This is a genomic window from Azonexus sp., from assembly GCF_049652925.1.
GTDB lineage: Bacteria > Pseudomonadota > Gammaproteobacteria > Burkholderiales > Rhodocyclaceae > Azonexus.
The window spans coordinates 113,826-160,347 of record NZ_JBASFI010000017.1; the positions used below are offsets into that span (position 1 = coordinate 113,826).

General features: G+C 57.4%; 31 protein-coding genes (1 of these 31 running past the window's edge). 18 read left to right on the plus strand and 13 right to left on the minus strand.

Annotated features, from left to right (window positions below; translation table 11 throughout):
• The 18 genes from ribBA to WBK19_RS08940 all read left to right on the plus strand — a co-directional run.
• On the plus strand, positions 1 to 486 hold the 3' portion of the coding sequence (gene ribBA / locus WBK19_RS08855) for a bifunctional 3,4-dihydroxy-2-butanone-4-phosphate synthase/GTP cyclohydrolase II (RefSeq protein ID WP_511288885.1). 624 nt of this gene lie to the left of the window's left edge; the window shows 486 of its 1,110 coding nt (coding positions 625-1,110); its start codon lies beyond the left edge, outside the window; its stop codon occupies positions 484 to 486.
• A 3-nt stretch (positions 487 to 489) separates the two neighbouring features.
• Positions 490 to 963, plus strand: coding sequence for a 6,7-dimethyl-8-ribityllumazine synthase (ribH, locus tag WBK19_RS08860; RefSeq protein ID WP_511288887.1), 474 nt, complete (start codon positions 490 to 492; stop codon positions 961 to 963).
• Positions 960 to 1,448 (plus strand): transcription antitermination factor NusB, encoded by a 489-nt coding sequence (nusB, locus tag WBK19_RS08865; RefSeq protein ID WP_511288889.1) that lies wholly within the window; start codon positions 960 to 962, stop codon positions 1,446 to 1,448. Before ribH ends, nusB begins: the two co-directional genes overlap by 4 nt.
• A gap of 4 nt (positions 1,449 to 1,452) precedes the next feature.
• Complete coding sequence (gene thiL / locus WBK19_RS08870) at positions 1,453 to 2,430, plus strand: thiamine-phosphate kinase (protein WP_511288891.1); 978 nt, start codon at positions 1,453 to 1,455, stop codon at positions 2,428 to 2,430.
• The gene (locus tag WBK19_RS08875) at positions 2,414 to 2,899 is read left to right on the plus strand and encodes a phosphatidylglycerophosphatase A family protein (protein ID WP_511288893.1); all 486 of its coding nucleotides are present in this window, start codon (positions 2,414 to 2,416) and stop codon (positions 2,897 to 2,899) included. Before thiL ends, WBK19_RS08875 begins: the two co-directional genes overlap by 17 nt.
• 55 nt (positions 2,900 to 2,954) lie before the next feature.
• Entirely contained in the window at positions 2,955 to 3,233 is a 279-nt protein-coding gene (locus WBK19_RS08880; protein ID WP_511288895.1) for a type II toxin-antitoxin system HicA family toxin, read from the plus strand.
• 7 nt (positions 3,234 to 3,240) lie between these two features.
• Positions 3,241 to 6,567 (plus strand): PAS domain S-box protein, encoded by a 3,327-nt coding sequence (locus WBK19_RS08885; protein WP_511288897.1) that lies wholly within the window; start codon positions 3,241 to 3,243, stop codon positions 6,565 to 6,567.
• Positions 6,568 to 6,661: 94 nt separating this feature from the next.
• The gene (locus WBK19_RS08890; RefSeq protein ID WP_511288899.1) at positions 6,662 to 9,583 is read left to right on the plus strand and encodes an EAL domain-containing protein; all 2,922 of its coding nucleotides are present in this window, start codon (positions 6,662 to 6,664) and stop codon (positions 9,581 to 9,583) included.
• 2 nt (positions 9,584 to 9,585) lie between these two features.
• Positions 9,586 to 13,137 carry a PAS domain S-box protein gene (locus WBK19_RS08895; RefSeq protein WP_511288901.1) on the plus strand — a complete coding sequence of 1,184 codons (3,552 nt, stop codon included), beginning with the start codon at positions 9,586 to 9,588 and terminating at the stop codon, positions 13,135 to 13,137.
• Positions 13,134 to 14,450: a response regulator c-di-GMP phosphodiesterase, NosR family gene (nosR, locus tag WBK19_RS08900; protein WP_511288903.1), complete on the plus strand. Its 1,317-nt coding sequence runs from the start codon at positions 13,134 to 13,136 to the stop codon at positions 14,448 to 14,450. The genes WBK19_RS08895 and nosR overlap by 4 nt, the downstream gene beginning before the upstream one ends.
• Positions 14,447 to 15,013 (plus strand): response regulator, encoded by a 567-nt coding sequence (locus WBK19_RS08905; protein ID WP_511288904.1) that lies wholly within the window; start codon positions 14,447 to 14,449, stop codon positions 15,011 to 15,013. Before nosR ends, WBK19_RS08905 begins: the two co-directional genes overlap by 4 nt.
• 8 nt (positions 15,014 to 15,021) lie before the next feature.
• Complete coding sequence (locus tag WBK19_RS08910) at positions 15,022 to 15,675, plus strand: GTP-binding protein (protein WP_511288906.1); 654 nt, start codon at positions 15,022 to 15,024, stop codon at positions 15,673 to 15,675.
• Positions 15,666 to 16,868, plus strand: coding sequence for a sensor histidine kinase (locus WBK19_RS08915; RefSeq protein ID WP_511288908.1), 1,203 nt, complete (start codon positions 15,666 to 15,668; stop codon positions 16,866 to 16,868). Before WBK19_RS08910 ends, WBK19_RS08915 begins: the two co-directional genes overlap by 10 nt.
• Positions 16,865 to 19,105, plus strand: coding sequence for an ATPase, T2SS/T4P/T4SS family (locus WBK19_RS08920; RefSeq protein ID WP_511288910.1), 2,241 nt, complete (start codon positions 16,865 to 16,867; stop codon positions 19,103 to 19,105). The genes WBK19_RS08915 and WBK19_RS08920 overlap by 4 nt, the downstream gene beginning before the upstream one ends.
• Before the next feature lie 2 nt (positions 19,106 to 19,107).
• Positions 19,108 to 21,141 (plus strand): bacteriohemerythrin, encoded by a 2,034-nt coding sequence (locus tag WBK19_RS08925; protein WP_511288912.1) that lies wholly within the window; start codon positions 19,108 to 19,110, stop codon positions 21,139 to 21,141.
• Positions 21,142 to 21,508: 367 nt separating this feature from the next.
• Positions 21,509 to 23,557, plus strand: coding sequence for a hypothetical protein (locus WBK19_RS08930; protein WP_511288914.1), 2,049 nt, complete (start codon positions 21,509 to 21,511; stop codon positions 23,555 to 23,557).
• Positions 23,529 to 26,459 (plus strand): site-specific integrase, encoded by a 2,931-nt coding sequence (locus WBK19_RS08935; protein ID WP_511288916.1) that lies wholly within the window; start codon positions 23,529 to 23,531, stop codon positions 26,457 to 26,459. The genes WBK19_RS08930 and WBK19_RS08935 overlap by 29 nt, the downstream gene beginning before the upstream one ends.
• A 471-nt stretch (positions 26,460 to 26,930) precedes the next feature.
• A complete protein-coding gene (locus WBK19_RS08940) occupies positions 26,931 to 27,620 on the plus strand; it encodes a hypothetical protein (RefSeq protein WP_511288918.1) in 690 nt (229 codons plus the stop codon).
• Positions 27,621 to 27,871: 251 nt separating this feature from the next.
• On the opposite strand, the gene WBK19_RS08945 is transcribed toward WBK19_RS08940, so the two are convergent.
• From WBK19_RS08945 to dmpG, 13 genes are all read right to left on the minus strand, one after another.
• Positions 27,872 to 31,624, minus strand: a complete 3,753-nt coding sequence (locus tag WBK19_RS08945; protein WP_511288920.1) for a hypothetical protein — start codon at positions 31,622 to 31,624, stop codon at positions 27,872 to 27,874.
• Positions 31,625 to 32,019: 395 nt separating this feature from the next.
• Positions 32,020 to 34,209, minus strand: a complete 2,190-nt coding sequence (locus tag WBK19_RS08950) for a putative bifunctional diguanylate cyclase/phosphodiesterase (protein WP_511288922.1) — start codon at positions 34,207 to 34,209, stop codon at positions 32,020 to 32,022.
• Positions 34,210 to 34,211: 2 nt separating this feature from the next.
• Positions 34,212 to 34,982 carry an oxygen-binding di-iron domain-containing protein gene (locus tag WBK19_RS08955; protein ID WP_511288924.1) on the minus strand — a complete coding sequence of 257 codons (771 nt, stop codon included), beginning with the start codon at positions 34,980 to 34,982 and terminating at the stop codon, positions 34,212 to 34,214.
• Positions 34,983 to 35,050: 68 nt separating this feature from the next.
• The gene (locus WBK19_RS08960) at positions 35,051 to 36,673 is read right to left on the minus strand and encodes a methyl-accepting chemotaxis protein (RefSeq protein ID WP_511288926.1); all 1,623 of its coding nucleotides are present in this window, start codon (positions 36,671 to 36,673) and stop codon (positions 35,051 to 35,053) included.
• 281 nt (positions 36,674 to 36,954) lie between these two features.
• Complete coding sequence (locus tag WBK19_RS08965) at positions 36,955 to 37,587, minus strand: response regulator (protein WP_511288928.1); 633 nt, start codon at positions 37,585 to 37,587, stop codon at positions 36,955 to 36,957.
• Positions 37,584 to 39,143, minus strand: coding sequence for a sensor histidine kinase (locus WBK19_RS08970; RefSeq protein ID WP_511288930.1), 1,560 nt, complete (start codon positions 39,141 to 39,143; stop codon positions 37,584 to 37,586). The genes WBK19_RS08965 and WBK19_RS08970 overlap by 4 nt, the downstream gene beginning before the upstream one ends.
• Positions 39,144 to 39,608: 465 nt before the next feature.
• Entirely contained in the window at positions 39,609 to 39,725 is a 117-nt protein-coding gene (locus tag WBK19_RS08975) for an H-NS family nucleoid-associated regulatory protein (RefSeq protein ID WP_511288932.1), read from the minus strand.
• Between the two features lie 122 nt (positions 39,726 to 39,847).
• Complete coding sequence (locus tag WBK19_RS08980) at positions 39,848 to 40,729, minus strand: alpha/beta fold hydrolase (protein ID WP_511288934.1); 882 nt, start codon at positions 40,727 to 40,729, stop codon at positions 39,848 to 39,850.
• Between the two features lie 46 nt (positions 40,730 to 40,775).
• Positions 40,776 to 42,176 carry an amidase gene (locus tag WBK19_RS08985; RefSeq protein ID WP_511288936.1) on the minus strand — a complete coding sequence of 467 codons (1,401 nt, stop codon included), beginning with the start codon at positions 42,174 to 42,176 and terminating at the stop codon, positions 40,776 to 40,778.
• A 93-nt stretch (positions 42,177 to 42,269) separates the two neighbouring features.
• A complete protein-coding gene (locus tag WBK19_RS08990; RefSeq protein WP_511288938.1) occupies positions 42,270 to 43,292 on the minus strand; it encodes an FAD-binding oxidoreductase in 1,023 nt (340 codons plus the stop codon).
• Positions 43,293 to 43,378: 86 nt separating this feature from the next.
• Positions 43,379 to 44,734 (minus strand): aromatic ring-hydroxylating dioxygenase subunit alpha, encoded by a 1,356-nt coding sequence (locus WBK19_RS08995; protein ID WP_511288940.1) that lies wholly within the window; start codon positions 44,732 to 44,734, stop codon positions 43,379 to 43,381.
• A gap of 146 nt (positions 44,735 to 44,880) precedes the next feature.
• The gene (locus tag WBK19_RS09000) at positions 44,881 to 45,633 is read right to left on the minus strand and encodes an SDR family NAD(P)-dependent oxidoreductase (protein ID WP_511288942.1); all 753 of its coding nucleotides are present in this window, start codon (positions 45,631 to 45,633) and stop codon (positions 44,881 to 44,883) included.
• Positions 45,630 to 46,522 (minus strand): 4-hydroxy-2-oxovalerate aldolase (gene dmpG, locus WBK19_RS09005; RefSeq protein WP_511288944.1); only part of this gene is annotated, 893 nt, incomplete at its 5' end. The genes dmpG and WBK19_RS09000, both read right to left, overlap by 4 nt.

Sequence of the window (46,522 nt, forward strand, 5' to 3'; positions counted from 1 at the left end):
CTGGTCAAGCGCGTCACCAGCAAGACGATCAGCACCGCCCACGGCGATTTCACGATGCACGCCTATGTCGATCAGGCGAGCGGAGCGACCCACCTGGCGCTGGTCAAGGGCAGTATCCCGGCCGGCGACGAAACGCTGGTTCGCGTGCATGAGCCGCTGTCGGTTCTCGACTTCCTCGACCCGTCGAGCAAGCGCCAGTCATTCTCGATCGAGGAAGCCCAGTCGGCGATGGCCAAGTTCGGCCACGGCGTCATAGTTCTCATGCATCGCCCGGAAGATGGCGAAGCCATCCTCTCGCGCCTGACCGGCACCGCCCCCAGCGCCCCGCAGAAGTGGGATCCACGCACCTACGGCATCGGCGCCCAGATCCTCCGCGATGTCGGCGTTTCCAAGATGCGCCTGCTCTCCAGCCCGCGCAAGATGCCCTCCATGACCGGCTTTGGCCTAGAAGTCACCGGTTTCGTCACGACACCTGCGGAGCTATAAACGATGTCCCGTTTCGACAACATCTTTGAATACGACAACAACCTCGACGGCGCCGGCCTCAGGGTCGGCATCGTCATGAGCCGCTTCAACCTGCCGGTCTGCGAAGCCCTGCTCTCATCCTGCGTCACCGAACTCAAGCGGCTCGGCGTTGCCGATGCCGACATGACCATCGCCAACGTCCCCGGCGCGCTGGAAATACCGCTCGTCCTGCAAACCATGGCGCAAAGCGGCAGCTTCGACGCGCTGGTCGCGCTGGGCGCCGTCATCCGTGGCGACACCTATCACTTCGAAGTCGTTTCCAACGACTCCTGCCGCGCCATCATGGAAGTCCAGCTCGATACCGGCGTCCCAATCGCCAATGGCATCCTGACCTGCGACACCGACGAACAAGCCGAAATCCGCACCCAGCCGAAGGGCAGCGACTGCGCCCAGGCCGCCGTCGAAATGGCCAACCTTCAGAAAGCCCTGCTCCAATGACCACTTTCCTCAGCGACAGCGAACATCCGCACGACGTCAAGGCACCGCCCAAGTCGGCCCGTCGCCGCGCCCGTGAATTCGTTCTGCAGGGCCTCTACCAGTGGCGCGTCGGCGGTGCCGACGAGGCCGCCATCGAAGCCTATGCACCAGAGCAGGAAGGCTTCGCCAAGGCTGACCGCGAATTCTTCGTCGGCACCCTGCGCGGCGTCATCGGCCAGCGCGAGACACTGGTTTCGCAAGTCACGGCGCACCTTGACCGTCCCTTCAGCGAACTCTCGCCGATTGAAGCCTGCGTGCTGTTGATGGGCGCCTTCGAGATGAACAACCATCCCGAAACCCCCTACCGCGTCATCATCAACGAGTCCATCGAGCTGGCCAAGTCCTTCGGTGGCACCGATGGCCACAAGTACGTGAATGGCGTGCTCGACAAGATCGCCGCCGTCGTTCGCGCCGACGAGGTTGCGGCGCGCAAGCAGGGCAAGTAAGGCCATGCCGGGCGAGTTTGACCTGATCAGCAAGTATTTCGCCCGACCCACCCCGTCGGCCGTCCTCGGCCCCGGCGACGACTGCGCGCTGATCGCACCGACGCCCGGCAAGCAACTGGCAGTGACCACCGACATGCTGGTCGCCGGCACGCATTTCCTGCCCGACACCAATCCGAAGAACCTCGGCTGGAAAGCGCTGGCCGTCAATATCTCGGACCTCGCCGCAATGGGCGCCCAGCCGCGCTGGGTGACGCTGGCCGGTGCACTGCCGGCGGTCGACGAGCCGTGGATCGCCGCCTTCGCCGAAGGCTTCTTCGCCTGCGCGGCTGAATACGGCGTCGATGTCATCGGTGGCGACACCACCAAAGGCCCGCTCAACGTCTGCGTCACGGCCATCGGCGAAGTCGAACCCGGCCAGGCGCTCCGCCGCGACGGCGCCAAGCCTGGCGACCAGATCTGGGTCTCCGGCCGCCCCGGTCTGGCCAGCCTCGGCCTCGCCCATCTGCAGAACAAGGTCAAACTGCCCGAGCCTTGGCCGCGCCTGTGCGTCGGCGCCCTCGAGAAACCGCGTCCGCGCGTCGCCCTCGGCCTCGCCCTGAACGGCATCGCCTCTTCGGCCATCGACGTTTCCGACGGCCTGCTCGCCGATCTCGGCCATATCGCCGAACGTTCCGGCTGCGCCGCCGCCGTCAAGCTCGTCCAGCTACCGCATTTGCCCAAGGGCGAAAGCTACGACGCCGACCTCCGGCGCATTGCCCTCGCATGCCAGCTGACCGGCGGCGACGATTACGAGCTGTGCTTCACCGCACCGGGCACACAAAGCCTGGCCATCGCGCAGATTGCCGCAACGCTTGAACTGCCGCTGTGGAACATCGGCGAGATGGTGGCCGGCCCGACCGGCGAGGTCACCGTCCTCGACCCCGACGGCAAGCCCGTCGAATTCGGCCAGAAGGGATACGACCACTTTGGCCAAACCACCTAGCGTCCGTTTCCTGCTCGCCCACCCGGCCCACTTCTTCGCGCTGGGCTGCGGCAGCGGACTGGCTCCGAAGGCACCGGGCACTTTCGGCACGCTGTTCGCGTGGGCGATGTTTGTCCTCTTCCACCACCACTTTTCCGATTTTGGCCTGTTTTTCCTGTTGACCGTGGCATACCTCGGCGGTATCTGGTTCATCGACGTCACCGGCCGCGCCATCGGCGATCCTGACCATGGCAGCATCGTCTGGGACGAAATCGTTCCCTTCTGGCTCATCCTCATGATGACGCCGGCAACTTTTCTCTGGCAACTGGCTGCCTTCGCGCTTTTCCGCTTTTTCGACATCACCAAGCCGCAGCCGGCCCGCTATTTTGACGAGCACGTCAAAAACGGCTTCGGCGTCATGGCCGACGACCTTGTTGCGGCCGGCTACACATTGCTCTGTCTTGCCCTTCTGAAGATCGTTTTCGCCTGACGGCAAGATCGCGCAGGCATAGAATGGTGTAGTTCCCAACGCTTGGAGCTTCATCATGAGTCACAAGCATGCTCACCTGATGCGCAGCATCTTCCAGGACCCGCCCTCGGCCAACATCCACTGGCGCGAAATCGAATCGCTGCTGCATCACCTCGGCGCCGAAATCGAACCGGCCAACGGCGCCCGCTTCAAGATCTCGCTCAACAAGGTCGAAGCCTTCCTGCACCACCCGCACAACAGCAGCACCTGCAGCCGTATGGACATCAAGGCCATTCGCGAAATGCTCAGCCACGCCGGCGTCACGCTGTCAAAGTACGAAGCGGGCGAGACTTGAGTGAGGCATGCCGATACAGCTTGTCACCCGCCGGAATGAAGGTCGGCGCATGACCGGCTCACACTCGTCGCCAGGTCGCGGAAATCCGCCAGCCAAGACGCGGCAGCGCACCTATGTGCTGCAATGGCTGGCCCTGGCGCTGGCCTTGCTGCTGCTCGGCGCGCAAATTGCCTATGACCAGATCCAGGCCTACAACCGTACCGAGACGGAGGCCAGCAGCCGACTGGAAAACTACAGCCAGATCATCGTCGAGGAACTGGAGCGCCGACTGCGTTCGATGAATGTCGTACTCAACAACCTGCGCGAAACCATTCCATTGCAACTGGCACGACAGGATGCGCCGGAGGTCACCACCCGCGAGCTGTCCGCCCTGACCCAGGCCCTGACGGGCGTCCGCACTCTGGCCTTTTTTGATGCTGCGGGCACGATACAGGCCAGCAACAAAAGCGAGCTGCTCGGAAAAAATTTCGCCGAACACGCCTATTTCCAGTCCGTAGCAAAGACCCCAAAAGCCGACTCTCTCTATCTCAGCGAACCCTTCATCACCACCCAGGGGGCCTACACGATGGCGATGGCCCGCACCGTCTCCGGACCACAAGGGGAATTCGTCGGCATCGTCATGGCCACAATAGACAGCGACAGCATTGGCGAGTTGCTCCGCTCCATGCACGCCGGCCCGGAAACGACACTGGCCGTCGTACATGGCATGGGCAAACTGCTGATCCTGCTTCCGGAACAACAAAAGGCGCCGCCCGGGCTTTCGGTCAACGTTCCGGAATCGCTTTTCCAGCAACATATGGCCAGCGGCCAGCCGGCCAGCCTGATGAGCGGCGCGTCTTTCGCGCTGGGTAGCGGGCGCCTGATGTCGATGCGCACCCTGCAGCCCGGGGATTTGCTCATGACTGCACCGCTCGTGGTTGGCGTGGCGCGTGATCAGGCCGAAATACTGGCGCCGTGGCGAACCGGAGCGATCACCAGAGGCCTTCTCTTTCTGCTCGTCACGGTTGCCTCTACGTTGCTGCTCTTCCTGCACCAACGCCAGCAGGAGGCCCTTGATCAGCAGATTCGGCAAAAAGAAGAGGCAAGCCTGCGCGCCTTGCTGACACTTCAGCGTTTTATCGACCACATCCCGGGAACAGCCTATGTCAAGGATGCCGACTCGCGAACGCTGATGGCCAACCGGGGATTTCAGACCCTGCTCGGCATCGACCCTGCCGACATGATCGGCAAGACCAGCCAGGAGTTGTTCCCCGGCGAATTCGGCCAGAAAATCGCCGATGACGACCGCAAAGTGCTTGAAAACGGCAGCACTTTCGTCATTGAAGAAAGCTTCAACGGCCACGATTACGAATCGACCAAGTTCGTGATCGACGACGGGACCGGCAAGCGGCAACTCGGCGGCATGACGATGGACATCACCCAGCGCAAGCGCGCCGAGCGCGAACTGGAGTCCCAGCTCATGGATCTGCGCGAGCTGAATCAAAAGCTGGCCACCGCCGAAGAAGGGTTGCGCCGCCTGTCCACCGCTGTCGAGCAAAGTCCGGCGAGCATCGTCATCACCGACTTGAATGCCAGGATCGTTTTCGTCAACGAAGCATTCACCCAGGCCAGCGGCTATACGGCCGAGGAAGCCATTGGCCAGAACCCGAACATTCTCCATTCCGGCGAGACGGCGCCAGAAATCTATCGCGACATGTGGCCGACGCTGCTGTCCGGCAAGGTCTGGCGCGGCGAATTCGTCAATCAGCGCAAGGACGGTTCGCGTTATCTCGAACTGGCCACCATTTCGCCGGTGCGCGACAACAACGGACAGGTCACCCACTACGTCGCCGCCAAGGAAGACATTACCGAAAGGCGACAAAACGAGGCCGAACTGCACGCCCACCGCCTGCACCTGGAAAAACTGGTCGATCAGCGCACCAGCGAACTCGCCGCGGCCAAGGAAAAGGCCGATTCGGCCAATCGCGCCAAGTCCGAATTCCTGGCCAACATGAGCCACGAAATCCGCACGCCGATGAATGCCATCATCGGCCTCAATTACCTGCTCAGGCAAAGCGCCCTGCAGCCGGACCAGCTCGAAAAGCTGATCAAGGTCTCGGCCGCCGCCGAGCATCTGCTGCAAATCATCAATGACATTCTGGATTTGTCGAAAATCGAGGCTGGCAAAGTTCTGCTGGAAAGCCACGCATTTTCGCCCGCCGAAGTGCTGCAAAACATTGGCGCGATGATTCGCGACCGTGCCGCCAGCAAAGGTCTGAATCTGCAAATCGAGAAGGAAAATCTGCCGGAACGCGCTGTCGGCGACGTAACACGACTGCGCCAGGTACTGCTCAATTTCGCTGGCAATGCGATCAAGTTCACGGAAAGCGGTTCGATTTCGATCAGCGGCAAACTGTTCGCGACCGACGGCAAGAACATGACCTGCTGCTTCAGCGTCAGCGATACCGGCATCGGCATCCGCCCGGAAGATACGGTGCGCCTGTTCAATGCCTTCGAGCAACTCGACAGCTCGACTACCCGACGCTTTGGCGGAACCGGGCTGGGTCTGGCCATTGCCCGCCATCTCGCCGAACTGATGGGTGGCGAAGTCGGCGTCGAAAGCACGCAGGGTGTCGGCAGTCGTTTCTGGATCACGGCCCGCTTGGGCGCGGCAGAAGACGAGTCGGAGAGCGCACCGGAAAACTGGCAGCAGGGGCAACTGAAAGGGCGCGTTCTGGTCGTCGAGGACGAACGAATCAACCGAGATATCGCGGCTGAACTGCTGACCAGCGTAGGCCTTGAAGTGGCCACCGCAGAAAATGGTTTGCTTGCGGTCGACCGCTATGAACAGTCAAATTTCGATCTCATCCTGATGGATGTCCAGATGCCGGAACTCAACGGGCTGGACGCCACCCGGCGAATTCGCGCCCTGGCAAACGGAGCCTCTATCCCCATCATCGCCCTGACGGCAAATGCCTTCAACGCAGACCGGGAACGCTGTATCGAGGCCGGGATGACCGATTTTCTGGCCAAACCGGTCTATCCCGATGCCCTCTATGTCCTGCTGGCAAAATATTTGCCGACAACGGATCCCACCCGACGAACCACCCACCAGGGAAACCGGGATGAAATTGACGAAAAAGCCGCGACTCATACGCTACGGCAACGAATCGATGCGCTGACCGAGTTGCTGGGCACGGGAGACATTGAAGCGACTCGTCTGTTCAATCAACTGAAAACAGATCTGAAACGTCTTTGCCCGGCAGAATGCGAGCAATTGCACCAGCAAATCGCCATTTTCAACTTTGATGCGGCAACGGCCTTGCTTGAAACAATCAAAAAGCAGCTGGCCTGAAATTATTTCTCCCGAAGGCGCGGATTGCCTTGTCTGAGCGCGCCGGGCGAGCGAGACTAGCGTTCATGAATGAAATGCGTAGGGAGCATGTGGCATGACAGATCAGGACAACAAGGCCAAGGGGCCAGGCCGGCCCATCGTGTTGATCGTCGATGACGTACCTGACAACCTCTGCACCATTTCAGAAATGATCACCGATCTCGGCGTTGACGTCCGGGTCGCCAATAGCGGCCCGGTCGCCATTCGCTACGCCAGACTCGCCCCCCAGCCCGACCTCATCCTGCTCGATGTCATGATGCCCGAGATGGATGGCCACGCTGTGCTCAAGGCCCTGCGCGCCGACGCTGAAACGAGCCAGATTCCGGTGATATTTGTCACCGCACTCGACGACCCGGACAACGAGGAACGCGGCATTCAGGAAGGCGCCGTCGACTACATTACCAAACCGATCAATCCCGCGGTCCTCGGCATAAGGGTCAAGGCCCAGCTTGAACTGAAACGGGCCCGCGATATCGTTGCCGGCCAAAAGGCTTGGCTGGAGCAGGAAATCGCCCGGCGGGTGGCCGAAAACGTTCAGCTCGACACACGCTTGCAGATCGCCCTGGCCACCTCCGGCTTCGGGATATGGGAGCACGACCACGAGCGCGGGACCAACCAGTGGAGTCCCAGCCTGTCGCGGATTCTTGGCCTGAATGAAGGCCCGGCAACAATCAATGCAAGTATTGAACTAGTCCACCCGGAAGACCGCAGCGCCATTCTGCAGCGCATGGAGGCCCCAGCCGATCTGGGTGACGAAATTCATGTAGACGAACTGCGCATGCGCCATGCCGACGGTCATTGGGTATGGATGGAAGCGCGGGGACGAATACTGCGCCGGGACGCTCAGGGAAACCCGCTTCTGACTCTGGGGACCATGGCCGACATCAGCCGGCGCAAGGCCGCCGAAAGTGAACATCGCCTGTCTTCGGTGGTCTTTACCGGCATCAGCGACGGCGTCTGCATTACCGATGCCAACGCTGACATTTTGCTCACCAATCAGGCCTTCTCAAAGGTAACCGGCTATGACGCCAGCGAAGCACTGGGCAAGAATCCCCGGCTGCTCCGTTCCGGTGTGCATAGCCCGGAGTTCTATCGCGATATGTGGGATGCCATCAGCCGTCACGGCAACTGGCAGGGCGAGATAACCAACCGGCGCAAGGATGGCGAACTCGTCACCGAATGGCTGAATATTTCGGCCGTACACGACAGGAACGGGCGCCTGACCAATTACGTCGGCGTCTTCAGCGACCTCTCGGAGCGCCATGCCGCGGCCGAACGCATTCAATACCTTTCGAGCTTCGACCCGCTGACCAACCTGCCCAACCGCAGCCTGTTTGCCGACCGCCTCGGGCAGGCCCTGATCAGCGCCCACCGGTTCAATCGAGAGACGGCCGTCATCCTGCTCGACCTTGACCGCTTCCGTTTCATCAATGACACGCTTGGTCCGCCGATTGGCGACGGGATATTGGTCGAGGTGGCGCGCCGACTGAATTTGCAGGTACGCGATGGCGATACTGTCGGCCGCCGCTCGGGTAATGAATTTGGCTTCGTGATGGCCAATCTGAGCCACGAACGCGACACCATAGCCCTCGCCCAGCGCATGCTCGATGCCATTGCCGTTCCATTTGAGGTTGGCGAGCACGCCATCAGCATCACCGCCTGCATCGGCGTCAGCGTGGCCCCGCGAAATGGCAACGATGTCGACGCGCTGATGAAGTCTGCTGACGCAGCACTGCTCCGCGCCAAAAAAAGCGGTCAAAACACTTTCCGTTTCTATTCGCCGGAAATGGATGCCGATGCCGCCCGTCGACTCGGGCTCGAGGCAGCCCTTCGTTTGGCCCTGCAGCGCAACGAACTGACCGTTTATTACCAGCCACAGATCAGCCTCGACAGCGGCAACATGATCGGCATGGAGGCCCTGTTACGCTGGAACCATCCCGAATTCGGCTCGGTATCCCCGGTCGAGTTCATCCCGATCGCCGAAGAAACCGGGCTTATCCTGCCCATCGGCGAATGGGTCTTGCGCACTGCCTGTCTGCAAGCCAGGCAATGGCTCGACCTTGGCATCGCCCATCTGCGCATCGCAGTCAACCTCTCCTCACGTCAGTTTCGCCAGACCAACCTGCCCAGCCTGGTAAGCCAGTGCCTGGGTGAAACCGGCCTGCCTGCGGGAGCGCTGGAGCTGGAGATCACCGAAAGCGCACTGATCGATGATATCGACGAGGCCATCGCCCAATGCCGGTCCCTCAAGGCACTGGGCATCAAGATATCCCTCGATGATTTCGGTACCGGTTACTCCTCGCTGTCGTACATATCGCGCCTACCTTTCGACAAGATCAAGATTGACCAGAGCTTTGTCCGCGACATTACCGAGAACCCGGTCAATGCAGCAATTGCCACCGCCGCCATCGTCATGGCGCGCAGCCTCAACCTGAGCGTTCTGGCCGAGGGTGTCGAAACCGAAGCACAAGCCAGCTTCCTGCGTAGCCGACGCTGCGACTCGATGCAGGGTTACCTGTTCAGCCGGCCGCTGCCGGCCGCGGAGTTCGAGCAACTGCTGGCTGGCCGAAAGAGCCTTCAACTGGCCGATACGCCACGGGAAAAAGCGCATACGCTGCTGATTGTCGACGATGAGCCGAACATCCTGACCTCGCTGTCGCGCCTGCTGCGCCGGGAAGGCTTCAACATCCTGACAGCCCAGTCGCCCTCGGAAGCTTTCGAGCATCTGGCCAAGCATCCGGTACAAGTCATCCTCTCCGACCAGCGCATGCCGGACATGTCGGGAACCGAGTTTTTCGCCCGGGTCCGCCAACTCTATCCGGATACCATTCGCATCGTACTGACCGGCTACACTGATATCGAATCGGTCACCGGGGCAATCAATCGCGGCGCCATCTACAAATTCCTGACCAAGCCATGGGATGACGACCTGCTGCGCGAGCAGATTCGCGAAGCCTTCCGGATAGCCAAAGGCTGACCATGAGTATTAGCCAGCAGGCCCTTTTTCTCAGGCGTTTCCTGCCGGTCATCCTCGTCGTCGTCCTCGGCACGTGGTTCTATGGCCACAGCAAAACCGCGGAAAACCTTGCCACACTAAAGAATCAAGAAGTGCTCAGCGTCGGCCTGGGCAGCGCATCCCTGCTCCGCCATATTCAGTCGATTGTCGGCGACCTGCGTTTCGCTGCAGATCATTCAGCCCTAAAAAAGCTGGCCAATAAGCCAGACTCGCCAGAGATTGAGCAGGTCGAAGCAATGTTTGAGAGCCTGGCAAAGGCGAAAAAAGTCTATGACCAGATTCGCTGGATTGATGCCGGAGGCCATGAAATTGTCCGCGTAGACCTGCGCGACGGCCAGCCAAGTCTCGTGCCGCGCAAAGAGCTCCAGTACAAGGGAGACCGCTATTACTTTACCGAAGCGATGCAGCAGGATGTCGGGCACATTTACCTTTCCCCGCTTGACCTGAATGTCGAGAACGGCAATATCGAGCAGCCTTACAAACCCATGCTGCGCCTGGCTCTTCCTGTCACGGACCAGCAGGGAACGAAGCGGGGAATCGTCATCATCAACTATCTGGGCAAGGCGATGCTTGATCGGTTTGTCATCGACAGTAACGCGGAAGCCCACCTCGCACTGGTCGATGGCGCTGGATACTGGCTGCACTCACCGGATCCGGCCGACGAGTGGGGATTCATGTTCAAGGATGCAACACGTAATCTGGGCCGACGCTTTCCGGCCAGTTGGGCACGGATGAAGGATCGCCAGGGGCAGTTTTTCGACGAACACGGATTGTGGACCTATCAAAGCATCTATCCACAGCAGTCCGAAATGCAGTCCGGCCCGCAGCTCACCTCAGCCGTTCAGGCTGAATATCGATGGCTGGTTGTCTCCCACCTCAGTCATGATGAGCTCACGGCATTGACAGAGGACGGGATACCGATGCATTGGATATTTTCCGGCATCCTGCTCCTCGTCTCGGGATGGGGCATCCATGCCATGCTGAGAACCCGCTTGCGGGAACATGAAAGCCAGGAGCGCTTCCGCGCCATTTTCGATTATGCGATGGTTGGAATTGCAACGATCTCACCTGAAAAGATCTGGCTTTCAGTCAATCCGGCGCTATGCCGCATTCTGGGTTATGACGCCAAAGAGTTGATGCAGACGGACTGGCACGCCTTGAGTCACCCGGACGACATGGAGGCGGACACCAAAAAGATGGAATCCGTCTTGCTCGGAAACTCCGACGGCTATGCAATGGAAAAGCGTTTTATCAGCAAGGATGGCTCCATTGTTCACACGACGATTTCGGCGCGCGCGATTCGGAAGGCCAACGGGAAAGTTGATTTTTTTGTCGCCATCATCGAAGACATCAGCAACTGGGTTCTGGCCGAAAACGAATGGAGTTCGTCAGTCAAGACGCTGCAGCGTTTTATCGACCACCTGCCGGGAAGCGCTTACATCAAGGCCTCGGACTCGCGCATTCTTCTCGCCAACAAAGGCTTTCAGGAGCAGTTCGGAATCAATCCGGAAGATATGCTGGGCCGCCTCTCGCTCGAGGTTTTTCCTGGCGAATTCGGACAAAAAGTCGTTGCTGACGAAGCACGGATTCTGGTTACCGGGATCACGGAACGCATTCAAGACGAATGGAACGGACGAGTCCTGGAAAGCACCAAGTTCGCCATTCCCCGCGAAGATGGCAGTGCGGATATGGGTGGCATCACGATCGATATTACCGAGCGTCGAGTGACAGAGCTCAGGCTTTCCCAACAAGCCCGTCGTTCCGCGATCTTGTTGGAGTTGCCAAAAAAAGCCGAGGAGCTTTCCGAAAAACCATTCATGCAATATGCCCTGGAACGGGCAGAAGAATTGACGCAGAGCATGATTGGCTTCATGCACTTCGTCAATATCGATGGCGTGACCATCGAACTGGTTGCCTGGTCGACCAGCACCCTGAAAAACTACTGCACGGCGGCCTTCGACAGCCACTACCCGATTTCCGAAGCCGGCATCTGGGCCGATGCGGCACGGCAAAAACAGCCCATTATCGTCAATGACTACGCCAGCGCCCAGAACAAACACGGACTTCCCCCCGGCCACTCAGCGCTGATTCGCCTGCTCAGCATTCCGGTCATGGAGGAGGGCGAGGTCCGCATGATGACGGGCGTCGGCAACAAAGCCAGCGATTACACCGATTTCGACGTTGAAACAGTGCAGCTGATCGGCAGCGAAACGTGGCGCATCGTGCGTCGACAACGTACCGAGAACGCACTGCGCCTTGCCACGCAGGTGGTGAATGCGAGTCCGGTCGTTTGTTTCCGGGCTTGCTGCACCGAAGGCTGGCCATTGGTCTTCATTTCGGACAATGTGCGGCAATGGGGTTATACCGCCAATCAACTCATTGCAGGGAAACCCCCGGTATTTGATGTCATTCACCCCGATGACCTGCCGCGCATGCAGAACGAGACATCCCGCTACGCTGCTGAAGGGGTATCGCGTTTCGCGCAGGAATACCGTCTGGTCACCGCCGACGGTCAGGTGGTCTGGGTGCTTGGTCGCACCACGGTTCGTCACGACGCTGACGGCCGGCCCGAATTTTACGATGGCGTGCTGACCGATATTACCGAGCGCAAAGCCCAGCAGTTGCTGATGGACGAAACCCTCGCCCAGCAGAAAAAACTCAACAAACGCCTGGAAGAGGCCAACAACCAGTTGATGCAGTCGGAAAAAATGGCTTCCATCGGGCAACTGGCGGCAGGTGTCGCCCACGAACTGAACAACCCGATCGGTTTTGTTCATTCCAATCTGGGCACGCTGGATGGCTACGTGCACGACCTGATGGACATCATCACGGCCTATGAAACCCTGCTCGGCAAGGAGGGTGAAACAAATCCGCACGCAGAAGAAATCCGGCGATTGATGGAACAGCATGATTTTGCCTTTCTCAAAGAGGACATTTTCAGCCTTCTCGCCGAGTCAAAGGATGGCCTTGGGCGTGTCCGCAAGATCGTGCAGGACCTCAAGAACTTCTCGCGCGTCGGCGAACAGGAGTGGCAGGAGGCCGACCTGCACCAGGGTATCGATTCGACGCTGAACATTGTCTGGAACGAGTTGAAGTACAAGGCCAAAGTGGTCAAGGAATATGGCCAAATCCCCCATGTGTTCTGCCTCATTTCCCAACTCAATCAGGTTTTCATGAACCTGCTGGTCAACGCCGGCCATGCCATTGAAAAGCAGGGCACCATTACGATTCGCACCAGCCTTCACGGCAACGACAAGGTGTGCGTTGAAATCAGCGATACTGGGAAGGGGATCGCACCGGAACACATCAACCGGATTTTCGAGCCGTTCTTTACAACCAAGCCGGTGGGCAAGGGGACCGGCCTGGGGCTTTCGCTGTCCTACGGAATTATCAAACGACATGGTGGCCTGATCGAGGTTGAGAGCACCGAGGGACAAGGCACCACTTTCCGTCTTCTGCTGCCGATCAATCCGAGGCAGATCACTGAAACAAAAGATTCGGAGACTTCATCATGAGCGAGGAAATCGCCCAACCCACCCTGCTCTTCGTCGATGACGAGCCTGGCATTCTTTCCGCACTGCGCCGCCTGTTTCGGCCGCACGGCTACCGCATTTTCATTGCCGAAGGCGGGGCGGCCGGGCTGGAAATTCTTGAAAGGGAAGAAATCGACCTGGTCATCTCGGACATGCGCATGCCCGAGATGGATGGCGCCACCTTTCTCAAGGAGGTTCGCAATCGCTGGCCCAATGTGATGCGTATCCTGCTCACCGGCTACGCCGACATTACCTCGACCGTTGCTGCGATCAATCAGGGCGAGATCTATCGCTACATTTCGAAGCCCTGGGACGACAACGAAATCGTCACCATTGTTGCCGAGGCGATTGAGCACCAGAGTCTGAAACGGGAAAACCGGCGTCTGACATCGCTGACCCAGGCCCAGAATGAGCAGCTGAAAGAACTCAACGCCAGCCTTGAACAAAAGGTCGCCGAGCGCACTGCCGAGTTGCGCCAGGCCCTGAGCTTTGTCGAGCAAACTCACAGTGAATTGAAAAAGGCGTTTCTGACCAGCGTCCAGGTCTTTGCCGGGCTGATCGAACTGCGTAGCGGCCCGGCCGGCAGCCAGATTTCGGGCCACGGCCGGCGAGTCGCCGAACATGCGCGCAGCGTTGCCCAGCGCCTCGGACTCTCCGATGTCGAGATCCAGAACATCATGCTGGCCGGGCTGCTACACGATATCGGCAAACTCGGCCTGCCCGACGAACTGCTTGGCAAGCCCTTCAATTCGCTGTCCGCTGAAAAACGGGCGCTGGTCATGAAGCACCCGGTCGTTGGCCAGAACATCCTGATGGGTATCGACAAGTTCAAGGAGGCCGCCATCCTCGTCCGCCATCACCACGAAAGCTATGACGGCAGCGGCTACCCGGATCATCTGGCGGGAATTGCCATCCCCCAGGGCAGTCGCATCATTCACGTGGTCAACGAATATGACTCGCTGATCATCGGCACACTGGCCCAACGTCCGCTGAAGCCGGTCGAGGCGCTCAACTTTCTGATCGAGAATCGCGGCAAACGCTACGACCCGGCGGCCGTTGACGCTTTCGCCGCGCTACTCGCCGAAACAGTTAAAAGCGGCTTCACGGAAACCCCTCTGCGCACCATGCATCTGAAGTCCGGCATGGTACTGAGCCGCGACCTCATGCACCGCGATGGCTACCTGCTGCTCGCCAAGGGTACCGCGCTGACCGCAGAAATCATCGGTCAGCTAACCAAGATGGAACATTCGGAACAGCAAATGCTGACGCTCTATATTCGCCAGGAGGAAAAATGAGCCGCATCCTGATCGTCGACGACGAGGATTCCATCCTCAAGGCACTCAAACGCGTCTTGCGTCTGGCACCCTGCTCCTACGGCAACAAGAGCTACACACTGGAGATAGTCGATTTCAATTCGCCGTTGGCCGCGCTGGAAGCGGTGCGGAATGAAGAATTCGACCTGCTCATGAGTGACTACCGGATGCCGGGCATGGATGGCATCGAGTTCCTCAAGGCGGCCAAGGCCATCCAGCCCGATGCAGCGCGCCTGATTCTTTCCGGCTACGCCGATCTCAACGCACTGGTTCGCGCGGTGAACGAAGTCGGTATCGACCGCTTCATCGGCAAGCCATGGAACGACTACGACCTGATGTCGGCCATCGGCCAGGCGCTGGCTCACCGCGACCTGATGCTGGAAAACCGCCAACTGGCCAATCTGGTCCGCCTTGAAATGGGCGACATCACGCCGGAACAGGTCGAAGCCGAACGACTGGAACGGATCGAACCGGGCATCACCGAGGTCAACTGGGGCCCGGATGGCTCCGTCGTGCTCGACCCCGAGTTTCAGAGCAAGGACTGACCGCAGTCATGCCCGAAAGCGATGCCCAGCACCTGACTTTCAAACTGGTCTATTACGGCCCGGCGCAAAGCGGCAAGACGACCAATCTGCTGCGCCTGCACGACCTCCTGGCGCCAGAACTGAAGGGCGAGGTCATGACCATGGAGACCAAGGACGACCGCACGCTTTTCTTCGACCTTCTCCCGCTGGGCTTTCGCGCGCCGTCCGGCTTGTTGATCAAGTTCCGGCTATTCACCGTACCCGGACAGGTGGCCCACGACGGCACGCGCAAGGCCGTGCTGTCGCGTGCCGATGGCGTGGTTTTCGTGGCCGACGCCGACCGCGCCCAGGAAACCAACAACGGCGAATCGTTTCAGAGCCTCGCCGCCAACTGTGCCCGGGTCGGACTGGATTTCGAGCATTTGCCGATGGTCGTCCAGTTCAACAAATGCGACCTGCCGAGCGCCGTCCCCGAGGCCGAAATCCGCGAACGCTGGTCGGCCGCCCCCTGGCCACTGGTCTTCGCCATCGCCTTGACCGGGCAAGGTGTTGAATCGACCTTTGAATTGCTCGTTCGCACGGTCTACCGGAATTTTTGCCAAAAACTGAAATTGCAGTCCGCGCATGGCCTCAGCGAAGACGCCTTCGTTGCCGGCGCCTTGGGGAAAAACGCATGCCCCTGAGTTTCGACCGCGAGTGGCGACTCGACAAATTGCTCGATGCCGCCAGCCACGAAAAAATCGGCCCGGCCCTAAGTGAATTGCTCGGCGGCGATTTCGCCATGACCGACGACACAGGAAAAACACTTTGGGGACAGCCCTCGCCCGAGGCTCGCCGCGAACCGCTGACCCTTGAACTCGAACCGCTCGGCTACCTGCTCAGTAGCAGCGCCTCGCCGGCCGCGCTGAGCGCCGCTCGCCAGCTCATGCTGACCCTGCTCCGGGCCCAGGTTCGCTTCAAGATGGCGTCGACCCTGCACCTCGAATCGGTGGCTGAAGACTTCGAATCGCTCAAGCGCGAACACGCCCGTCTGAGCGAATCCGAGGCGCGCTACAAGACACTTTCGCAAGAACTGGAAGCGCGCGTCAAGAAACAGGTCGGCGAACTCGAAGAACGCCAGCAGATGCTCTACGAGGCTGAAAAGCTCGCCTCGGTTGGCCAGCTGGCGGCCGGCATGGCCCACGAAATCAATAATCCGCTCGGCTTCGTGCGCAGCAACCTCTCGACCTTCGAGAAGTACCTCGCCAAATTTGCCGAACTGAAATCACACCCGGGTTCGGCTTGCGCGGCCTGGCAAGCGCTCGACCTCGACTTCATCCTCGAAGACAGCATTGACCTGCTTCACGACAGCGCCAAGGGGATGGAGCGCATTGCCCGCATCGTGGCTGATTTGAAGGAATTTTCAAACGTCGACCGGGCCAGCGAGGAATATGCCGATCTCAACAATTGCCTGCATGAGGCAGTCAGCATGGTCGAGGCGCAAATGCCGCCCGGCATTCATTTCCGTTTCGATCTACTCCCGCTGCCCAGCGTTGTCTGCCTGCCCGGGCATATCAACCAGCTGTTCTTCAACGTCATCCGCAATGCCGTACTGGCCATCGCCGACAGCGGACGGCCGGGAGAGGTCAAGATTTCGTCCGAAGCCGATGACGCGGGCATCCACATCCGCATTCACGACACCGGTGTCGGCATGACCTCGGAGCAAATCGAACACGCCTTCGAGCCGTTCTACACGACGCGCCCGGTTGGCTCCGGCGTCGGACTCGGCCTGGCAACGGCGCGCAACGTCGTCCAGGCACACAGCGGGCGCATCAGCATCGACAGTCAGCCCGATGTCGGAACCACCGTCAGCCTGTTCTTCCCGACCCCGCCATGACCGACTACGCCTCGCTATTTACCGGCAAGACAACCACCCCGCAAGCCCCGGCGACGCATCTGACACCGCCGCGCTACCGCCTGCTCTTTGTCGATGACGAGCCTGGCATCGTCAAGGCACTCAGTCGTGTTTTCCATCAGGAGAACTACGAAGTCATCACCGCCTGGAGCGCCAGTGAAGGGCTCGAAAAATTCGCCAGCGGGACTATCCATCTGGTGATCAGCGATTTCATGATGCCGGGTATGAATGGGGCGCAATTCCTGCAGGAGGTCAAAAAGCGCTCGCCCGACACCATCCGCATCATGCTCACCGGCCACGCCAACACCGATGCAGTGATGGGTGCGATCAACGAAGGTGCCGTTTACAAATTCATCCTCAAACCGTGGAACGACGATGACCTGCGAGTGACTGTCGCGCTTGCCCTCGAACAGTTCGACCTGATCAGCCGGAACCGCAGCCTGCGTGCGGAAAACGACCTGAAATCCAAGGAAATCTCGGCGCTGTCCAGACTGGCCGCCACCCACCGCAGCCGGCTGGGGATCATGCTGCACAAAAAAAACCTGCTGACCGATACCCAGTTGCAGGAACTGACCATGCAGCAGGAACGGCGCAAGGAGCCGCTGATCACCCTGCTGCTCGAAAACGACTGGGTGCCCGAAAGACGCATCCGCGAACTGCTCAAGACTGACATGATGATCGAGGAAGTCCAGCTGCCGGAGTTCCAGGTCGACCGCGCGCTGACCGATCTGATTCCGCGCAGCTTCTGCCTGCGCCAGTGCGTTGTGCCGCTCAAGCTCGACGGTCGCCGCCTGATGCTGGCCATGGCCGACCCGCTGGACGAGGGGTTGATCGACGAAGTCCGCTTCACGGCCGGCCTCGATATCAATGCGGTGACGGCCGACATCGCGGCAATCCGCAAGAAAGTCGATGAAATCTACGGCGGCGGCGAAGTCGATTTCAAAGAACTGGAAACGCTGGTCGGTTCGCCAGACCCCTACGAAGGTATCGAGATCGTCATCGAGGAAGAGGATGCCGCCAAACTCGAAGACCTGTTGCGCGACACCGAGGCGCCACCGGCCATCCGGCTGGCCAATGCGATCATTCTCGAAGCCATCCGCCTGGGCGCTTCCGATATCCACATCCAGCCGCGCACCAAGAGCGTCGTCGTGCGTTACCGGATCGACGGTGTGCTCGCCGACAAGATCCATATCCCGCACCATCTGCATCAATCGCTCGTCTCGCGCCTGAAAATCATGTCGGAACTCGACATTTCCGAACGGCGTCGCCCCCAGGATGGCCGCATTACCGTCAAGACGCCGATGCGCATGGTCGATCTGCGAATTTCGACGCTGCCGACGATCAATGGCGAAAAAATCGTCATGCGCATCCTCGATCGGAACTCGACAGTCCACACCATCGAAAAACTAGGCTTCTCCAGCACCGACCTGCGTCGCGTCACCGACATGGTGGCCAAACCGCAGGGCATCATCCTCGCCACCGGCCCGACCGGCAGCGGCAAGACGACAACGCTCTATTCGCTGCTCCAGCACGATGCGACGCCCGACAAGAACTACGTGACCATCGAGGACCCGGTCGAGTACTACCTCGACATGGCTGGCCAGGTGCTGATCCGCGAAAAGATCGGCCTGACCTTTCCGGCTGTCCTGCGCGCCCTGCTCCGCCAAGATCCGGATGTCATCCTGCTCGGTGAAATCCGCGATTTCGACACCGCCGAGGTCGCCTTTCACGCCGCGCTGACCGGGCACCTGGTCTATTCGACCCTGCACACCAACTCGGCCGTCGCCACCATTGCCCGCCTGTTCGATCTCGGCCTCAAACCCTATGTGGTCGCTACCGCCCTCGAAGGCATCATCGCCCAACGACTGGTGCGCAGCGTATGCCCGGACTGCAGCCAGCCAGCCGCGCCGGACCCCGCCGTCATCTCCCGCCTGGGCAGCGCCTTTGCCGGGATCACCGAAATCCGCCGGGGCCTGGGCTGCACTACCTGCCATGGCAGCGGCTACAAGGGTCGCCTCGGCATTTACGAAATTCTGACCCTTGATGACCAGCTGCGGGACTGCATAGGCAGCGGTGCCAGCGTTCTCGAGATCAGCCGTCAGGCCCGGCAAAGAGGGCTGCGCAGCATCATCCATCACGCCGCTGAGCGTGTTCAGGCCGGCGCCACCACACCAGATGAGATTCTTCGGGTACTCGGCCCGGTGACAGGAGAAAACTGAGCATGGATATTTTCGTCTGGAATGACAGCTTCGTTACCGGCCAACCTCTGGTCGATACCGAGCACCAGGGCCTGGTGAGCCTGATCAACTGGATCATCGAGCACCAGTCCACATCCACCCCACGGGAAGAAATCGACAAGGTGCTGGCGCAGCTCGTCGAGTACGCGGTAACGCACTTCCAGCACGAAGAAGAGTTGATGGCCAGCACCGGCTGCGACCCGCGGTTCACCGAAATCCATCACAACGTACATGCCGATTTCGGGCAACAGGTGGTCAGGATGCGGGACATGCAGAGCGGCGACCTGGAATTCCTGTTGCGCTTCCTGAGCAGCTGGCTGGCCCATCATATCCTCGGTATCGACCAGTCAATGGCCCGCCAGATCCGGAAAATCCGCGCCGGCATGAAGCCGGAGCAGGCCTTCGACGAGGAGAAAAATATGGTCGCCGACCCGGCGACGACCAGCCTGCTCAACGGCATGAATGCGATGTTCCGGATGATCGCGGCGCGCAACGATGAATTGGAAAAGGCCAACACAACGCTGGAAGCCCAGGTCGCGACACGCACCCAGGCTCTCACGCAGACCAACGAACAACTGCTGGTCGAACAGGGTCGTTTGAAGCTGGCCATGCAACAGATCGAAATGACCCAGAAAAAGCTTCTCGAATCGGAACACAAGCGAGCCGAAGCGAGCAAACGCAACATGCAACAATTGCTCGCCCAGATTATCGATGGCGACCCAGTCCCGACCTTCGTCATCGACGCCAATCATCAAATCACCCACTGGAACCAGGCTTGCGCAATGATCAGCGGCCTTTCGGCGGGCAAGATGGTCGGCACAACAGAGCAATGGAAGGCTTTCTATCCGGAAAGTCGCCCGGTAATGGCCGACCTGATCGTCGACGGGAGTCTCGAGGAGCAGTTCGATACCTACTACCACGGCCATTTTCGGCGGTCGGCCAATATCGGCGGCGCCTTCGAGGGTGAGGCTTTCTTCCCCCATATGGGCGAGCAGGGGCGCTGGCTTTTCTTTACAGCAGCGCCGCTGTGCGATGCCGATGGGCAACGCATCGGTGCCATCGAAACCCTGCAGGATGTGACCGAACGCCACCGCGCCGAGGACGACCTGCGGCAATACCAGAATCGCCTCGAAGAAATCGTGGCTGAGCGCACCTCTCAGCTCGGCGAGGCCAACTTCAAGCTGGAGAACGACCGGAAGGAACTGGAACTGCTGCTGGGCAAGGTCGAAGAGGCACAACAGCAACTTCTGCAGTCCGAGAAAATGGCCGCCATCGGCCAACTTGCGGCGGGCGTCGCACATGAGATCAACAACCCGGTCGGTTTCGTCAATTCGAACCTGGGCACCTTGAAAACCTACGTTTCCCAACTGCTCAACGTCATCAGCGCCTACGAGGCCGGGGCGCCAGACGAGATTTCAGCAGCTCGCAAGAAAGCCGATCTCGACTTTCTTCGCGAAGACCTTCCATCATTGGTTGCCGAATCGCAGGAAGGTCTTAGCCGCGTCACCAAGATCGTTCAGGACCTCAAGGATTTCTCCCACGTCGATCAGGCCGAACATCAGCGTGCCGACCTCAACGCCGCGATTGAAAGCACCCTCAACGTGGTCTGGAACGAACTCAAATACAAAGCCGAAATTATCCGTGAACTGGGCGACATTCCGCCCGTGGCCTGTGTGCCAGCACAGATCAATCAGGTATTCATGAACCTGCTGGTCAATGCCGCTCAGGCCATCGAGCAACAGGGCAAGATTTTCGTGCGTTCGGGAACCGAGAACAAGCAAGTCTGGTTTGAGATCGAGGACACCGGACAAGGCATGACCGAAGAAGTCCGCAACCGGATTTTCGAGCCATTTTTCACCACCAAACCGGTCGGCAAAGGCACCGGACTGGGCTTGTCAATTTCTTACGACATCATCGTCAAAAAACACGGCGGGCAATTGGATGTACGCAGCATCCCTGGCCAGGGAACCTGCTTCCGGCTTTCGCTGCCGCTTGAAAGCCAGCTAGGGGCGGCCTGATTTCCGGAAGGAATCAGTCACCAGCATGAAAAAGGCCACTCGAAAGTGGCCTAAATCATTGAATATTGGTGCGCCCGACTGAATTCCCCTGCCTTCGGAGGGCGCTTACCATCGTGTATTATCTATAGATAGTGTTAAATATAAATAGGCGTTAATCGGTAACGCACTGATTTTTCGTAACTTATAATGCCAACAAACGGGACCAAAAAAGAACACATCCGCCCAAACTATAAGTTAACTCTGTCTCACCTGCAACTTTTACCGTAGTATATCAGCACCCAAAACACCCCTCAAAACGACCCCTGCCCGCAATGCCAGACTCCGACCCAAACCAGCTTTCTGGGCCGCAAACACTCCGCCGGGGCGCATGAAAAATCGCCTTGAGGAGCTCGTTGAGCACCTGCGGACTTTCCACTCCGCACCCGAACAGACTCTCGTTGCATTACGAGTGCCGCCCGCCTGTCACGAGCTCGGCGCCGTGGCCACGGCATGCGAACAAGCCCTTACACGTCTGTGCGACCATCACGACGCTGCCGCACTGCTCGACGCTCGGGATGTCGTCCGGGGAATTCTCCGATTGTTGCCGCTTCATGGGGATCTAAGCAGGAACGACTACCGCTCCCTCGATGCCGTACCAGAGCTTCTTGATGATGCGTACCTCGCCTTGCCTCAGAATTGCCCGCTCGAACCGTGGTGGCACGAGACGCTGCGTGAGGCACTTCTTGTACACCTGTTGCTCTCACCAGACCCGATCACTGTTGGCTTATTGGTGAATGTCCTACGCCGAGGACTCCCAATTTCGCTGGCCCTGCACCAACGGCAGAACTCTCCAACAGTGCGGATCCAACTGCTACGGGATTGCCTGACGGCCGAGGGAACTAAATACTCCCGGGAAGCCCTGGCGCTGGCCGACACTGCCGCGCTTCTGGAAACGCTACCTGCACTGCGCTTTGAAAAGCTGCATCCGGACAACGTCGCCGCCCTAGAGACCCTCCGCAGCGCTCATGCATTACCAGCCCCAACAGCTAGCCCCCGCGAGCGTCTTTCACGACTTGTCCGCGACATCGGTGTGGCTGCAATTGCCCAGCGCCGCGAGTACCACGCCCCTGCCGAGCAACGCATACCATCCATCGAAACACGTCACGATCTGATCCGGCGCTCGGAGCGGTGGTCCGAACCCGAACAGATTGCCCTGCAGGCCACGCTTCTGCTCGGGCGGCTTGGCACCCACATTCTCCAGACTAACAATCAGGATCCGCACTGCCATATCGAGCGCCATCAGCACGAAGCATGGATCCACCGCCACTTACCCGAAGCACCGGAATTCACGCGTCAACTTAAGGGACCTGGTTATGCGCATGTCGGCCGGCAAATCCATATCCCTCTCCCTAGACGCCTGGGCCACGCGCTCGCGGCCCTTGGCACCTCCAAAGAGGGCGCTCTGGTGCTACACAGCCTCGACAAGAAGCTGCGAGACCTGAGCCGAGACAGCGGTCAGCCCATTTCAATCCGACGACTCACCCGTGCCTTCGAACACGATCTCGAAAGCGAAAGGCCCGACGAAGCGCTCGTCACGCTCCTCGGTCTGCAGGCGCAGGCCCGGCGCGATGCCGGCATTCATTATTTCGCGCCGGACGCAACGGCGCTTATCGAACGGGTCCGTAATGTCATCGAGCGTGCGGTGGCGACCTTCGACCTCGATGTGCTGGACGAAGGATGGTCCTCACCGCCGCCCGCGCCCACCCCTTACCTGGGTTATAGCTACCGTGCGGATATTGGCTCCGTTCGTACGCTGATCGCAAAACTGCAGTCGTCGGCCGAGTTGGGTCGGGGCCGGACCAATCCACAGCGTGTCATCCACGCCTATAACGCCCGCGTTGCACACCTGACCCTGATGTACCTGGCGGGAACAGGCGGCCGGCCAACCGGCTCCGTCCTGCCCTGCCACGCAGATATTTCGCTCAATGATCGAGCCGCGATGGCCTCGGAAAAGGACGCACTCGGCTATCGCTCCACTCGACTCGTGCCACTGACCGCCCGCTTTGTTGCCGAAGTCACCGAGTTCGAGCGCTGGGCCCGCGCCAAGCACCTGCTTCCCCGTAACGCTTCGGCCGACGCCCCGCTTGCCATGCTCCATACCCCGGACGGAAATTATGTAACGCCAACGATCACGGCCCTCAAGGTGAGCATCCCGGACTTTGCCGAGCACTGGGTGTGGCCCGACGACATGTTCCGTCACCTGTTTCGCTCGCGCCTGTGGGAGATGGGTTGTCCGAGTAGCTGGCTCAGACGTGCAATGGGGCACCATCCTCCTCATGGCGCCACCGATATGCCCTGGCGCGCACGGCCACAATGGGATGGACTGCACGACTGGACGGATAAGATTGATGAGCACCTCGACACCCTCGGGTTTTGAGTCGGTCGACTGGGCTACCCCCTGGCGCGTGGAACGTCCGGCTCAGATCCGCCCCCCCCTCGGTCCCGAGCGGGCCGTGTGGCTGGAACAGCGCCTACTCTTCCAGTCCGCCCGATCGCTGAAGTCGGTTCTTGATCAAATCGATCCAGCGATTGCGCGCAATGAGTCCATTGCCGCATTCAATGAGGATACTGTCACGAATGCGCTGCTCGACTTCTTCGAACCCACTCCGCTCCAGGATGATCCAGCCCCAGGTATGGGGCGAATGCCGCTCCACCGGGCGCGAGTGTTTCTCGACTACTTCGCGCGGGGCTTCAGGCACTATTGCCAAGCCCATGGTCTTCGCCAACCACGGCTACCGCTGATTCAGGAGTTCTCGCTCGACGAGGGCTCACTGCAGGCCGGGACATTCAGCACCCTCCGCGAATACCGGCGCTGCGTCCACATGTTGATCGAAGATATCGAACATGGGTTCATCGCGCCCGACGCCCCGAGCCTCTCGCCGGAGCAGGTCGCCGCCCTGCTGCTGTGTTCGAGCGCGCTGTTCGGGGGACTTGCGCGCAAGGTTCACTGGCAGGCGTTCCTTACAGCCCTCGCCTCTCCGCTCCAGCGCAGCGGCGAGATCTTTTCATTCCGATTCGATCAGCGTCCTCCCTACCGCTGGATAGCAGACCCGGTCACGGAAGCGCTGCTGCGCCGGCTCTGGCAATGCCGGCTATTGCCGCTGCCGGAACGCGCGAAAGCTCCCCCTACCCTCATTCGGCAAATACTTGGCCTCGAAATTGCGACGAAATCTGTCCTGTCGCACCTCGAACACCTCGTCCGTGCGGCCCATGTCCGCCACTTCGCGCCGGATGTGGCTGCTGTTGCGCAGGGTCGGATTCAAAATACGGCACTTGCGGACGAACCGTGGCTTCGCCTTATCTCAGGCACACGTCATCCAGCCCCGCGCGCAACCGTTGCCCTCACCATTCCGCGCCGGGCACCCACTGCGCAGGTCAACACCTTGCAGCAAGTTGCCCTTCAGGCCATCATCGACGACATCGGGAACGACATTGGCTGGAAACCCCAAGCGCGCCGCCAAGAGGGTGACGAAAGACAGAGCGTGCAGAAGCATTTGGCCGATGCAAAGGTCGCTCTGCGCGCGACCGAAGGAAAACTCGAACAGCTCTACGCCAGAGCCGGTCATCCTGAGGGACACAGCTGCAGCTTCGCATACGGCCTGCTGTGCTATGCGCGCGACCTGCTCGAACTCGGCGGACTTAAGCTCCCCAATCTCGCACCGGGCACCATTAGCAATTATGCCAGTATCGTCCGCAACCACCTTACCGGTCTCCACTTCGCAGATCTCGTTGCACTTGGTACAGAGGCACGCGCCGATGCCTATCGGAGCGACATCCGCCAGCAAGTTATCAAAGATCGTGTGACCCACCGTACGGCACTCGAGGGTTTCGAGCGATCGCTTCTGCGTCACTTTGATCTCATCGATGAGGTAGATTGGGCGACCATACCGGGACGCGCTCGGAAAAGTCATCTGCCCAGTGTCGATGCAAATCTGGTCGACACGGCACTCTACCGCCACGTTTTCGAATCGCTCGAGGCTCCGGCACGGCATTCCCCACTCGCCGAGCTCGCTCGTGCCTTGATGGTCATTCTCTATCGCTTCGGTCTGCGAACCGGCGAGGCGGCCGAGGTCACTGTCGGAGCGCTCATCCTGCATGCTGACCGACGTATCAGCCTGCGGGTCGCCGCCTCGGCACTCACCAGCCGGAAGAGTGTCAACGCCCTACGCTTGGTCGGGCCGATCGCACTTCCCCGAGACGAATTCGATTTTCTGGCCGAGTACCGGGATCGCCGCGCCGCGGAGGCTGCCCGACGCGGTCGCGATCGAGCGGGGACTTATCTTTTTGCAACCGGCGCCTCCAATCGGCTCGAGCACGTCAAACCAGCGCAGGCACTACTGATTGAGGCACTCCGTGCGGCTTCAGGCGACACTCACCTGCGGCCCCGTCATTTTCGTCATGGTTTCGTATCCCGTTTATTTCTGGCCGATCGAGGCTCGCTCGAGTCTACTGATTCCGTCACGCCCTCGGTAGCCAGTGACGCGTGGTGGCGAACCTTTGCGACGGGCCACGCCTCGCCCGATACGGGGATCGTCTCCTATACCCATGTCGTGGAATTTGCCCACCACCATTACACCTGCCAGCTCGTTGGCGAGGAAGTGTCACTTTCATTCCTCTCCCGGCTGGCTGGAAACGAGCCGCGCAGCCTGGAGCGAATGCAACTTCGGCACAACAATGACAGCGCAGCCGTAATTAAACCTTTCCGGGAATCCCTGCGGCGTAATTTTCCCTGTGCAGACATGCCGGATGCGCTAGCCAAACGCATGCGTTATCAGGAAATCAAACTCCAACAGAGCTCTGGGCCGATCAGCAATGACATTCAGAGACTTAAATGGGAAGACGCTTGGAAGGTCTACGCGAATGCCCGCATTGGGCAAGCCATCAGCGACTTGAGCGACCATGCGAATGCCATACGCGAGCGTGTGCGTGATCTCGAAATGCGCGAGCGACTGGTTCGCCGCCTACGGCGCCGCCCCCAACTCCCCCCCGAAGAGGCAGCAATAGCCGCCGTGATCTGGCAGATGCTGCCTAACGATAGCGACCTGCAAACCATCGTCCGCATGGCAACAGACTGGCTACGGCCACGCGGATCAGAAATTCTCATGCCAGCGGGGATTGCTCGCGATCTGGAGTCGCTCCTCCATCGGAGCGGATTGACACGAATCCAATCACGTCAGGGATCGGCGCAACGGCGCTGGCTCAGGCTTCCCGACGCGAATGGCAATCTCAGCACAACGTGGCTTGAGCTCCTCGCATTTCTGTATGCCGGGCAGCCCTGAACGGACCTTCAGCGCCACAATCGATGGGGTTGACCGCGGGTAAGAGATTTGGCACATTGGCAGTCGGATAGCTGGCGTCTAGTAGTTGCGAGCCTACGGCCTTTAAGGCCTTAAATAGTGCGTCCTGCGCACTCTCATTGAATCTCGAGCCCCGGCCTTAACGGGTGGGAGCTACGGCGAGATTTGCTCTGCAAATCAGTCATTCCCTCCCTTGTGGGGCGCGTCAAGCACGCGCTGCCCATGCCAGTGATGACCTAATCGCCTCCCATACCTATACCTCCAAAGATTTCGTACGGGGCTTGCCACGTCCATACGTTAATTAGCTCCAAAAGTCGCGACCCCGCACGCGACGCCCCCTACCGCCCTTCGCTCCCTGGAGCATAGAACCCGGCCAATTAGCCCCTTTTGTTGGCCGGGCGCTGCTATGCGAGCGGCACAGCGCCGACACGTTTAAACCGCGTGGAGGTATGCATGCCAAATACAACCATTCCGATCTTATCGATCACCCCTGCACTACCTGCAGCTCACGTCGAAGAACTGCAAAACATACTTTGCACCGTGGCGCACGGAGCTTTCGGCCACCAATCGGATTGTCGGATAGTGCTCACCGATCATGTTAGCCATGCGACGCTCATGATCGAGCACCCATCCAACGCAGAGCCAAGCTTTACGCAGGATGTCGCGATCCGACTCGCTGCAACGATGCTCCAACTGCTCGGATTGCTGGCGAGAGAACTCGGCGTGTTAGTTCGACAAACCAATCGCCCACACTGCCCAATGCTGTCCCTCTCCGGACTGACCTGGCACCGTGTTCGCCTCGGTTTAATCAGGCTAGTTGCGACATTGCAGTCAACGACGTTCCTCGAGTTGGCGTGTCCAAATACCGATCTCCGCCTACTCATCAGAACTGGAAAACCGCTCGGGTATTCAGCTCCAACTCCAGTCTATATGTGCGATGCGGTGATCCAACGACGCCATACGTCGCGTGGCGAGGTAGTCCGTATCCGCTGCGGCCAAAAGCTGATGAGCATTGCAATCCCGCGCAATGTAAGCGCGGCCGTAATTTCCGATGGAGCATTGATTTCCACCACGCCCGTGGTGGGATTAATTATTCGACGTATGCTCGAAATCTCGCCTTGTCAGTTTCGCTTATTCGAGTGAGATATCGACCAGAGTAGTCATGAGACCGGGACTAATAGTTTGCCGATCTGATATGCCGAACAAGCAAACGACCAAATGCCGACTTGTTACCCGTTGCCTGTTGCAGTCATAGACAGTCCATAGTTCGGCCAAAACGGCCATTCGACTGGCTAGCATGTTCTGGCTGCAGTGGGAAGGTTACCGGCCGTTCAACTTCGATCGATGCTGAACGTCAGCGCCTCGGTCGACTGTGGTTTAAGCCACCCCAGTCGTCACCACTTCAGCGCTTCTTCTGCCGCCTCAATGTCAGCACGCTCAGCGTACCTTGTCCAGTTCTCAGCAATCCGCCTGAGCATTGCCGCCGTGCGTGGGAACTTCGGCATGGCATCGGCCCACCGTAGGCACTCAGCGGCCAGCTCACGTTCCTGCGCGCCACCTTCACCGATTGCCTTCGAATAGACGCCGCGCAGGTTAATACGACCGAGGGACAGTCCGCGCTCTAACCGGTCGGATGACAACTTTTCGATGGCCACACGCACTGCCTCATGGGGCCATACGCCATCGCCGGGGTCCGTCGGGGCTCGAGACAGCAACTGACCGACGCGCTGCTCGGCCATCGGCAAACGGTCGGCCTTCGTGGCCAGTTCGCGCACATCCATGCACCACGCGAGGAGCTTCTCTCCATCAATCTTGTCGTCGACTTGCCCAGGAAGCGTATGAAGGCCTTCAAGTAGCTCGTACGCGGAAGTTGCCAGGCGCTGCGAGTCGTCATCAGGTGGCACTACTTCGCCGTGCTCGGGCTTGTAGACGGCGGTTAAGACCTCGACGAAGAGGCCGGGTCTCTCGGCCAAGAGGCGATGAAGCAGGAGTGGCTTTTCATGCCTGCGGAACATGGGCAAGTAAGCGAACTCAAGCTGCGCGATGTCATCCAACGGCACATCGGTCCGGAGCCTCAACTCGTCGAAACCGCGTTCGACGATGTACAGCGGCATGTTGCCGCGGGTGTTCTTGGCGTTGATTTCTGGGATCGCGTTCCTCAGCAACTCCATCAACAGAGTCGTCGGCACGTCCTTGAGTCGCCGGCTTGAGGCGTCCAGCGCTGCGATGAATCGGCCGCGGCGTGTGTATTCGCCTATCGCCTCGAGTAGCTCATCCGCTCTGCCGTCCACGAAGTAGGAGTGCTTGGTACGCCAGTAGGCATTCTCAATGCCTTCACCAAACGTGGCGACGTAAGTCCACGTGCTCTTGCCCTCGGGCAATTTCATCAGCAGCCGGGCCATGAGATCTGGCTCGAGCCCCAGGCTTTGCAATTCGGTACGTACGCGGGATTCCCCATCCTCACCGAAGCGCTGGACGACGTCGGCCAGCACCACGTCAGCAAATGGGACGAGAGCTTCTCCTGCTTGCAGCGCTGAATGCAGCCCCCCCAGCAACTCTTCCTTCTCCAGTTGCAGGGTCTTGCTGGCATACGCGACATGCGATGGAAGCTTCACCTTGCCCGCCAGTTCGACAAGCCCTGCGATACCGCCTGCCGCATAGACCTCTGCAAGAGCTGTCGCACGCGCCGCCTCAATGCTCTCCATTGGATTGTCAGCATTGGCCTCTTTTCCAGGCACATCAGGCATCCAATCGTCGAAGAGCCAGGACACCAGCAGCACCGGGCTCTGCGGCGCATGCTGCATGACGAGTTCGTCGAGGATGACCAGCGGCTCGTCTCGAAGAGCCCAATCCGTTCCCGCGAAAGTCCTGTGCCGGTTTACCTCCTTACGGAGATGGTCCCAAATCTGGAAGGTGCCCTCGTGAGGCGTGGCCAGCACAGCTCGCAACGCATCAACTGTCTCGTGAAACGCTTCCTTCGGACACTGGTGAAGCGCATCGATGAGCGTAGCCCAGCGTGCCGGGTCGTGGCCGACGCGGGCGAGAGCGAGCCTGATGACGGCGATCTGGCTCTGCCACACTAATCCGTAGGTCAGAACCTCGGGCTTCCCATCACCGTACTCACGGAACTTCGGCTTCTGCGTCGGGCTGGAGGAGTCATGCGGTTTTGGAAGCAGCTTGGTCAGCAACTGCCACGCAATGTCGGGAATGGCCTCAACAACATGCGTCAGCACCCCGGCCCGCTGCGCAGCATTCGCGGACGAGTTCGGTGACCACGACAGGAAGATGGCACGCAGGCTATTGATGGGGCGGTTGCTTTCCGAGCCCCCTGGGTCGATAGCAGCCAGGCGAGCCAAGCACATCGCAGCGCGCAGCAGCAGATTTGGGTCCCACGCGATCACCTCCAGTGCCCACAAAACGCCATAGTGGTACGCACGTGATGTAAAGAACCCGTCAAATTCTTCGAAGATGGGTTTGATGCCCGAGGCGTCGCCCTCGAGCATCTGCTCGAGGGCCTCAAGGAAAGGGACGGGGGCAGCCTCCGCAAGAAGAGGCAGCTGGTCTTGCAGGGCGGCTAGCAGCCGGTGATCCTTGGTTAGGCCGGGTAGCGCCCGCACGATACCGTTCACGAAGTCGGTCGGGGTACTACCAGTCACAGTGAATGCGGCCTGCTCATGGAGCACTGCCATGTGTAGCAGGGTCGTCATCAGACCGTCCTTGAGCCATCCGCTGTGCACTGCCTCGCGCTCTTCTCGGGGCCTGAACACTTCTTCGGCCTTCGGCGGCTCGACGACTTGGGAGAACACGGCGATTGCCGCTTCCTTAAACCGCTCCAGATGCTTTGGTCCTAGCAGATGGGCCATGTTCACGAAGGCGTCGACCGATGCACGCATCGACCATACATCACCAACGCGATCTACCGGCGGGTCCTGAAGTCTGGCAAGTCGGCGGAGTGGGGCTTCAACGTTGTCGTAATCGTCGGTCTGCGCCAACGCGCACAACACGTTGGTGTCGGGCTTAGATGGTGCGTGCCAGGCTCCAGCGAGCATCGCCGGTATCAATGGCTCAGCGCTATCAAGCCATTGAGGCTTCGTGGCATTGCCGCTGGGCAGCAGCCGAGCCAAGACGGCAAGGCTCCGGCCACACTTCCGCGCCAGGTCATACCCCTCTTGCTGCTGGAAGCCCATTTCAACAAAGGCATCACCCAGCTGGGAGCTATTCGGGCGGTTGAGCTTGACATGGTCAGGCCGTCGCTCGTCGGCTCCGGCGCTCACAACCGTTGGGCCGCTTTGCACCAACAGACCGGCCAAGCTGCGCGCTTGGCCTCTCAGAAGGAATGAGAGCCCCTTCTTGTTGGCGAGCTGGCGTACTGCGTCCTCGGAGTCAACCACCAACGTCTTGGCCTCGATGAACAACCTCACGGCCGGGTCGGCGCTACGGATTGCGGCGATCGCGAAGGCAACAACCTCGTCAGGCGCGTCGGCCGCGTACAGCAGCTTCCCTGGGCCTTCGCTCAGTTGCTGGATGAGCTGCTTGGCTTGATCCTCGCGTCCGGCCAGCAGAACCTTTTCGACCAGTTGCGGTGCGAATCTCGTGGAGAACTCCTCCCAGAAGTCGGCGGTACTCTGCGCGCCGGAGAGCGGCATCTTCTTGAGGTGATGTTTGGCGTAGCGGGCAGCAACGGGCGGGCAGTCTGCCAACCAGTCTTCGAGCATCGAGCCGTCGATGTACATGACGTTCTTCCACTCGTCGAGCGCGCACTTCTCCTTGATCCAGTCTTCGCGCTTCATGCCCTTGCTGCTGTCCCAGGTTCTGGGCGAAACGAACACGAAGGTGGTGTGCTTTCGCACTTCTGGGTCGATTTGGTCGGTGCGCTTCTTATAGTCACCGTTCGCCTTCGTCGCACCGCCTTCTGTGACGCCGAACTCCCACACTGACTCACCGTCTGGGATGAAGGCGTAGTCGCTTTCAGCATCAAGCACGCCGTCAAAACCACGTACCTGACCCTTGTCTCCGCTGGGGAAGCGGAAGTCGGAGATGTCGGTCAGAGAGGCCCGGATCAAGTCGCCGACCATGCCAGGGAAGTCAACACGGGCGGGAATGGTGTCCGCCCATTGGTCCAGATCGAGTGCGGTAATCCACTTCATTGAGGCAACTTTCGATAGCGTCTAGAAATCGAGGATGATGGGACGACAGCAAGATGCACGGTCACTCATCAACACATTCGCGTGTTTGCTTCTTTTTATCCCTGAAACCATGGCTGTTTTGGGCCGGTAGCGGCCATTCTAGCCCGCGGGCACCAATGGCCGCAAAGGCCGAGGAGTGAGCGTTGGCGAAAACTTTTGATCGGCTGGAGTTCGGCCTTATGTAGAGCTCTACATAAGGCCGAACTCCAGTCAGAAGCGTGCGTTACTCACGATAACCAGCGTTATCGTGGGTAATTTGGGCGATGGGATAGGAAACACAACTCGACAAGTTGTACTCAGGAATCAACGGAAACGCGTTCGTCTAATTTGCCCAAAAATCGGTTGCCTGGAGCGAATTACGGCATCCTTGCGGCAGGGATACCGAGGTGAAACCCTTGTGCATAGTCGACACCCATTTCCTGCAAGGCTAGCAAGATATCCTCTGATTCGACGAACTCCGCAATCGTCAAAATACCGAGCTCCTGACAGAGGCGAGTCAAGTTGCGCACTAGCGTACTATCGATCTTGGATTTGACGATGTTCTTCACAAACGCACCATCGATCTTGACGTAATCAAAGGACAACTCCCGCAGATAGTGGAAAGAGTTGTAGCCACTGCCAAAGTCATCGAGCGCAAACAGGAATCCTTTTTTCCTCAAGTCGCCAAGAAATTTTCTCATGTGAGTCATGTCACTGATGGCATCACGTTCGAGAATTTCAAAGACAATGATGTTCGGCGGAATTTCTAGTTCAGTACAGAGTTGCTCTGCATAGCCAAGAATTCCCCGCCCCTGAATTTCCTGGGCAGATAGATTGATGAACAGGCGGAACGGTGGTTTGTTTTCGTCTAGCTGCACACGCGCAGCAACTAATGCCTGTTCAATGATGGCGCGATCGAGTTCCCGCCCGAGCCCATATTTTTCGATCGTCTCGATGAAGGCGCCAGCGGTCAGTATTTTTCCGTCAGTTTCCTTGATCCGGGCCAGCGTCTCGTATGCAAAAGGTTCGCCTGTCTTGCAGTCAAAGATTGTCTGATAGTAGGGAACGACACGCCCTTCCCGTAACGAGGCACGCAGCGTTTCGGCATAGTCACGGTTCAGTCGGCTGACATGCAGGCGATCTTTTACCGACTCCAGCGTCCCGATCGAATCCTTCCCTAGCTCCTTGGCGCGATAGAGGCCGAGATCAACGCCGGCCATCAAGTCGGAAATGCTCTTCGCGTCGCCCGGATAGCTGACGGCACCAATCGAGGTGGTGATGTGAAAATACTTGCCATCCTCCCCCTCGAAGGTCATCTGCCGCAATTCAGTTCTGAGCTTTTCAGCAACGATCATCGCGCCGTCGATACCAGTCTCAACCAAAATAATCGCGAACTCATCGCCGCCGATGCGAGTTGCCAAATCGCCTTTACGCATGACCGAACGCATGGTCTCTGCGACCTGCCGCAAGACGCTGTCACCACACGGGTGGCCATAGGTGTCATTAACATCCTTGAAGTCGTCCAGATCCAGCATGAGAATGGAAAATTCGTGCTGATGTCGCTCCGAACGGCCTATTTCATAATCAAGAATGTCGTTGAAATATCGCCGGTTATGCAACCCCGTTAACGGGTCGTGCGTCGAGTAGTATTCGAGTTCAGACAGCGTTCGGCTCAGGGCCTTACTCGACCCCACCACCATCACCATCACCGCCAAAATCGAATGGATGACACTGCTTTCCTGAGCGGTCAGGCCATCGGTTGACGCATAGGCGATACCGAGGAGTCCGGCCAGATTGGAGGTATCGAGGTCGGGAACAGGCACCGTTATCATTTGGATATTCTCAATATCCGCATGTGCCCTGCCCTTTTTATGGATGACCTGAAACTCTTCAATATCCAAAGGCACGTCGGCTGGCAGGCTCAGGTGTCCGATCATGTCCCGCGCCAGATTTTCTCTTGCGCGCCTCTTTACCTCTTCCGGGTAGTCGCCCATGTAATAGATATAGAGTGACAGGATGTTGTCTTCGGCAAAGGCAATAAAGAAAACGTCGAACGGAAAGAAGGCATGAAAGCCGAGCAACACCTCTTGGACAAAGGCTTTCCACTGGGTGACTTTTTCGTGGGAGAGAACGATGGTTTCGAGAACCCGGCTTTGCCGTTCGAGAAGATCTTTCTCGATCAAGGTGCCGGCCAGATCCTTGGTCATCCGGTTGAACTCAAGCATGACCTGCTGAAGACCATTCGCATTACGCTGCCACTGTCGCCGTCGCTCTCCGAGCAAAAGATCCAGTGTCCTGTCGAGCCGGCTACAGCGGGCAACCGCCTGCTTGAGGCTGGTCGTGATCTCGTCCCGCTCTGCTTGCTCCAGTTTTGCCGAGGTAACCCGCGCAATGGACTCTTTGAGCCCGGCAAGAAGCTCCGCATGGGTACTCTGGGTTAATTCGGTAACGCTCGCTGCGAAAAGTCGGGTTCTGGTCTGATTCTCGAATAGGGCAGTAAACCGCTCGAGAACCTTTTGCCGCATTTCCGCCTGGCGCTCGGGATGAAGTCGCGCGATGCTCGTCATCCTCAAACCCCCTGCTGGAATCGACCTGCCCCCACCATCAGGTCGACACCACATTCCAGATTTCTGAACCAGTCGAGGAAGGCAGGAACAGCGGCGCCACGATAAACCGGACCATGCTGCGGGGCAATGAAGTCAATGTCCAATTTGGAAACGGCCTCGACCCAGAAACGAGCCGCCCGGTTGGAGCACATGTAACGACGGTGAAAACCTTCGATATAAGGCAAATGGGCTGTCAAGTCGTCCACATAGGGGCAGTCTTCCCCATCCGGCATCATGGCAGCGCCGATATCGCCGGTAAACAAGACCTTGGCGATCGGATCGTAGACATTGATCTGCCCTTCTGAATGCAGGAAATGGGCAGGCACCAATTTCAGATCGAAATCCGGAGCCAATTGGCAGTTCATCCCTTCGTCCGGGACGCCAACAAAGCGCTGCATGGACGAAACCCCATAATGGGGAAGAAAGCGCAACCAGATACTGGACACGTAAACTGGTGCATCAGTGATTTCAAGCCAGGTGGCGATACCGCCGACGATATCCGGATCCTGATGCGAGAGCATGATCGCCTTCAGCTTGTCCGGACTGACATAGTTCAGCAGTTCCGAGAGCACCCGCGGCATGACACCGAAACCGCCTGGATCGAGCAAGACGCCATTGTCCTCATGAACAATCAGATACTGGTTGGAGCGAATACCATCCTCCTCTCCGGGCTCACTCTCATTCAAGAGAATGAATTTGTGAGTCTCGGAGCTGAATATCGGAATGTTTCGCATGATGTTTCCCCTTGGTTTTTCTTTAGTAGGTGGTCCCCCGTGGCCGGGGTGAGCGATTGTTCGCCTCTTCACCTTTTATGAATCTGGAATCCGCTGATCAAGACCTTCAAACCCACTGACGTCTCGAGCAATTCATTGGAATCCAGATTTGCTTGCTGAGCTGCCTGCAGGTTGCCCTCGATCAGTTGTGTAATCCGCTCCATGTTCTGGGCGACCTCTTCGCTAGCTTGGGTTTGTTCGACGGTAGCCGCCGAGATGCTTTGCGCCATCTCGGCTACCTCATCGGCAGCCAGCGTTACGCCATCCAGGCTCTCGGCACTGCTTTGCAGGGAGGTCGTTGTCGCCTCGACTTCCTTGCGGGCCGAGGCCATGGCCTCCACGGCTTCCTGTGTCACGCTCTGAATCTCGGCGATGGTAGCGGCGATATCTCGCGTACTCGTCGAGGTTCGCTCAGCCAGGGTTCTCACCTCGTCGGCGACGACGGCAAAGCCACGCCCCTGCTCACCGGCGCGAGCTGCTTCAATAGCGGCATTCAGCGCCAGAAGATTGGTTTGCCCCGCAATGTCGGTAATCACCTTGGTAATGCTGCCAATCTTGTTAATGGCAGCAGACAGGGTATTAATCGTCGAACTCGACCGCTCCACGGCATCGACGACGCGCGTGGTCATCTGTACCGTTTCCCTGATTCTGGCATTTCCTGATTTGATCAGTTGCTGAGCACGTTGCGCTGCGCTTGTTGTGTCGCTTGCGCTGTTGGCGACTTCGCGAACAGAGACACTGAGCTCTTCGGTGGCGGCAGCCACACTCTTGGCACTGTCAAACTGCAGGGTGGACTGTTCGTTGACTTGCCCCATCTGCGAACTCAAGTTCTGGCAGCGGGTTTCAATTGCGGCGGCAGCGCTGGAGATATCATCAAGCATGGCGAGGAGGTGAACCTGCATTCCGCCCAATTGGCAGAAAAGGAATCCTGTTTCGTCCCTGTTGGAGACATCGACATCGTTGGTCAGATTACCTTCGGCTATCTGGTCAAAAAATTCCGCGACAGTGGAAAGCGGCCGATCGATCTTGATGGAGAGATAGACGCCGACCGAGATTGCGATAAAGGTGGAGATCAAGGCAGCCACCCCGACGAAGAGAACCCTTTCCGATGTCAGTTCGCCAGCGAATGACGCCACGGTGATGCCAGCGGTCAGCGCCGCCATCGCGCCCATGATGGTCCATAACCGGGTACTGAACGAAAAGCGCCCGAGCAAGCCTGGATTTACCGTTGGTAGTTTCGCCTTTTTTTCGCGAACCTGACGGTACAAGCCTTCAACTTCGCTGACCAGTTCCCGGGCGGGTTCGGTACGAACTGACATGTAACCGACCGTCTGGCCATTCTTGCGCACCGGTACAACAAAGGCCTTGACCCAATAGTAGTCGCCATTTTTGCATCGGTTTTTGACGACGCCATGCCACGGCAAGCCACTCTTGACTGTCCGCCACAAATCGGCAAACGCCTCGGGTGGCATGTCCGGGTGGCGCACCATATTGTGCGAGTTGCCGATCAACTCCTGACGGCTAAAACCGCTAATTTCCACGAATGCATCGTTGGCATGCGTGATGACGCCTTTGAGATCAGTTTTGGAAACGAGGTATCGGCCTTTTGGATAGGCGACTTCGTTCTGCGTGACGGGCAGATTTATTTTCACGAGCTTCTCAGTTGGTGCGGTCGCATATTCCCAAATGTGGAATTGCTTAACCTTGCAATTAACTCATGCGGCAAGGTCTTTTGAACGCCTCGTCCACCCCAAGCCAAAGAGCATCTAGCTTAGAGAACAAGATATCCATGATTCATTTTTCTGTATGTCAGATTTTCCTGAATTTATTACGGAATACCCTGATTGACACAGATATGCGTACACGATAAACAGCGACAACTTTTACTCTGTTCAGCAAAAATTATTTGCCTTGCAGAAACAACTGCCTCGAATCAATCGCCTGCCAGGCCGTGACGAATGGCGTAACGCATCAAATCGGCGTTGTTATCGATACTCAGCTTTTCCATCAAGCGCATCTTGTGGGTGCTGACAGTCTTGGGGCTCAGATGAAGCTCTTCGGCGATTTGTCCGAGTGACTGCCCTGCCGAGATTCCCTCCAGAACCTGGCGTTCACGCCCGGAAAGAGCTTGGCGTGGCTGTTCGACGCCACTAGTGGTGTCGAACAGCATGACATCGACCAAGGCCGGGTCCATGAACTTCCCACCGGCGGCAACTCTGCGAATACCAGCGATCAAAATCTCCGGTTCGCTATCCTTGGTCACGTAGCCACAAGCACCTGCCTTGATCGCGCGGGCAACGATCTGTCCTTCGTTGTGCATGGACAGTACCAGTATTGGCAGCGCTGGCGATCGACTCCGAATGCTCTGGATCAGATCAACTCCCTGCACGCCGGGCATCCCCATATCAAGCAATAGCAGGTCAAACTGCCATTCTTCTATACGATCCAGAACCTCCAGGCCCTTCGTCGCTTCGCCAACCACCACGATATCGTCAGTTGTCGCAATGATCTGTCTCAGCCCGCTACGCATGATCGCATGGTCGTCGGCGATAATGATCCTGATCACTCTTTCACCTCCATTGAAAAGGGGAACTCTATCGATACCGTCGTTCCCCGACCTGGCGCACTATCGATCCGCAGCTTTCCGCCCAAGCCAAGAGTCCGCTCTCGCATGCCAAAAAGCCCGAACCCCTGTGACTGGATCACCGCAGTCGGATCAAAACCACATCCATCATCCTGAATCTGCAATTGGAGCTGACCATTGCCAACTATGAGCGCGATAACGACCTCGCTGGCCTTGGCGTGACGCGCGATGTTTGTCAATGACTCCTGAACGACACGAAAAACAACGGTCGCTTGAGTATCGTTCATCGGAATTTCTTCATTTCCCAAGTCAAGACGACAACAAATATCCGAATGCGATTCCAAGTCCTGCGCGAGCCACTCGATGGCCGGAACCAAGCCCAGATCGAGGGCAGACGGCCGTAGGTCACTAGAAATATTGCGGACAACGCTGATGGTACCTTCGGCAAGCCCTCGCATTTCCTCCAGCTTTTCCAGCAATTCGGGGTCTTTGCCAAAACGCAGGCGGAGCAGGGAAATATCCATTTTTAGCGCTGTCAGACGCTGACCAAGTTCATCATGGATTTCATGAGCGATGTATTTCCGCTCTTCTTCGAGAAGGGTTTTTTGATGCCGCGATAACTCTCTTAACAATTGGCGCGACTCGACCAAAGCCAATTCCGTTTGCTTACGTTCAGTGATGTCCTGCAAGGTTCCACGGATTCGTTCCGGCTTTCCTGCTCCATCAACGATGACCTCGCCACGGAGGCAGACGAAGCGTTGACTACCGTCCGTCGGATGGGCTATTTGAAAATCGATGGCAAACATTTTGAGGTCATGCAATGCAACATAGAGCGCATCTTCAAGCAAAGAGCGCTCATCAGGGTGTACCCATGCAAGCACCTCTGGGCAAGTCTTGGGGGTTTGCAACCGATCAATCCCCAAAAGATGGCAAACCTCTTCGGACCACTCAATGGAATCGCCCCCGATATTCCATTCCCAGTCGCCGATTCTGCTAATTCGCTGGGCATTGGCCAGACTGGCCTGGCTGGTCCGCAAACTCTGTTCTATACGCTTGAGGGAATCGATATCGAGCATCTGTCCTACGGTGTAAATGACTGAGCCACTCGTATCCAATATCTGGGATACCACCATGACAGCCCATACCACTCGCCCATCCTTACGTACGTAACGCTTTTCCAGACGAAAAGTCGGCACTTCGCCAGCAAGCAAACGTTGGCGCCCTTGAACATTGGCCTCAAGATCATCGAGAAAGGTTATGTCCTGGTATGACATGCTGAGCAATTCTGATTCAGAGTACCCAACGAATTCGCACATCGCCTGGTTGACCTTGACGTAGCGCCCATCAACGGCTGCCACCGCCATGCCAACGGCAGCGGCGTCGAAGGTGCTTTGAAAAAACTCCTTGCTGATTCGCATTTCTTCCTTGGCACGACGAATTTTCCTGACCATAAATATCGCTCCGCCAAGAATGACTGCAGCGATAGACAAAACTGACACAAAAAAAGTCTGAAAATCAATATTCAAATTTGAATTCATGTAACGAATAGCCTCTACAAACAACCAGTCAAGCCGTACTTGAGTACGATTTTTTTCTACTGAACACACTCTGCCCCAACCATATTTAGCAGCTAGTTGCTAAGTGACATCACACCCTGAACTTAGCACATGAACCACATTCACAGATCAATAGGGGTCTGCCTTGGCACTTGGCAACGCTTAGGATGGCCAACCATTGTTCATAGGTTTGGTATTAGCGCTAATAAGCCACAAAACAGCGTTTCAGACGATTGGATCGAGAGGATAGTCATGGCTCATCCCGTTATCGTGGCTGATTACCTCGGTCGTAATCTACAGCGCAGAAAACCCGAATTCGCCCAACAATAAAAAACGCCCGGTGGAGTGCACCGGGCGCATATTCTCGCTCACCGAGGACCGCCGAGGACCGGTAAGCCTTACTGTCGTTCTGTCAGCATATGACAAGACTGTGACCACCGACACCTATCACGCGGCTAGCTGTTCGATCGTGCCGCCATTCGCCAAAAAGGCAACGCCCCACTTCGGCTGGCGACCGCGACCGGTCCAAGCAAACGAGGCATCAGTCGGATGCTTGTACTTCACTGCAACAGGCGCACGCTCTTTCTTAGCAGGCGCCTCAGGTCAACACGTCATCCATTTTATTTTTAAAAGCAAAATAAAAAAGCCGCCCAAAGGCGGCCAAAGTACCTACGAGGAACCTTTCCCTATTGCTTGAGGAAATCGAGAACCATGCGATTAAACTTGTCGGCATGCTCCCACTGAGCCCAGTGACCACAACGGTTGAAGATGTGCATCTCGGCATTGGGCATTCCCCAAATCAGACGCAGGCCGACATCAAGCGGCACAAAACGATCATCGCGCCCCCAAATAACAAGCGTTGGCGCGGTCACTTCGCCAAGTCGCGGACCACAATCGGGGAACTGCTTTGGATTTGCAGCGACACTCTTAACAAAATTATCGAGGTGCTCTCGCCGCGCTAACATGTTATCTAAACGGGCTTGATAGAGATCTTCAGTCAAGCTACTGGAATCGAAAACGAAGACAGCCATCATTTTCTTCAGATTCTCAATACTTGGGTCGCGATACAGCGCCTGAATCAGCTTGATCCCCTCAGTAGGCATTGGCACGAACTGGCTGGGACCGCCGGTACCCCCCCCCATCAATACCAACTTCCCAACTCGACTAGGATTAGACAGGGCAAAAGCCACGGCACTGTGTCCCCCCATAGAGTTGCCGATGATGTGAGCCTTGTTTACCTCAAGGACATCAAGCAGCCCCTTTAGTGAGCGAGCATTGAGATCTGAGCGCGACCCAGTGCACACAATCGGATCGCTCTTACTCCAACCAGGGCAATCCATCAGAATGACTCGGTAGCCAGAAGCAACTAGCGGCTCGATATTCCGATTGAAGTTAGCCCAACCACTTGCACCTGGGCCTGACCCGTGCAGCATGACCACAACTTCAGAACCACAGCCGAAATCGTTGTAATGCAACTTAAGGCTTACATCGCCCTCCTGAATGCAAGCAAATTTGGAGGAGGCAGATTCACTCAGCCTTACCGGATTTTCGACTTCATTTATCGGCATACAGTTTCTAGTCCTTGAAAATTTTGGTGACCGTGAAAGCGCTGGATCAATGTATTTTGGGATGCCTCTTATGCCAATCGGTCACGGTCTGAAAGGCCATTCCCGCTCTGCAGAGGAGTGCCTCTTGGCCATGGGAGGCGACAAACTGAAAAGCCACCGGCAGTCCGTTTTCCGTAAAGCCACACGGCAGCGTAATCGCGGGATGTCCACTTGAATTAATAGGTGCAGTGAACTGAATTAACCTGCTATTTGCTTCAGGGTCATCTGCTAGCGCACCTAGTTGATCGTAAGTTGGCGCCGCATAAGGCTGGACAGGAAGAATCAACAAATCGACGCTCTGCATCAACATGTTCAACTTGCCCTTAAATGCAGCCCGATTCAGCAATACACGCTGATATTCCATAGCACTTGTAGCGCGTCCGATCTCTATCAGACGAGATAACGCTGGACCATACTCTGCAGCTAGTCTTGGGAATGTATTGGAATGCGCAACCGCAACCTCGACGCCACAGTTTGTTTCCCACTCATTAACCACTGCTCTCGCATCAGGAAAGCTGACATCGATGAACTGACCGCCCAGACCAGAGACAACTCGAATCGCTCTATCAAGTGCACTAGTAATAACCGGATCTGTGCCGCGCTCATTCCAGGCTCTATCAATGCCAATCTTTAGCCCACGAAAGTCTGTAGCCGTACTCGGCAAATCGATTTTCTTTTCTGGTAACGTGGTCGGATCCAGAGGGTCGTAGCCAGCCATGGCCCCCAACAACAACGAAGCATCAGAGGCAGATCGCGCCATCGAGCCGACGTGATCCATGCTTGCTGCCAACTCAAATACACCATGCCTGCTCACTCTTCCCCATGTTGGCTTGATTCCGGTGAGTCCGTTAGCCGCGGAGGGAAAGCGAATGGACCCTCCTGTATCAGTACCTACCGCGGCATAACAAAGCCCTGCGGCAGTAGCCACCCCAGATCCACTGGAAGAGGCACCTGACCAATGATTTACCCCCCAAGGGTTTAAGGGAGTTGGTATGCTCGGATGGTGCATAGCGAAGGCCCCCTCAGTCAATTGCAATTTCCCCAAGATGACTGCACCTGCAGCACGCAAACGTTTTACAACGGTCGCATCCTCAACAGGAACGAAATCCCGAAAGACCGTTGTTCCAGCTGCAGTCGAATGGCCAGCAACCCAGCACAGGTCCTTGATCCCAATTGGTACGCCGCACAGAGGGCCAACAGCCCCCCCTTTTAATATGTCGCGTTCAGCCTCCCGAGCTTGAGTAAGCGCATATTCGGGAAACACGCTTGCATAAGCGTGTAGTTTTGGATCGAGTTCTTCAATACGCGCCAAGATAGCCTCGGTAACCTCCACCGGCGATAACTCACGCTGGCGAATGCACTGAGCGAGTTCTGTCACTTCCAAATACTGCAATTCAGATATCGACATTCTGTCCCTGCCCATCCGTTGCTTATCCTGCCAAGCAACCCTTTGCAAAAATATTCCCGCTTATCAATCCACAAACTCGATCTGAGGATTTTTTCAACTAGACGGAGTGAATTGCTCGGCAAATATATTTTCGTGACGGACGCCAAGCTCCTGAAGGCGTTGATAGGCCGCCTCAATCATCGGCTGAGGCCCACAGATATATGCCACGGTATTTGGGTCTTTTACATCACCATCAAGCAACGCGCCAACTGGATTTCCTTGCAACAACTTGCCTGTCGCCCCCTTATCAACTGAGATTCGGCAGGTCATGTTAGGTAACCAGTGTTTTCGTAACTCAATATCCTCCATACAGAACAGAGAATCTGGTGTAGCACATCCAAAGCTCAAGAGAATTGGTGGCTTCTTTCCGGAAGCTTTCTGAATGGAATCGATCATTGACATTACCGGCGCTAGCCCTGTCCCTCCGGCAATCATGATATGTGGAGCCTTTACCTTCTCTCTTAGGAAGAAGCTGCCAAACGGCCCTTCAAGTTCCAACACCGCATCACGAGCAGCCTCACTTCGAAGATAATTCGACATCGCGCCATCGGGCAACAAACGAATCAACAAGATAATCTTTGGTAGGTCGGCTGACGTACTGGCCGGTGAGTAGCTGCGCATCACACCTAGCCCTGGCACCTTAATCTGAACAAATTGCCCAGGACTGAAGTCGAGCCAGTCACCATCTGCCAATTCCAGAGTCAGTCGTACAACGTTGTGAGCGACCAATTCGATATCGTCTATGAAGGCTCGAACCTTGCTCACTTGCTGTAAGCCGGCATTGCTATCGTAGTTCAGCGTAAAGGTGCAGTCGCTCTCCGGCTCAGCGAGGCATAGCAGGCGCTGGCCAGCCTCGAATTCGCTACGTAACAGTGTCGAACTCGAACCGGAGCGCATCTTTGCACTTCCCTCGGTCAGGGTGGCCATACAGCACGAACAACTACCCGAACGACACTGATGGATCAAGTTCAGGCCGGATGCTAAGGCGGCATCAAGTACGCTCTCTCCATCATTGACTGTAAGGGATTTGTTCACACCGTCACTAAATTGCAATGTGACATTTTTATTGTTTGACATGTTTACCTCTATTGGAGAACTGCTAGCCCCTTGCGGCCGCTGCCTAACAAATGCACCGACTACGAGGGGCTCACTATCACCTGCACTCAGCCTTTGAACGTATTGATATCCTCGATTTTGTCGACGAAGTACGATGGTTCCTTGCCTTGAGCTGCTTTCTTGAATCGAATACTGCTCGACTTGATTGAGCCATCGACACCCCGGCCAGGTTTGGCGATTCCTCGATTCCATCGCGAGGCCAATTTTCGCCAAGTAATAGGCGAAACGTCAGTAGACACCAACTGCTCGTCATCCCAACCTGAACCGTCCCCGTAGAAGTCCTGCATAGCCTCACGGGCATGCAAGTCGCAATCATTGAAGCCGTGCAAGCAGAGAGGCTTAAACAGATGCTCGAAACGGTATCCAAAGTCTTTCCGTTCCTTCTCGGTGTTGCACACACGAACCAAAACCTCCCAGTACTCATAGGTGTCGTCGGTGATAGGTACATAGAATTCGTACTGAACGATATGCTCCTCAGGCCAGTTTTCTACCATCAAGACGCCTGGCAGGAAAACCGAAGTACGATAGAAACGCCCGTTGACGTTCTCCACCTTCATGTTGAGGAGCTTGTTCTCAAGGATTGGCTGCCACTTATCGGTGAACAGCCACTGCATCATGCCCTTTGGACCATCTTCTTCCTCGATCAAGTCAATGCAGTCGTCGGAGGTCGGAACGATGCCCAGTGGCAGAATCCAATCCTTTGCATGAACGATGGCATTGTCTTTGTGAACCAAGATGTGGGCATTGTCGAAACCGTTTTCGCAAGCAATTCGCCAATTAGCAAAACCTGTCCGATGCATACCGTGCACGACTGCATTCTTGTCCAGGATGCTTGGAGTATCCGGCCACAGTGGGTGCGGGAAGCGCTCGTTATTTTCCGGAAAGCGGATAGGCAAATCATGCGACAGGGGCGGCACGTCCGCATCAGGATAATCATCCTCACGAACGAAGACGAAGATCATGCCAGCGACCTCTTCCACCGCGTAGGTGGTAATACCAGTTGTACCAATGAGGTGGTCGTCTGGATTGGCAACGATCGTCGACAACTTCCCATCGTCAAGATTGAAGGTAAATCCATGGTACCAACAGGTGATAGTGTCTTCCGTCAGACACATCGGCTTGGCCGACAGCCGAACACCCCGGTGCAAACATTGGTCCTTTAATGCATACACCTTGCCTTTCGAGCGGCGAAGAACAATCGGAACACCACAAATTTGAATTCCTTCGACACCGTCTTCTGGCAATTCATGGCTAAAAAGTGCTGGATACCAGTGGTTGATGAATCCCCACGCCGCGTCCTTATACGGTTGGTACTGACTTTGCAGTTTGGTGTCGTTAACTCGATTCGGGCCCTTTTGGCCAGAAGCGGCTGTGCGACGGCGAACAACAGAATCATCACTCATTTAATGCCTCCTAAATAATTTGAACTATCACATGGTCAGTTGAATTGGAGATACAAATCCAGCAACTTAAATATAGCATATTTCAATTGACCACCAATTGAATTTCAATTGGTTTTAAATAAATATATTACCTAATACTCCAAAGGTCAGGCCGCTACCATGCCGCCGTCTACCGATAAGCAAGTACCGGTCACATAGCGGGACTCGTCCGATAGAAGCCACATCACCGATGCCACCACCTCCTCAGGGCTACCAATTCGCCGCATTGGCACTCCGCCGTCGTACATGTGATCGTCGCCACCGGTAACTCGGTCAAGACTGGGGGTTTTAATTGGACCGGGACACACCGCATTGATCCTGATTCCACGATCTGCGTAGTCCAGCGCAGCAGCCCTCGTAAGGCCGACGACTCCATGCTTGCTAGCAACGTAGTAAGCAAGTTTCGGCATTGCTTTCAGACCAAAAATGGAACTGGTATTCACAATTGAGCCTTTTCCGCTCGGTAGGAGCGACGCAATTTCGTACTTCATCAGATAGCAGATGCCCTTGAGGTTGGTATCGATCACCTCAGAAAAATCATCATCGGGAGTTTCATGAAGATCAAGGAAATCGCGTTGTGTTCCGGCATTGTTAAAGGCACCGTGGAGACCACCGAACTCTCTGACTGCCAGGTCTACAAGTGCCTTGCAATCATCGGCTTTGGCAACATTAGTTTGACGAAAAAGCGCTCGACCACCAGCCATCACAACTTGGTGGGCAACATCCTCGCCACTCTCAATACTGCGATTGCCAATCACTATCTGTGCACCTGCACGGCCTAGCACCTGGCAAGCGACACGGCCAATACCGCTACCGCCCCCGGATATGACAAACACCCGACCCGAGAAATCATATTTCATGCCATCAGTCCTCGTTCGCGCGCCATGCTCATGGCAGTGTCTTCAATCATGTCCTCCTGGCCGCCAACCATGCCGCGACGGCCCAGTTCGACCAGAATGTCGCGGGCCGGTACGCCGTATTTGACGGAAGCGCGCTTGGCGAACAACAGGAAGGAGCCATAGACGCCGGCATAGCCGAGGGTCAATGCATCGCGGTCGATGCGAATCGGGAAGTCCATCATCGGCACGACGAGGTCTTCGGCGACGTCGGTAATCTTCGCGACATCAACACCGGTTTCGATGCCCATCAGGCTGCACACGGCGATCAGCACTTCCATCGGTGTGTTGCCGGCCCCGGCGCCGAGACCAGCCGCAGCGGCATCGACGCGGTTGGCCCCGACTTCGATGGCGGCGATCGAGTTGGCGACGCCCATGGCCAGGTTGTGGTGGCCGTGGAAGCCGAGTTCGGTTTCCGGCTTCAATGCAGCACGCACGGCCGACAGGCGTTCCTTGACGCCTTCCGGCAACAGGTGACCGGCCGAATCGGTGACGTAGATACAGTTGGCGCCGTAGCCTTCCATGAGCTTGGCTTGCTTGACCAGGCCTTCGGCGCTGTTCATGTGGGCCATCATGAGGAAGCCAACGGTATCCATGTCCAGCTTGCGGGCCATGGTGATGTGTTGCTCGGAGACGTCGGCTTCAGTACAGTGGGTGGCAACACGGATGGTGTTGACGCCGAGGTCGCGCGCCATCTTGAGGTGGTCGACGGTGCCGATGCCGGGCAGCAGCAGGGCCGAGACCTTGGCGTTCTTCATCCTGGGGATGACGGCGCCGAGGTATTCCTCGTCGGTGTGGGCCGGGAAGCCGTAGTTGACCGAGGAACCACCGAGGCCGTCGCCGTGGGTAACTT

Bases quoted from the DNA above. Each gene is read 5' to 3' on its own strand.
- WBK19_RS08905 (WP_511288904.1), top strand. From the start codon at position 14,447: ATGAGCCGCATCCTGATCGTCGACGACGAGGATTCCATCCTCAAGGCA.
- WBK19_RS08945 (WP_511288920.1), bottom strand. From the start codon at position 31,624: ATGAAGTGGATTACCGCACTCGATCTGGACCAATGGGCGGACACCATT.
- WBK19_RS08910 (WP_511288906.1), top strand. From the start codon at position 15,022: ATGCCCGAAAGCGATGCCCAGCACCTGACTTTCAAACTGGTCTATTAC.
- WBK19_RS08985 (WP_511288936.1), bottom strand. From the start codon at position 42,176: ATGTCGATATCTGAATTGCAGTATTTGGAAGTGACAGAACTCGCTCAG.
- thiL (WP_511288891.1), top strand. From the start codon at position 1,453: ATGCCGGGCGAGTTTGACCTGATCAGCAAGTATTTCGCCCGACCCACC.
- WBK19_RS08895 (WP_511288901.1), top strand. From the start codon at position 9,586: ATGAGTATTAGCCAGCAGGCCCTTTTTCTCAGGCGTTTCCTGCCGGTC.
- WBK19_RS08935 (WP_511288916.1), top strand. From the start codon at position 23,529: ATGAGCACCTCGACACCCTCGGGTTTTGAGTCGGTCGACTGGGCTACC.
- ribH (WP_511288887.1), top strand. From the start codon at position 490: ATGTCCCGTTTCGACAACATCTTTGAATACGACAACAACCTCGACGGC.
- WBK19_RS08970 (WP_511288930.1), bottom strand. From the start codon at position 39,143: ATGAATTCAAATTTGAATATTGATTTTCAGACTTTTTTTGTGTCAGTT.
- WBK19_RS08980 (WP_511288934.1), bottom strand. From the start codon at position 40,729: ATGCCGATAAATGAAGTCGAAAATCCGGTAAGGCTGAGTGAATCTGCC.
- WBK19_RS08880 (WP_511288895.1), top strand. From the start codon at position 2,955: ATGAGTCACAAGCATGCTCACCTGATGCGCAGCATCTTCCAGGACCCG.
- WBK19_RS08925 (WP_511288912.1), top strand. From the start codon at position 19,108: ATGGATATTTTCGTCTGGAATGACAGCTTCGTTACCGGCCAACCTCTG.
- WBK19_RS08940 (WP_511288918.1), top strand. From the start codon at position 26,931: ATGCCAAATACAACCATTCCGATCTTATCGATCACCCCTGCACTACCT.
- WBK19_RS08930 (WP_511288914.1), top strand. From the start codon at position 21,509: ATGAAAAATCGCCTTGAGGAGCTCGTTGAGCACCTGCGGACTTTCCAC.
- WBK19_RS08915 (WP_511288908.1), top strand. From the start codon at position 15,666: ATGCCCCTGAGTTTCGACCGCGAGTGGCGACTCGACAAATTGCTCGAT.
- WBK19_RS08950 (WP_511288922.1), bottom strand. From the start codon at position 34,209: ATGACGAGCATCGCGCGACTTCATCCCGAGCGCCAGGCGGAAATGCGG.
- WBK19_RS08890 (WP_511288899.1), top strand. From the start codon at position 6,662: ATGACAGATCAGGACAACAAGGCCAAGGGGCCAGGCCGGCCCATCGTG.
- WBK19_RS08885 (WP_511288897.1), top strand. From the start codon at position 3,241: ATGCCGATACAGCTTGTCACCCGCCGGAATGAAGGTCGGCGCATGACC.
- WBK19_RS08990 (WP_511288938.1), bottom strand. From the start codon at position 43,292: ATGTCAAACAATAAAAATGTCACATTGCAATTTAGTGACGGTGTGAAC.
- WBK19_RS09000 (WP_511288942.1), bottom strand. From the start codon at position 45,633: ATGAAATATGATTTCTCGGGTCGGGTGTTTGTCATATCCGGGGGCGGT.
- WBK19_RS08995 (WP_511288940.1), bottom strand. From the start codon at position 44,734: ATGAGTGATGATTCTGTTGTTCGCCGTCGCACAGCCGCTTCTGGCCAA.
- nusB (WP_511288889.1), top strand. From the start codon at position 960: ATGACCACTTTCCTCAGCGACAGCGAACATCCGCACGACGTCAAGGCA.
- WBK19_RS08920 (WP_511288910.1), top strand. From the start codon at position 16,865: ATGACCGACTACGCCTCGCTATTTACCGGCAAGACAACCACCCCGCAA.
- nosR (WP_511288903.1), top strand. From the start codon at position 13,134: ATGAGCGAGGAAATCGCCCAACCCACCCTGCTCTTCGTCGATGACGAG.
- WBK19_RS08955 (WP_511288924.1), bottom strand. From the start codon at position 34,982: ATGCGAAACATTCCGATATTCAGCTCCGAGACTCACAAATTCATTCTC.